Here is a 57,671-nt window from a genome sequence, read left to right as displayed (position 1 = left end):
CGATGCCTTCCTTGGCGAAGGCCTTGACCACGCTCGGCGGACTGTCCGGGTTGAGCGAACGGCCGCCGAACGCCTCGGCGATCCGTTCGGCGAGCGCGGCCAGCTTGGCGGGCCTGGCGCCCGGCGCCGGCCGCGGGCCGAGCATGGACTCCAGCATCTCCAGGTGCACTTCCTCGCTCCACGGCAGCCCGTGGTTGCTCATCTCGGCGGCCGCGAGGGCGCCCGCGGACTCGGACGCCACGAGTAACGTCACCCGATCGGGGTGAGCGCTGGCACGGATGCGCCGCTGCTGGTCGCCGTACACCTCGACGAGCTGGTCGATGGAGTAGAACCGCTCGTCGAGCTCGAACAGGGCGGGCTGCGCGTCCTTGGCCGGTGGCGGTTTGTCCTCCGGCTCGGCACGACCGTGCAGCCTGGCCCAGGCCGCGCCCGGGTTGCGGGGGCTGCCGTGCCGGCCTTCGTGGGCCAGGAGCAGGCCTTCCGCCAGGGTGAGGTCGTGGCAGCGGGCGAGCCGGACGTCCACCTGGAGCAGCCGTGGGTAGAGCTCGTCAACCGCGGGCAGCACCCAGCGCGGGTGTTCGTCGCGCTCGAAGGCGGCCATCCAGCCGGCCAGGTCGGCCGGGGTGTGGTCAGCCACCGTTTCAGATGTGGTGGCGTTCACCACGCGAACGTGACCTGCGCCGTCACGGCCTGGGCAGACGAACACCAACATGCCGGTGATTGTGCCCCGGGGGTACGACAGATACGGTCGAAGTTAACTCGCCAGTAGGTTTTGGAGGTGCCGGTGCCCAACGTCCTGACGCGTGTTCCGGAGACGCTGCGGAGCATCAGAATCCTTCACCGTGCCGGACTGGTGCCGTTGCCCCGCATCGACGAGGGTGTCCGGGCGCTGCGGTACGTCAAGCAGATCGGCGCGATCGCCGGGCCGGTCCGGATGTCGGCACGGCGGGACCCCGGCAAACTCGGCCTGGTGGACGAGCTCGGACCGCTGACGTTCCAGCAGCTGGAGCGCCGTTCCAACGCGCTGGCCCGCGCGTGGCGGCAGAAGGGCATGACCGAGGACTCGGTGATCGGCGTGCTGTGCCGCGACCACCGCGGCCTGATCGACGCGATGCTCGCCAGCGGCAAGATGGGCGCGCGGGTGCTGCTGCTGAACACCGGGTTCGCCAAGCCGCAGTTCGCTGACGTGATCAAGCGCGAGAACGTGACGGCGCTGGTCTACGACGAGGAGTTCGCGCCGCTGCTGGAAGCGGCGGATTCCACCATCCCGCGGTACCTGGCCTGGACGGACACGGCCACCGGCGAGCCGGCCCTCGAAGCGCTGATCGGCGACACCGACGACCGGCCGCTGCCCAATCCGTCCCGGCCGGGCGGGTTCGTGCTGCTGACCAGCGGGACGACCGGAACGCCGAAGGGCGCGCCGCGGCAGGTCAAGTCGGGCCTCTCGGCAGCCCAGTTCCTCGACCGGATTCCGTTGCGTGTCAACGAATGCACTGTCCTGGCGGCGCCGCTGTTCCATGGCACGGCGCTGTCGCAGTTCGTGCTGTCGTTCGCCTTGGGGTGCACGGTGGTGGTGCGCCGCAAGTTCGATCCCGAGGCGTGCCTGCGCATGGTGCGGGACAACAAGGCGACCGAGCTGGTGCTCGTTCCCACGATGCTGCAACGGATTCTCGACCTCGGGCCGGACGTGCTGGACTCGTACGACACGTCTTCGCTGCGGATCATCTTCTCGGCCGGGTCGGCGTTGTCGCCCGAACTCGGCAACCGGGCGACCGCCGTGTTCGGTGACGTGATCTACAACCTTTATGGGTCAACGGAAGTGGCCGTCGCCGCGGTCGCGACGCCCGAGGACTGGCGTGCCGCGCCGGGCACGGTCGGCAAGGTTCCTTGTGGCTGCCGCGTGCAGCTGTACGACGACCATGGCAACCGCGTCACCGAACCCGGCGAGATCGGCCGGGTCTTCGTCGGCAGCGACCTGGCGTTCGGCGGATACACCGACGGCCGGAACAAGGAGATCATCGACGGCCTGCTGTCCACCGGCGACGTCGGCCACTTCGACGCCGGCGGCCGCCTGTTCATCGACGGCCGGGACGACGAGATGATCGTGTCAGGCGGCGAGAACGTCTTCCCGGTCGAGGTGGAGAACCTGCTGGCGGAACACCCGGGCGTGGTCGAGGCCGCGGTCGTCGGCGTGCCCGATCCGCAGTTCGGCCAGCGGTTACGGGCCTTTGTGGTCCGGCGCGCGGGCGTGGAACTGGACGAGGAAGGCGTGCGGGCCCACGTCAAGGCGAACCTGGCCAGGTACAAGGTTCCCCGGGACGTCCGGTTCCTGGATTCCTTGCCGCGCAACCCGACCGGCAAGCTGCTGCGCAACCAGCTGGCCGAACTGGACTGACGGTGCTCCCCGGAGCTCCGCACGCACCGAGGGTGCCGTGGCGGCGTCCGTCGCCGCTGATCACAAGTGGACGGTCGGCGTTATTCCCACTCGATTCCGAAAAGGCCGGGCCCGAAATCTATCGCGACCGCGTGCACACTCTTGCACGCGTCCAGCGTCAGGTTTCGCATCCGGGCGTGTTTCTGCCCGGCGGGGCGGGCGAACTGCTGGCAGCGGCCGGGCGTGCCGGACGAATTGAAGTGGATCTCGAGCAAGTACTCGCGAATCGGTCTGCGGAACTCGCGCCAGTGTGTCCTGTTGCACTTCGGATACGGCGGCCCGGCATTCCGTAGTTCGTACTCGATCAAGTATGTGTCGCCGCGTCTAATAGGCTGGTCGAACAGCAGCTCGGCGACCATCAGGCCATTCGCGTCGTCCACCTGCTGACGGCCGAGATGGCAGTTGCGAATCGTCGTCAGTGCCGGTGTCCCGGCGCCGGGATCGTCCGTTTTGTAGATCAGCAGCCACCGGTCCTGGCCGTCGGTCCGTGCCTCGAACACCGCCCTGGTGGTGATCAGCCGCTGGCCGCCGTCCTCGCCGAGCTGGCAGCGGTCGTGCAGGCCGACCAGGGTGAGCTGCTGCTCCTGGTCCAGGGCGTTCGGGGTGCCGAGGGCGGTGAGCAGGCCGAGCAGGACGTCGCGTTCGAACCGGACCGTCTCGGTGACCGGCGGGACCGAACCGGCCTGTTTGCCGCGCGGGCGGGGCGGCGGCAGCAGGGCAAGCAGTGAACCGGGCGGCAGCTTCAGGATGTTTTCCAGTTCGCCGAGTGCGGTCAGTGAGTCGTTGCGCTCGGGTTGCCGCTTACCGGACTGCCAATAACTCAGCGCCGCAATGCTGACCGGGGTGCCTCTCGCGCGTAAGCGCGCTTGTATTCGGTCGAGGCTCAACCCGCTGGACCGAATGGCCGAGCGTAGTGCTTCGGCGAACTGATTGTCCGCGTGCGAGTTGTGGATTTGTCCCCGTGCAGCGTTCCCCGACATGTATGACACCGACTAGTGCGAAGCTTTCCGACCCCTGTGCAGACGTGAAAGAGAGTATCAGTACCGCCCGGCGTGCCGGGAGGTTCACAACGACCATAATCCGGAGCCGTCCGGCCCAGCGTCGCTAGACTGAACGGCGTATCACTGGCAACTGGGAACGGCTAGGTTTCACTGATGCCTCTGGTGTACCTGATCCGGCACGGGCAAGCGTCCTTCGGTGCCGACGACTACGACGTCCTTTCGCCCACCGGGCACTCGCAGGGCAAGCATGTCGGAGCGGAGTTACGGCGCCGCGGAGTGCGAGCCGACCAGCTGTGGAGCGGCACGCTGAAGCGCCAGCGGGACACCGCGCTCGCGGCCGGCCTGGACGCGGATCTCCAGCAGGACCCGCGCTGGAACGAGTTCGACCACATCGGCCTTGTCCGCCAGGCGCAAGGGGATCCGGTCAGCCCGCAGGCGTTCCAGCAGGCCCTGGACGGCGCCCTGCGGGACTGGGACGGTCTTCAGCAGTTCGGCGCGACCGTCACCGAGGCGATCCGCGACCTGCTCGAAAGCCTGGGCAGTGGGCAGACCGGGGTCGTGTTCACGTCCGGCGGCGTGATCGCGGCGGTCTGCGCGAGCCTGTGGGGCTTGGACACCAACGGTTTTGTGGCCGTCAACCGGGTCTCGGTCAACTGCGGCATCACAAAACTCGTGCACGGCCGGTCGGGGACGAGCCTGGTCACGTACAACGACCACGCCCATTTCGAAGGCGGGCACCGCGATCTGCTGACCTACCGCTGAACCTCGGCCGCCGCGATGAGCAGGTCCACGATCTTCACCGCTTTGTCCGTCTCCGGCGGCGCGCCGGTGATCATGTCGCTCCACACGAACGACTCGCACACGCGCACGATCACGTAGGCCAGGTCGGCGAGGTCGATGTCGTCGCGCAACTCGACCTGCTCGCGCAGGAAGTCCGCGGTCCACTCGATCAGCCTGGCCTGCACGACACTCTGCTTGGACGTGATGATCCGCAGCGCGTACTCCGCGTCCTCGGCCACGAACTGCTGCAGTGCCTCGAAACCGCGAATCCGGGCCAGGGAACGTTCCAGCACGCGGGTGATCAGCACCCGGCCGGACCCGCGGGACTTGCCGCGGCAGTCCTGCAGGGCGCGTTCGTTGATCGCCCAGATCACCTCGCCGAGCAGCAGTTCACGGCTGCCGCACCAGCGGTAGAGGGTCGCGCGGCTGACGCCGAGCTCGGCCGCCAGCTGCTGCATGTCGACCCGCCGCCCCGCCAGGAACCACTTCTTGGCCAGGCGGAACGCGTCGATGGGCGCCGTCCTGGGCGCCGGTGACGGTCCGCGCAGTGCGCGGGTGAGCGGTGTGGCCGGCATGCCGGCAACGATACCCGGCGTCGCACGATCGAGACACATCAAACGGTTGACCGGTTTTGAGTCAAAGTGCAAACATGTCTCAATGGACTTCCGTGACACCGCCGCCGAGGCGGCGTTCCGTGCGAAGCTACGCGACTGGTACCGGCAGAACTTCGACCCCTCGGCGATCCCTGGTGCGGGCCGTCCGGACGTCGACTTCATGCGGTCGTGGAGCCACAAGCTCTTCGACGCGGGCTACGTCGGGCTGACGTGGCCCGAAGAATACGGCGGCGCCGGGCTTTCGCCCAGCTACCAGGCCATCTACTTCGAGGAGATGGTCCGCGCCCAGGCGCCGGAGCACATCGGCATCATCGGGCTGAACATGGCCGGGCCGACGATCATGGCGTGGGGCACGCCGGAGCAGAAGCAGCGGTACCTGCCCAAGCTGTTGTCCGGCGAGGAGATCTGGTGCCAGGGCTTCTCCGAGCCCGGCAGCGGGTCCGACCTCGCGGGCGCACGCACGACCGCGGTGCTGGACGGCGACCACTGGGTGGTCAACGGCCAGAAGGTGTGGTCGTCCTGGGCGCACATCGCCGACTGGTGCATCCTCGTCGTGCGCACGGACCCCGCCGCCAAGAAGCACGAGGGCCTGTCGTACCTGCTGGTGGACATGCACGCGCCGGGTGTGGAAGTCCGGCCGTTGCGCCAGATCACCGGTGACCCGGAGTTCAACGAGATCTTCTTCACCGACGTGCGCGTGCCGAAGGACTCGATCCTCGGCAAGCCGGGCGACGGCTGGAAAGTCGCGATGACCACGCTGCTGCACGAACGCGGCACGCTGGCGTTCGCCCTGGTCGGCCAGTTGCGCCAGCACTTCACGCGTCTGGTCGAGCTGTCCAGGCAGCCCGCGCCGGACGGCAGCGTGCCCGCGGACGATCCCGTGGTGCGCGACGCGATCGCCCGCGAGTGGATCGAGCTGCAGTCGTTGGCGTTCACCAACTACCGCACTCTGACGACGTTGCTGACCAAGGGGCAGCCCGGGCCGGAGAGCTCTGTCGTGAAACTCGTGTGGAGCGAGGCGAACCAGCGGCTGACCAAGCTCGCCCGTGGCCTGCAGGGCCTGTCGACGATGCTCGACGACGAGGGCGGCGTGTGGGACGGCTACTGGCAGTACCGCCAGCTGCGCAGCCGGGGCAACACCATCGAAGCGGGAACCTCCGAGATCCTGCGCAACATCGTCGCCGAGCGTGTGCTCGGCCTTCCCCGCAGTCGTTGACACAGGGCCGGTGTAAGGAAAAATGGACTTCGCTTTCTCGTCCGAACAGGACATGCTGCGCACGGCCGCCCGGGAGTTCCTGGCCGAACAGCACCCGTTGACCGGCCTGCCCGCGATCATCGACGGCGAGCCGGGCTGGCGGCCGGACAGCTGGAAGCAGCTGGCCGACCTCGGCTGGACCGACGACGAGCTGACCCTGCTGGACCAGGTCGTGCTGTTCGAGGAGACGGGCGCCGCGTTGCTGCCCGCGCCGCTGTTCAGCACCATAGCCCTCGCCCTGCCGGCGATCCGGCACGACAAGGATCTCGTGGCTTCGGTCGCGTCCGGTGAGCTCAAGCTGTCGTTGGCGTGGGCGGAATCCGGCCGTCCGCAGGGCATCGCGGACACCGGCCTGGCCACGACTGTGGACGCGGACGGTCGCGTCACCGGCCGCAAGGTCCTCGTGCCCGACGCCACGTTCGCCGACGCGCTCGTGGTCACCGTGGCCGGACCGGAACTCCGGCTCGTCCGGACGGCCGACGCCACCGTGACGCCATTGTCCACTTCGGACCGTTCTCGTCGGCTGTCCGAAGTGGAGTTCGACGCGGCGCCTTCGCAGGCTTTGGGCGACGGTTCCGTACTCGGCGAAATCGAGAACCGCGCCTTTGTGCTCGCCGCGGCGGAGGCACTCGGCGTCGGGCGGCGCGCGCTGGAGGACGGCATCGCGCACGCGTCCACCCGTGAGCAGTTCGGCCGGGTGATCGGCACCTACCAGGCGGTCTCACACCAGCTCGTGGACGCGTACGCGGACCTCGAACTGGCCAGGTCGTTGACCTACTGGGCGGCGTGGGCACTGGCCGAAGGCGACGAGCAGGCCGATGTGGCCGTCGCCGCGGCCAAGACCGCGGCCACCGAGGCGGCCGTCACGGCGTGCGAGCGTTCCATCCAGGTACACGGCGGTGTGGGCATGACCTGGGAACACATCCTGCACCGGCTGTACAAGCGAGCCCAGTGGCTGGAGGCGTTCGGCGCGAGCGGCCGCGCGCTGCGCGCGAAGATCGCGGACTCCGTGATCGGCTGATTCCTCCGGGGCGGAGATTCGCGGGCAGCTGTCCGCGACCCGCACTGACCAGGCACGATCCCGCCGGTAGAGCGTGGCCTTCGGCGTCCAGGGGGCGCCGGAGGCCACGAAGCGGGTGATTTACGTCCAGCCGTCCTGCCATCATGATGGCCACACATGGACGGTAGGAGAGAACGAGATGTGCAGCGCCGGCGATGCTCGATCCGATAGCTGAGGCGCGCAGACGCCTCGGCTTGGCCCGCCGGTTCTACGACGAGGGAAGGGCCGAGGAAGCGGTCGTGGTCGCCGAGACCGCGCTCGCGGTCGTCGAGCACGCCGGTGTCAAGAACCACCCCGCCATCGCGGGCGCGTGCATCGAGCTGAGCCTGCTGCACGAACGTCTTTCCCAGTACACGAAGGCCGAGCGGTACGCGCGCCGCTCGATCGTGATCACCGAGGAGTACTCCCGCAACGACGAGACCCTGGTCCGGTTACGGGTGAAGGCGCTCGGCTGCCTGGCGATGGTCGAGCGGGTCCGTAACCGGTTCGGCAGCGCGGAAGTGCTCTACAAGTCCGCGTTGGACCTGGCCGAGAACGGCACCTGGCCGCACCCGGAGGAACTGGCCGAGCTGATGTGCGGGCTCGGCGCGGTGTACCTGTTCTCCAGCCGTTTCGACGAGGCCGAGGTGCTCTACCGGCAGGCGTTGGACCTGGTCGGCGCGGACAAACCGACCTCAGCCGTGGTCTGGCACCATCTCGCCGAACTCGACCTGATGCTCAGCCGGTTCGTGACAGGGGAGACGTACGCCCGGCGCGCGCTGACGCTGCGGGAACGTACGCTCGGCCCGAACCACGCCGCGACCGCCAACGAACGCGCGATGCTGGCCGCGGTCCTGGCCAGGCAGGGCAACCTGGACATGGCCGAGAAGCTGTACCGCAAGGCCATCTCCACCTTCGAACGCGTGCTGCCGCCCAACCACTACGACCTGGCCGTGGCGTGCGCGGACTTCGCGATGCTGATGGCCGCGAAGGGCAACATCGCCGCCGCGGGCAGGCTGACCCAGCGCGCGCTGGACATCAAGACCAAGATCCTCGGCCGCAACCACCCCGAAGTCCGCCAAGCCGTCGAGGACCTGGCCAAATACCACTGACACCCCCTCGTGAGCGTTTATCAGGGTTAGAACACGGATAAACACTCACGAGAAGGTCAGGGTGGTTTCGGCGACGCCGCGCAGGGCGCCGATCCGGCCGGCTTCCCGGGCGAGCTCGTCGCGTGCGTCCGGCTCGATCGGCCTGAACTCGGTGATCTTGATCTCCAGCTTCTTGCGGCCGGACGCCTTCGTACGCCAGATCCCGGCGACGTCACCGTCCACAAGCACCGCGCCCGGCTGGCCGATGGCCGGCCACATCGCCTTGTGGTGCGTTTTGTCCGGCACGAGCATCAGCTTGTTGCGCTCCTGCAGGAACGGATCCGATGTGGGCAGCAGCAGGGCCCGCGGCGGCTCCGGCGGGTCCAGCAGCAGGTCCAGTTCGGACTCCGGCAGCCAGGCGGCACGGCCGTCGACGTCCACTTCGACCAGTCCTTCGCCCGGCCAGACCTGCTTGACCTCGCTCTGGGTCGTGGTCAGCCACGCGGCGACGTCGCCGATGCTCGCCGGTCCGGCGAACGTCAGGTACAGCATGATCAGCTCGTCGGTGCCGGCTTGTTCTTCCGGGATGCCAGGCCAGTTCTCGATGGGCACGAGCAGCGGCGGCGACCGGTCGAGGTCGAGCCGGAACCCGCCGGGCAACGCGGCCAGCCGGAACAGCGACTCGAAGACGTGCTCCGCCTGGCAGCCACGGCAGTAGCTGACCAGCGCCTTCGGCACGATCTTGGAGACGGCCGCGCTGGCGGCGCCCTTCACGGTGGGGCCAGTGACGCATTCCTGCATCGCCTCGGCCGTGTACCGGATCGCCTGCGTCGCGGTGATCCCGCTCTTCTGCATGACCGACCGTTGCCACGCGACCTTGCCCAGCGCGTCCCGTTCGCTGTGCGGCCAGAGCGCCGCGGCGAACTTCGGCAGATCCTCGGCGTGGTGCAGGAACGGCGACGCCCGCAAGGTCCACGCACGCACCAGGTTGTGGTCGTCCACATCGGCGTCCGTGCGGACACCCAGGGCCAGCCTGGCCGAGCCCGGCGGTGTGTCCTGGACGCCGAGATCCACGACGTCCAGGTCGTCGACGGGCGTGGGGGTCCGGTCCCGGCTCCGGCCGGGCAGTCCCTGCCGGGCGATCCGGTACGCCAGCACCCGGGCCCGGTCAACCGTTGTGCTCACCCGCTCATCCTGGCACTCATGCCTGACACCTGCTGTCAGGTTCCGGATGGGTGACAGCGGTCGCTCAGCCGTCGCCGGCCCCGGTACCGTCGAGTACTTCAGGCGGCCGGGAACCCCCACTACCTAATACGGGTGGTGCCTGGCGCGAATGTGGGGAACCGATACCCATGTCCGCGCGCAAGCCCGCTGCCAGCCTGTTTACTCGTGAGCCAAGCGATTTCGCACCGCGACAACGGGATCAACTCCGGACCATGGTGGACCGGCGCGCTGACCGCCGCCGAACGCCGGTGGACGGTCCAGGGCCGCCCGCGCTGGGCGGAGCTGATCGACCAGGCAGTGGCCACCGGCCCGGTCAGCGCCGAGGGGGCTGTGCCGTCCGACTGGCCAGACGCCTTCGCCTGGGTGTTCCGCCCGCTGGTTCGCATCGCCCGTGAGCGGGTCACCGAAGCCGCCTCGGTAGGCAAGATCGACGCCCAGGCCGTGGCCGCCGCGTTCGACCGGCAGCTCGGCAGGCGCCTCGCCGGCCTGGCCGCCCGCACCCTCGTGCTCGAACTCAACGTCGAGCGGGTGTCCGGCAGGCTCACCGGCCCGACCGCGCAGCAGCGGTTCGCCGACTTCATCCGTGCCCAGGCCAGCTCCGAGCGGCTGACCGCGCTGTTCGCCGAGTACCCGGTGCTCGCGCGGCTGCTCGGCCAGGCGTGCCAGCACGGCGCCGACGCACAGGTGGAGCTGCTTGAGCGGTTCCGCGCCGACCGCGACCTGATCGTGGCGCGGCTGCTGGGCGGCGTCGACCCGGGTGACCTGGTGGAGATCCAGACCGGCACCGGCGACTCGCACCAGCGTGGCCGTACCGTCGCGATCCTGCATTTCGCCAACGGCCGCAAGGTCGTCTACAAGCCGCGATCACTCGACCTGCACCGGCACTTCAGCGGACTGGTCAGCTGGCTCAACTCCAAGGTCCTCGGCCTGGGGTTGCGTACCGTCGACTCGCTGGCGCGGGACGGCTACGGCTGGCTGGAGTTCATCGAGCACCGGCCGTGCTCCCAGCTCGCCGAGGTCGACCGGTTCTACCGCAGGCAAGGCGCGTTGCTGGCGCTGCTGTACGCCGTGGACGGCGCGGACATCCACTACGAGAACCTGGTCGCGTGCGGGGACCAGCCGGTGCTCGTGGACGTCGAGACCTTGTTCCACCCGATGCTCGAGCAGCCGACCGCGACCGGGCCCGACCCCGCGGCGCGCGTGCTCGCGTCCTCTGTGCACCGAATGGCGTTGCTGCCGCAGATGCTCCTCGGCGAGCACGGCGCGGTCGACGTCTCCGGACTGGGCGGCGACAAGGGCGTCCAGTATCCCGACGAGACCGTCGCGTGGGACGGCGTCGGCACCGACATGATGCGTCTGGTCCGCCGGCGCGGCGAGTTCCAGGGCGCGACGAACCGGCCGCGGCTCGGCGACATCGACGTCGAACCGGCCGAGTACCGGGCCGCCATGCTCGGCGGATTCCGTGAGGGCTACGACGCGATCGTGCGGCACCGGTCGGAACTGATCGGTCTGCTGACCGCGTGCACCAACGACGAGATCCGGATCGTGGCCCGGCCGAGCCAGGTCTACGCGACCTTGCTGGACGAGTCCACGCACCCGGACGTGCTGCGCGACGCCGTGCAGCGGGAGCGCGTGTTCGACGCGCTGACCATCGACTCGGCGTGCGACCTGGCCCGCCAGCGGCTGATCCCGAGCGAGCTGAGCGACCTCTGGGCAGGCGACCTGCCGATGTTCACCAGCAAGCCGGGTTCCCGCGACCTGTGGGCGGCCGACGGTGAATGCCTCCCGGACCTGCTGGAAGGCCCCGGCCTGGCGACGGTGGTGCTGAAGATCGCGGCGATGGACGAAGTCGACCGCTACGACCAGGAATGGCTGATCTCGGCGGCGCTGGCCACGCGGGCGCTGCCCGTGGACCACCGCACCGGCGAGACCCGGCCGCGGGCGGGGACGTCCGCGATCCCCGACCCGCAGCGGCTGCTGTCCGCGGCGTGCGGGATCGCGGACGAGATCGGCGCCCGCGCGATGCACGGAGACGGCCGTGCGAACTGGCTCGGCCTCGAGCCGATCATCGACAAGCACTGGGCGGTTCTCCCGATGGGCGCCGGCCTCGCCCACGGGTATTGCGGAGTGGCGCTGTTCCTCGCGCAGCTCGCCGACTTGACCGGCGTGCAGCGCTACGCGGAACTCGCCAGGGACGCGGTCCGCCCAGTGCCCCGCCTCATCGACCAGCTGATCACCGAGCCCGAGCTCGGCGTGACCATCGGCTGCGGCGGCCCGCACGGCCTCGGCGGGATCAGCTACGCGATCGCCCGGCTGGGCAACCTGCTGGACGACCCGGAGATCCGCAGCTGGCTGCCCGCGGTGGTGGACCTGACCCGGGCGGCGACCGACGACGAGCTGGCCTGTTTCGCGGCCGGAAGCGCCGGCGGGCTGGCGGCGATGCTGGCCGTGCACACCGAAACCGGCCTGCCCTCCGCGGGACGCCTGGCCTGGGACTTCGCCGACCGGCTGGTGGAGCAGGCGCACACGGTGCCGTGCACCTGCATGGACGTGCCGACGGCGGGATTCGCCCACGGCCACACCGGAATCGGCTGGGCCCTGCAGCGGTTCGCGGCAACGGGAGCCGGCGACCACTACTTCGAGGTCGGCCAGGCGATCCTGGACGCGGAAGTGCCCGACGGCACGGACCTGAGCTGGTGCGGCGGCCTGTCCGGCTTCACCATGGCCCGCCGCGACGCACCCGACGAGTGGTCCCGAACCCTGGCCGAACACCATCCGCTGCGCGACATGAGCCTCTGCCACGGAGAGCTCGGCGTGACCGAAGCCCTGATGGTCCTCGGCGAACGCGGGAACTACGAGGCCGCGGCCGCCGCGACCCGCCACGCCGGCCTCCTGCTCGGCGCGATCGACCGTGGCGGCGTCCGCTGTGGCACTCCTCACGGCGTGGTGTCCGCCGGCCTGCTCAACGGCCTCGCCGGCATCGGCTACGGCCTGCTCCGCCTCGGCTTCGCCAGCCGCGTCCCCTCAGTCCTCCTGCTCGAACCCACCCCAGGAGCACTCCGCTAACCCCCACCCCGCTCCTGCAGCTCTCCTCACCGCTCCTAGAGATGCCCCTCTCTGGTAAAGAAAAGGAAAAGTCGTCATGACTGCTCTGACGATGTCTGGCGCCTCCGCCACCCCCCACCCCGCTGGCGAGATCGCCCTCAGCGCAGCCCGCCCCGTCGCTTCACGAGCAAGTGCCCTCGCCGGATACAGGTTCGAAAGGATGGCGACCTTGCTCACAACGGCTGGCATGGCCCGCATTGAGCAGTTCGACTCAGTGGGGATCAACTAGTCCCGGTGAGATCTACCGGGTTCCGGACTTCAACCGAACGGGGCAGTCTGGGTACTGTCCGGCCATGGTGTCCCACTCCCCGCTCGTGATCGGCCGCGATCGTGAGGTGGCCGAACTGACGAGGGCGATCGACGCCGCACGCGCATCGCGCGGCGGCGCGGTCTTCCTCGTTGGTGAAGCGGGGATCGGGAAGTCCAGACTCGCCTCCGAAGCAGCGGGCATCGCCTTCGCCGCGGGCGTCCGGGTCCTCAGGGGACGAGGCAGCACGATCGGACCCATTGTGCCCTTCCGGCCATTGACCGAGGCGCTTCTTGCCTTGTTCCGAGGCGGCCATCTGCCAGATGACGTCGCGCTCGGACCATATCGGCCAATTCTCGGCAGACTCATTCCTGACCTGCAACAGCCGGGCGGCGTCGACGTAGGCGACTCGTTGATAGTTCTCGGCGAGGCCGTCCTCCGGCTGGTGACCCTCGCTGGCCGCTCGCACGGCTGCATGCTGATCCTCGAGGACCTGCAGCACGCTGACGCCGAGACCCTCGCGATCGTCGAGTACCTCACCGACAATCTCGCGGATCTCCCGGTGCTGCTTGTGGCGACGATCCGCGATGAGCCCTGCGCGGCCCGAGACCTCGCTCGCTTGGCCACTCAGCGCCATGCCGCATCGATGATGACGCTCAGCCGCCTCACTGCGGCAGACGTCTCCAGGCTGGCTGCTGCGTGTCTGGAGGCCAAACCCGAGGACTTGCCGGATGAAGTGGTCGACAGGCTCACCGAGGACAGCGCGGGCGTCCCGTTCATCATCGAAGAGGTCCTGCACCAGCTCGTCAGCGACGGTGTGTTGGTCAAGGGCGCCGCTGGCTGGCGGGTGATCGGCACACTGCGTCCCGACGTCCCCGAGACGGTTCTGCGCGGAGTCATCGACAGGGTCGGACAGTTGGGACCGCAGGGCAGCATGCTGCTGTCAGTGGCAGCGGTGCTCGGCGATAGATTCCCGCTGTCGGTGGTCGGCCAGGTGACTGCGCTCGACCAGCGCAGCATGCTGTCCCACCTACGTGCGGCTGTCGCAGCCCAGATAGTGGCACCAGACGACGAGTCTCCAGATTGGTACGCGTTCCGTCACCCACTCATGGCCGAGGCGTTGAGGTCAAGCTTGCCGCCCGCCGACCGCGCGGAGTACTCCCGCCAAGCATCAGCCGCTGTCAAGGCTCTCCATCCGGACTTGCCGGGGGAGTGGTGTCAGCTGGTAGCTACGTTGCAGGCGGACTCGGGTGACATCCAGGGCGCCGCGACTCTCTTCGCGGAGGCAGGCCGAAGGGCGTTGGCGGATGGAGCGTCCGAGTCCTCGGTCAAACTGCTCGATCGGGCCAACACACTCCTGCAGGGAGAGTCGACGGCGGAGAGCAAGGCCAGGATCTTGGAAACGCTGCTCTACGCACTGGCGGAAGCCGGCCAGGTCGATCGGGCACGGATGCTGGTCGACACGTTGGACGAGCAGTTGAACGGGGCCAGTCTCAGTCCGGGAACTCGCGCGGCGCTGCACACGCGGCTGGCGAACGTCTACTACTTGGCCGGACTCTTCGCTGAAGGAATGGAACAAGTCATCGCGGCCAGAGAGGTACTCGGTAGCGACGCACCGGAAGAGCACACCGCGGCCATAGATGTGATCGCCGCCAGTCTCACACGGCACGGCCGAGGAGATAACCGCGCGGCGGAAGCGGAAGCGTTGGCCCGGCGCGCCATAGCTTCAGCCGAGCGCGGGAATTCGCCTCATGTGCTGTGCGAAGCCTGGCTCATCCTCGGTGAACTGGCGCGGGACCGCAGCATGGCGGAGTCGGTTGATTGTTTCCAGCGTGGCTTGAAAATCGCCGAAGGCCACCGGCTGCCGATCTGGCGGGTCTATGCCTTGGTGCTCCTGGCCGTCAATTCGTGGTTGTCCGACGGCGACCCGTCGGGCTATCAGCGCACGCTGGACGAGGCCCAGAGGGTCGGTGCCGTGACCTTGGGATACACGGTCCAAGGCAACATCGCCATGGATGCGGCGCTGAGAGGCGATTTTGCCAAGACCTCGCATTTGATCGCGCAATACAAGCAAGACGTGATCCGGCTACGCCTCCGTCCCCAACTTCGTTACCTGCTGATGGTGCAGACGATTCTTGCGGCGCACCAGGGCAAGCGGTCCGAGATGGATCAGGCGATCGCGGAGTTCTCCGAGTGGCAGGACGAACACTCGCACGAATTCCCGTTGGTGCTTGGACTTGCGCGAGCCTTCTGTGCCCTGCTCGAGGAGAACCGAGGTCTGGCCAGGGACGAACTGGCGAAGATGTTGGCGGCTACTGAGGGGTTGCCGTCCAACTACCACCTTGCCGGCCGACATGGTTTGTGCCTTTTCCTCGCCGTACTTGAGCAAGAAGCCGGATGGAGTGAGTACCAGGCGGTTCTCTCGGATGCTCAGGCCGCAATGCGGTGGAACCGCCAGTTCGTACGACTCGCTGAAGCCGTTCTGCTCGGACGCGAGGGCCGGATCGAAGAGGCGAACGCGGCGGCGGCAGCAGCGCAACAAGACTCTGAGATCTATGGAATGGTCCGCCATATCGTCCTCCGGCTCGCGGCTGAAGCGGCGATAGCTGACGGGTGGGGGGAGCCCATCGCTTGGCTTCGTCGTGCCGAGGAGTACTTCCACCAACTGTCAGTCCCGGCAGTCGCTGGTGCATGCCGCTCGCTCCTGCGGCACGCGGGCGCCTCGGTCAAGCAGCGTCGGACGGGCATCGATCAGGTGCCGGATGATCTACGTGCGATCGGAGTGACGGTCCGGGAGCACGAGGTGCTGCAGTTGCTGGTGGAACGGCTCACGAACAAGGCGATCGCGAACCGCCTGCATATTTCGCCTCGCACGGTGGAAAAGCACGTGGCCAGCCTGATCATGAAGGCTGATGTCGCCGACCGGGTGGAACTCAGCGATTTCGCCGCGTCCGCATACGGCGAAGCCCAGTAGCCTCTGGTGAAAGCTTGGTGAAAGGTGTTCTCGCTACGGTGTGTACGCGTCCCTGGGAAGGGGTGGAGTGCCGTGGAGGGGCATCCATTGGCACTGCGATCCCGGGAACACGCCTCAGGCACGCCAGAGCGACCCCCAGTCTCGGCTCTGGCGTGACTGGGGGTGACGCGCGGTAGTGTGTCCGGCTGGTTGTGTTGTCGGACCTTCCGGGGAACAGGGTGGAGTTTCGGGTTCTGGGGCCGATCGAAGTCGTCGCGGGCGGCCGGGTGATTCCAATTGGCTCGGCGCGATTGCGCTGTTTGCTCGCCGCGTTGCTGGTTCGTGCCAACAAGGTTGTCAGGTTCGACGAATTGGTGGAGGCCGTTTGGGGTGAGTCGGTTCCGGCGAATCCGCGTCCTGCTGTCTACACGTTGGTGACGCGGCTGCGTAGTGTCCTCAAAGACATTGACATCGAGGCGGGCGGCGATGGTTACCGCATTGTGGTCGACGAGGGCCAGGTTGACGTCAAACGGTTCGAAGGGGGCATAGCCGCGGCGCGGACGGCGGGTGAGGGGGAAACGGAAGTCCTCCGGCAGGCGCTTGAACTGTGGCGTGGTGAGCCGTTCGCGGATGTGCCGTCCGACTACTTGCGGAGGATGGCTGAGCCGCTGGCCGAGCGACGCTTGCAGGCGCTTGAGCGGAAACTCGAACTGGATCTGAATGCTGGTCAGCACCAGGTCGCACTGCCGGAGCTGACAGAACTGACAGCTGAGTATCCTCTGCGGGAACGGTTCTGGGCGTTGTTGATGCTTGCGCTGTTCCGTGCTGGGAGGCAGGCGGAAGCGTTGCGGGCGTATTCCGCTGTGCGGCAACGGCTTGTCGACGAGTTGGGTGTCGAACCGGGCGCTCATCTGCGGAAGGCGCACGAGATTGTGCTGGCAGGCGAGGAGGACAGTGGCTGGCGTGTGGAATGTCAGCTGCCCATCGACATCGGCGATTTCACCAACCGCGACGACGAACTCGCCCACGTGCTGGAGTCCATGCGTCCGGGAACCACGGTGCCGATCATGACCATCAGCGGTCCGCCTGGCATGGGCAAGTCCGCCCTGGTGGTGCGTGCCGCGCATCGGCTGATCGAGCAGTATCCGGACGGGCAGTGGTTTCTCCGGCTCAAAGGGGCGAGCCCGGCGCCGCGCCCGGCGAATGACCTGCTGGCTGAACTGCTGCGGACCGCGGGCGTGGATCCGACCTCGATACCGGCCGACGTCGACGCCCGGGCAAGTCTGCTGAGATCGCGTCTCGCGGAGCGCAGAGTGCTGATTGTCCTGGACGATGCGGCTGGAGTCGAGCAGGTGGCGCCCTTGCTGCCGGGGCGGCCGGGAAGTGCCGTGCTGGTGACCAGCCGGTCAGAACTCGGTGGGTTGTCCGTTCTTTACGGCGGCAACCGCATCTCGCTCCAGCCGTTCTCCGGTCGTCACGCCTACGACCTCCTCGCCCGGATCGCGGGAAGGGCCCGGTGCGCCGAAGACATCGGAGCGTCGACCGTGCTGACCGACCTGTGTGGACGAATGCCGCTGGCACTGCGCATCGCCGCGTCGAACCTTGCCAGCCGGCCTGGCCTGCGCATCGCCCGGTACGCCGAAGATCTGCGCAGCGGTGACCGGTTAGCGAAACTCAAGACCAGCGGCATCGGCATCCGCGCTGTGTTCGACGGTTCGTTCGCCACACTGAGCGAAGTGGACCAGCGAGCGTTCGGTCTGCTTGGCGTGGTGCCTGGAATGGACATCAGTGTGGCAGGCGCCGCCGCACTGCTCGAATGCGACATCGATGAGGCTGGCGACATCCTCGAGCGGTTGGTGGCGGCGAACCTCCTGGAGCGCCAGGCCGAGGATCGATTCCGGTTCCACGACCTGATCCGGGTGTACGCAGCGGCGCGGGCGAACGACTATGACAGTGCCGAAGCGCTGCGCCGGTTGGCGGACTGGTACCTGTACTCCGTATATGCGGCGGTCGCTCCGATCGCGTCGGTCTACGTCTCGCGGCTGGGCCCCGCGCCCGCGGATGTTGTGCCGCTCGTGTTCGAGACCACGGATGAGGCAATGCGGTGGCTCGACGCGGAGCGGCACAACTACATGGCCCTCATCGAACACACCGCGGCCTACGGACCCCTCAGGTACGCCTGGCAGTTGACGGATGCGGCCCGACCCGACCTTTACCACAGTTACCGCACAGATGATCTGAACCGCATGGCCGGCCTTGGACTGGCCGCTGCTCGTCAGGTTGGTGACCAACGAGGACAAGCGATCATGTTCCTCGTGCTCGGTTCGTCGAAGGCCGTGGCCGGCCATTTCGACGAGTCGGTCGACGACTTCGCCGAGTGTCGGAGGATCGCCGCCGTGATCGGCGAGACCGGGATATACGCCAGTGCGGTGCTCACCACGGCCGTTGCCTATCACGAGGCAGGGTGGCCACAGAAAGCCGTTGAAGCTGCCGAGGAGGGACGCGAACTCGTCGATCGGGGGGTGGAGCAAGGCGAACAACGCAAGCTGGCGGTGCTGTCGAACCTCGGTGTGGCTTACTACGGTGTGGGCCGGCTACGAGATGCCTTGGAGACTCTCGTGGAAGCAAGAGAGCTGGCCATCCGCCTCGAGGTCCCGACGGGTGAGATCGTGACGTGTGGATACCTCAGCCAGGTCCACCGAGAACTCGGTGACGCCGATCAGGCGCTCGCCGTGTCCCGCTTCGTGCTGGAGTCCACTTTGGCTCGGTACTACGCGCACGATCCGGCGAACATCATGATCGCCCGGGTGCATTGCGATCGAGGGGAGACGGAACTCGCGCGGACGTACGCGATCACGGCGCTGGAAGGGGCCCGCAGCCGGGGCTATCGCAAGCACGAAGCCGAAGCGGCCGTTGTGCTTGGCACCATCTGCCTGGCTGAAGGGCAACGTGAACTGGCGCTGAGCCACTTCAGGCAGGCCCTTGATCTGGTGAGAGGCCTGGTTGCCTATCCGGTCGAAGTCGAAGCACTGGCCGGAATGACGTTGGCCAGTGGCACGGCCGGGTTCGCTGAGAAGGCGGTCGCGCTCGCCCGCGAGCACGGGATGCGGTTGTTGGAGGCGAAGGCGTTGGCGGCGTTGGCCGAGGTCAAGGCGGATCAAGGCGATTCCGGTGAGGCGCTTGCGGCTGCCGGGCAGGCGCTGGAGATGTTCCGGGAGTTCGGGTGTCGTCGCGGTGAGCGGCATGCCGGCGGGATCGTCGGGCGGGTGAAAGGGAACTGAAAGCGATCGGCGTTACGGTCCCGTGTGCCCGGGAGGGCAGGGGATCGATGTCGCCGTGGGGGTCGGCATCGGCGCCCGCTAGCGCATCAGCCAGGCGCGGCATGCCAGCTGGAGCGCCAGCCGCTGCTCGGGGTCGGCCAGGTCGACCCCGAGCTGGCGGGTGATCTTGTTCAGCCGGTAGTGGACGGTCTGGCGGTGCACCCGCAGCACTTCCGCCGCCCGGGCCGGGGAGTTCTGGTGGTCCAAATAGGCCTGTAAGGTCCGGATCGCCTCTTCCGCGGCCGCCGGCCCGAGGTCCACGAGCGGGGCGAGCAGGTCGTCGACGGAAGCCCGGGTGTTGTCCGACGCGTACCACTCGACCAGCATCCGGTTGAGGCCCAGCGCGTCGATCGCCACCACGTCCCGCTGTGGTTTGGCCTGGCGGGTCACGGCCAGTGCCGCTTTCGCGTCCGTCGCCGAGGTTCGCAGCCCTTCCGCCTGCCGGTGCACGGCTCCGATACCGCACCGGACGACTATGCCGGGGAAACGCTTGCGGGCGGCGGCCAGTGCGGTGTTCGCCGCCGCCAGCGCCGTGCGGGCGGCGGACGGGCCGGGGTCGGCGTCGACGCTGTGCACCAGCAGGGGTTCGCCGCCGATGCGGGTGCTGTGCCACTTGGCGTCTATTTCCGCCCGGACCGCGTGCAGCATCGCCACGCTGATGGCGTCGACCTGGTCGGCGCTGACCGTCGCGCCGGAGTCCAAAGAGGACGACAGTTCGAACCGCAACACCTGGTGCCAGCCGTCGACCGGAAGCCCGACCGATCGGGCGTGGGAGACCAGTTGCACGCGTTCGGAGTCGGGCGCCAGCAACAGTTCTCCGAGCAGGCGTCCACGGTCGGCCAGCGGCGCGAGCTCGGTACGCCGCTCGTCCCCGATCACCCGTGCGTAGGCGTCGGCCGTCAACGCCGTCACGGCACGAGCAGCGACCACCCAAGAGCCGCGAGCGTCCGGCGAGACCTCGGCGGCGACGAACGTGTCCACGGCACCATCGACGAGGACCGGCGCCGCGGGTTCGCCGTGTGCCGGTTGACGGGCCGTGACCGGAACGCCCAAGGCGTCCGACGCCGCCAACAGCACGGCGGCCTTGCGGTCGTGGGTACGCATCTCGGCCGACGCGATCAGCCGCCGGGCCGCGTCGATCCGGGCGAGCGCGGCTGTCGCGTCGCCCGCCAAAGCCTCGGCCACGGCGACGATCAGCCGGGTCGGTTCGAGGCTCACCGGCGCCAGCAGCAGTGAAACGGCGTTCCGGTTGGCGATCCGCACCGCCGTGGACTCGACCGTGGTCGCGTCGATCCCGTTCAGCACGATCGCGCCCACGTCGGAGGCGGCCGCGTCACGCATCGCGATGTCGAACAGGTGCCCCCGGGCCTGTGCCGACGCAGTTGGCAACACCACGACGAAGCTGTCGCGGGGCACTGACCGTAGGTCGGTCAGCTTGTCGACGACCCGGACCGAGCCCACCATCCGCCCTGGTGACGCGGTCAGCACCGTCAGCATGTTCAGGTCTGGACCAGCGAGCAGGTCGCGGAGCGGAACGTGGCTCACGGGGCCTCCGTAGGCGGACAGTGTCGGGGTGACTGTGCGGTGGGGATAGCCGGGGCTTGGATTCTATTGGGCAAGGACAAATACTCAGAGTGGCTGTCTTACTACCATTCACTCGTGCGACTTAACGGGGGTTGCCTGGTGGACTTCGCCCGGGGCTGCGACGTGCTCGCGGCCGGCGGTGGCGGCTACGCGACGGGAACCGTACCGATGGCGCAGGTCGCGCTGGATGCCCAGGGGCCCGTGGAGGTCGTCGATCTCGACGACCTTCCGCCGGATGGTCTGGTCATGCCGTGCGCCTATCTCGGGTCGCCCGCCGTCTGGGTGGAGCGGATCGGCACCGGGCGCGAGAGCATCGCCATTCGACGACAGGTCGAACAGCACTTCGGCGCCGAGGTCGTGGCGATGATGTGCACGGAGATCGGCGGCAGCAACGGCCCGGCTTCGGTGGCGCTGGCGGCCAACGCGGGCCTGCCGTTGGCCGACGCGGACGGCATGGGCCGCGCCTTCCCCGGCATCGAACAGGTCGCGATGCAGGTCGCGGGCGTGCATCCGGGCCCTTCGGTGCTGGCGGACGACCACGATCACGTTGTCCTCGTCCAAGCCGACACCGGTGACTGGCTGGAACGCCTGGCCCGCGGCGCGGTCACGGCCTTCGGCGACACCGGGGTGAGCGCCGAGTACGTGATGACGGTCGAACAGGCCCGCAAAAGCGTGGTCATCGGGTCGATCAGCCGTGCGATGCGGATCGGCAAGCTGCTCTCGGACTGCGCGGGCATGCCGGTCGTGGCGGCCGTGCGGCGGCTCGCCTCGGAGACGGGCGGGATCTGCCTGATGGAAGGCAAGATCAGTTCGGTCTCGCCGGTCCAGACCAGCGCGGCGTCGACCTTCGCGGCCAACCAGCGGTTCACCGCGGTGATGGACGGCATCAACAACGACGACGGCCGCTGCCTGCGTGTCGAGGTCGGCCACGAGTACCTGGCGATCCTGGAGGACGGCGAGGTCAAGGCCACGACGCCGGACATCATCACCCTCTTCGACGTCTACAGCGGCGACGTCGTGGCCACCGATTCGTTGCGCTACGGGCAACGTGTGGTCGTGCTGGCGTTGCCGTGCCCGGAGCTGTGGCGGCAGCCCGCGGGGATCGACCTGGCCGGCCCCCGGGCGTTCGGCCTGGACCTCGACTACCACCCGCTGGTGGTGCGATGACGGGCTATCGGCTCGGCGTCGCCCTTCCCGGCAGCCGGACGTCCGCGGCGATCCTCGATCCCGAAGGACGCGTGGTGGTCACGGTCGAACTCGGGAGCGACACCCCGGGCGACGTGCTCGACGCGGTGCTAGACGCAGCCGAGCCGCACGGCATCAGGGCCGGCGACATCGACCACGTCATGTTCGCGGTGACGGATCTGCGCGTGATGAACGACCTGGCCGCGGAAACGGGCTCCTGGCGCGGCTGGCCGGGCCGTCTGGCCAGGGTCGCGGCGGTGCGGCTGGGCGCGGCGACCACATCCGTTCCGCCGTTGACGTTGTGGCCGCAGGAGTTGCAGCAACGCGTCGTGGTCGCGTCGACCTGCCTGTCCGGCGGCGCGATGCTGGACGGCAGCGACTACGAACCCCTTGACTTCGAGGGACTTCAGGCGTTCGCCCGGCAGATCTCCGGTGTTGCCGGCGCGGTCGCGATCACCGGCGTCTTCTCGGCGGTCACGCCCCGCCACGAGCTCGCGGCGGCCGAAGTCCTCCGTGCCGAGATGGGGGCCTGCGGCGCCATCCTGTTGTCCCACGAGTACGGCGGGCTCGGCCTGGTCGAGCGGGAGAACGCGACGATCCTGCAGGCCGCGTTGACCGCGCCGGTCGCCGAGGAGGCGGCCAAGCTGCTGAACGCGGTCAACCGGCGTGGCATGAACAACGCGGAAGTCTTCCTCGCTCGCAGCGACGGAACCATTGCCACGCTGGACAACGCGGTCACGCATCCGTTGTCGCTGCTCGGCGCGACCGATGCGACGGCTGTCGTCGGCGCGTCGGTGCTCGCGGGGGAGAAGGACGCGCTCGTCGGATTGACCAATGTGGACGGAAGCGTGCGCGCGGTGTGCGCGCTCACCGACTGCGGCCCAAGGATGACCGTGGGACAGACCAAAGTGGCCGGTGTGCCGACAGGTCTGAGTGTTCCCGCGCTGGTCCCGATCCACGCGTCCGTCGAGGAGGCGATCGACCGGGCCAAGGAAGCCCCGGGTGACCTGCCGCTGCTGCTCGTCGGCCCGGGCGCGCGGACCTTCGTCAAGTCGCTGAAACCGCAGTCGCCCAGGATCGTCGGTACGGCACTGGCCGGGACCGTGAAGGTCGAGTCGCCGGTGGCCGCCGAGGCCGCCGCCGCGGTCGGCGCGGCCGCCGCGCCGGTGGTCGGGGAGGCCCGGCGGATCGTGCCGTTGAACAGCCCTGGGCTTGAGGAGATCCGAGCCGCCGTACGGGAGGCCGCGCGGGCGTCGGCGATGCGTGCGGGCGCCGACCCGGCCAACGTCTCGATCGTGTCGGCCGACGAGAAACCGCTGGCCTACCTGTCCGAGCCGACCGTGGTGATGCGGGTACGAGCGGGCGGCCCGCCGAGAGACGGAGGAACCAGGTGACGCCCCAGGACGACTACTCCCTCAGCCGGGTTCCCGCGAAAGCCAGGTACGGCTGGGGGTGGGTCGCGGTCCAGCAGTTCGGCCAGATCTCGGACCTGATCACCTTCTCCACCGGTGTCATCCTCGGCGCCGGGCTGTCCTTCTGGGGCGCCTTCTGGGCGTTGACGCTCGGTTCGGTCGTGCTGGAACTGGTCGCCGTGTTCGTCGGGATCGCCGGGTGCCGGGAAGGACTGTCCACTTCGGTACTCACCCGCTGGACCGGCTTCGGCCGGTACGGCTCGGCGCTGCTCGGCCTGATCATCTCGATCAGCCTGATCGGCTGGTTCGGCATCCAGAACGGCGTGTTCGCGCTGGGCATGAACGCCATCGCGCCAGTGCTCGACCCCTGGGTGTGGTCGTTGATCACCGGCGTGGTGATCACGGTCTTCGTGATGTACGGATTCCGTGCGATGCGGTGGGTCGCGGTCGCCGCGGTGCCCGCGTTCCAGATCGTCATCGCGTACTCGGTGATCACCGAATTCGCGAAGGTGGACGTCGGCGCGCTGTTCTCCGCGGGCCCGTTGGGCGAGCCGATGACGATCGCCGCGGGAGCGACGCTGGTGGCCGGCTCCTACATGGCCGGTGCGACGATCATGCCCGACATGAACAGGTTCAACCGCAACGCGCGGGACGTCGTCAAGCAGAGCGTCCTGTCCATCACGCTGGGCCAGTACGTGATGGGCCTGATCGGCGTCCTGCTGGCCTACGCGGTCAAGGGCCAGGACGCCGTCGCGATCCTGACCAGCACGGTCGGCGTGATCGGCGTGATCACCCTCGTCGCGGCGGTCGTGAAGATCAACGACTGGAACCTCTACAGTTCGTCGCTGGGGATCGTGAACGCGATCGACACGCTGACCGGCGTCAAGGTCAACCGCGTGTGGGCCACGCTGATCATCGGCATCGCCGGGACCACGCTGTCGGCGGCCGGCATCCTCGACCGGTTCGTCGACTTCCTGATGATCCTCGGTGTCACACTGCCGCCGATCGCCGGGATCGTGGTCGCCGAGTACTACATCGTCAAACGGTGGCGTGGCGAGCTCGACGAATCGCGGCAGCGCGGTGTGCTGCCCGCCACCGAGCCGACATTGATCCCGGTGACGCTGGTGATCTGGGCGGTGTCCGCGTGGTTCGGCTGGTGGAGTGAACGTGAGGCACTCGGAATCGGCTCGCTGAACTCGTTACTCCTGGCCGGACTGCTGTATCTGACAGCCGGAAAACTCGGCCTGGTCCGGGCGATCAGCGAGGTGCCTGTGGCGGACGACCCGAAGGGGAAGGAGGAGGCGTGCGAATCGGCATCGACGTAGGCGGTACGAACACCGACGCTGTCCTTCTTTCCGGGGACAACCGGCTGCTCGCGTCGGTCAAAACGCCGACGACGCCGGACGTCACCGACGGAGTTGCCTGGGCGGTCACCGATCTGCTCGCCGCGGCCGCGGCCTCCGGTGCGATCGAACGGATCAGCGACCTGTCCGCCGTGATGATCGGCACGACGCACTTCACCAACGCGATCGTGCAGCAGCGCGGCCTCACCCCGACCGCGGTGGTCCGGCTCGCGCTGCCCGCGACCGGGGCGTTGCCGCCGTTGACGGGCTGGCCGCCGGTGCTGCGTGCCGCGATCGGCAAGAAGCACTACCTCGTCCACGGTGGTTACGAGTACGACGGCACCGAACTGGCCACATTGGACCCTGACGAGATCAAGCGCGTCGCCGCCGACGTGGCCGAACGCGGCCTGCGGTCGGTCGCGATCTCGTCGGTGTTCGCGCCGGTGAACAGCGAGATGGAGCTGCGGGCCGCGGAGATCCTCCGTGCCGAGGTCCCGGACCTGCGGATCTCGTGCTCGCACGACTTCGGCCGGGTCGGGCTGCTGGAACGGGAGAACGCCACCGTCCTCAACGCGGCCCTGATCGAGCTCGCCGGGCAGATCTCGGACGCGCTCACCTCGGCGCTGCGCGGCGCGGGGATCACGGCGCCGCTGCTGCTGAGCCAGAACGACGGCACCGTGATGGACGTCGAGTACGCCCGCCGGTTCCCGGTCGCGACCTTCGCCTCGGGGCCGACGAACTCCATGCGGGGCGCGGCTTTCCTGGCCGGGCTCAGTGACTGCGCGGTGGTCGACGTGGGCGGGACCACCGCCGACGTCGGCGTCGTCGCCGCGGGGTTCCCCCGGGAAGCGGGCGCGGTCACCGAGCTCGCCGGGGTACGGACCAACTTCCGGATGCCGGACCTGTTGTCGCTCGGTATCGGCGGCGGAAGCCTGGTGCGGGGAGACGACTTCGGGCCCGACAGTGTCGGCTACGAACTCACCGAGCGTGCGCTTGTCTTCGGCGGCAACGACTTGACGCTGACCGACCTGGCGGTCGCGGCCGGAATGGTCGACCTCGGTGATCCCGCGCTGGTCGGGCACCTGGACAAGAGCCAGGCCGCGGCGGTGCTCGAGACCGTCGGCGAACGCATCGCCGAGGCCGTCGACCGGATGCGGACGTCGCCAGATCCCTTGCCAGTCCTCGTGGTCGGCGGCGGCAGTGTGCTCGTGCCGGATGTCCTGCCAGGACTGGACGGCGTCGGTGACATCGTCCGGCCGGAGAACTTCGCGGTGGCCAACGCGGTCGGTGCGGCGATCGCGGAAGTCGGCGGCGAGGTCGACCGGGTCGTGCGCGTCGGCGAAGGCAAGCGGGACAAGGTGTTGGAGGACGTCAAGCTGGAGGCGATCGAGCGCGCGGAGTCGGCGGGGGCCTTGCCCGACAGCATCCGCGTCGTCGACGTGGAGGAAGTGCCGCTCGCGTACGTGCCCGGCGGCGCGGTCCGGGTCCGTGTGAAGGCGATCGGGCAGCTCGACCTGCGGCGGCTGGGAGCGGGCGATGCGTGAGATCCGGCTGTCCGATATGGACGACATCGCCCGTGGCGCGGCGATTCTCGGCGCGGGCGGCGGCGGTGATCCGTACGTCGGCAAACTGCTGGCCGAGGTGGCGATCGAGAAGCACGGCCCGGTGTCCGTCGTGGACATCGGCGACGTCCCGCCGGACGCGGTGGTGGTGCCGGTCTCCTCGATGGGCGCACCGACCGTCGGCACCGAGAAACTGCCGTCCGGGCACGAGGCGATCACCGCGTTGCGGGCGCTGGAACGGGTGATGGGCCGCAAGGCCACCCACCTGGTGCCGATCGAGATCGGTGGCGTGAACTCGGTGATCCCGATCGCCGCGGCGGCCGAGACCGGCCTGCCGCTGGTGGACGGCGACGCGATGGGCCGTGCCTTCCCCGAGGCGCACATGGTGCTGCCCACGCTGATCGGGGTGAGCTGCACGCCCATGGTGATCGTGGACGACAAGGGCAACACCATGGTGCTCGAGACCGTCAGCAACCAATGGGCCGAGCGGTTCGCCCGCGCGGCGTGCACCGAAGCCGGGTGCTCGGTCTTCACCGCCGACACCGTCCTGAACGGCAGGCAGCTGAAAGCAGGCCTGGTCGCCGGAACGCTGACGTTGGCGCACAAACTCGGCCGGGCCGTGCGGCTCTCGCCCGAGCCGGTGGCGACCGCGGCGGCCCTGCTCGACGGGCGACTGCTGATCACCGGCAAGGTCGTGGACGTCAACCGCGCCACCACCGGCGGTTTCGCCAGGGGACAGGCCAGGATCGAGGGCATCGGTGCCTGCCGGGGCATGCGGATGACGCTCTCGTTCCAGAACGAACACCTCGTCGCCGAACGCGACGGCGAGATCGTGACCAGCACACCCGATCTGATCTGTGTACTGGACAACGAAACCGGTGATCCGATCACCACCGAGGGGATGCGTTACGGAAACCGGGTCGCCGTCCTCGGCGTCCCGTGCGACAGCCGGTGGACGACGCCGGAAGGGCTGCGGCTGACCGGGCCGCGGGCGTTCGGCTACGACCACGACTACATGCCGATTTCCGTTGGGGGTAAACAATGACCACTGCGTCGAGTGCCTGGGAGCGCGCGCCGCTGATCCCGTTGCCGAGCCGCGGCCACGAGCACCACGAGGACCACGAGCGGTGCGGCACCTGCGGCCAGCCGATCGGTTACTGGGCCGTCGACCGGCTCACCGGCCTGCTGGACCGGTGGGGCTGGGACACGTATGCGCCGGAAACCCTGCGGCGCGCGCACGAGCAGCGCCAGCCGTTGGCGTTGCTGCTGCTGGACCTGGACCACTTCAAGGAGATCAACGACCGGTACGGCCACGTGGCCGGCGACATGGTCCTGCATGCCGTGGCCGAGGTGCTGCGGGCGTCCTGCCGGGAGAACGACGTCGTCGGCCGGTACGGCGGGCACGGCGGTGACGAGTTCCTCGTCCTGTTGCCGATGACCAACCGGGACCGGGCCATGGCCGTGGCCACGCGGGTGCTGGACGGCGTGCGCGCGTTGCAGATCGGCGTCCCGGACGTGGACAAGGGCACCAGGACCACGCTCACCGGACTGACCGTGTCCATCGGTGTGGCGCTTTATGTCCCAGCCCGTGGAATGGAACCAGTATTGACCGATCTGGTCCTCGAAGCCGATGCCGCCCTGCTTGTCGCCAAGCGCGAAGGGCGGGACACCGTCCGGATGGGCCGGCGCCGCTGATTCCGGCAGGCCGGCGGGTTTCCTCATTGATCATGGGACCTTTTGGTCTCGCCGGCCGTCCTATCATCCTTTCCCAGTTCTGCTGGGGTGAAGGTGACGTGTTAGTCCGTTCAGCGGGTTTTGAACTGTGATTACCGCGATACGGTTGGTCACCGCCGCGAGTCGCGTGTGACGCATTTGGAGGTATCTGATGCTTCATATGTTGGCCGCTGCCGGCGTCGCTTTATCGATCGTCGGACAACCAGTTCAGGCCGCCGGGTGGCCGTCCACACCGCCACCCGACAAGATTATCATCGATGTCGCCACCGTGAATGGTTCCGGGTGCCGGCCCGGTACCGCGGCCGTTGCCGTCTCCGAGGACAACGAGGCCTTCACGGTGACGTACAGCGAGTTCCTCGCACAGGTCGGCGTCGGTGCGGAGCCGACCGACTGGCGCAAGAACTGCCAGATCAGCCTGAAAGTGCACGTTCCGTCTGGCTTCACCTACGCGATCGCCCAGGCGGACTACCGTGGTTTCGCCCATCTGGAACGAGGCGCGACCGGTCTCGAACGGGCGAACTACTATTTCCAGGGAATGTCACCGACCCAGTTCATCAGTCACCCACTGTCCGGTTCGTACAGTGACAACTGGCAATTCACGGACACCACCGACATCGCGGCACTGGTCTACCATCCGTGCGGCGAGTTGCGCAACTTCAACATCAACACGGAGTTGCGGGTGAGTGCTGGGACGTCCGATCCGACGAAGACCACGAGTTTTATCGCGATGGATTCGACAGACGGAAGCATCAAAACCACCTACCATTTCCACTGGAAGACCTGCCCTCGTTAACGTGAATTAACCCGATCCGCGGCGGCGTGGTGCGCCGAACGTGGTTTTTCCGGTGCCCTCGTCCGTGAAAACCACGTTCGGTCCAGTGACGCACGGCTCACCGCCGATCGGGAAGAAGACGGCCGCGCCCCGGCGTTCGGCCGGACATGCGGGAAACCGACGTTGTGGTCATCGGAGCCGGGCAGGCCGGGCTGTCCAGCGCGTACTACCTGCGGCACTACGGGATCGACGACTACGTCATGCTCGACTCCGCCGACGGCGCCGGAGGGGCATGGCGCCACCGCTGGCCGTCCCTGCGGCTGGGCAAGGTGAACGGCATCTACCCGTTGCCTGGCTTCCCGCCCGTGGACGCCGACGCGGATCTCCCCGCTTCAGAGGTCGTCAGCGAGTACTACGCCGCCTATGAACGTCACCATGGCCTGCACGTGATCCGGCCTGTCGAGGTCACCTCGGTCGAGTACGGCCCTGACGACCGGCTGGTGGTGTCGGCGGGACACGATCGGCAGTGGGCGGCTCGCGCCGTGATCAACGCCACCGGCACGTGGACGCGGCCGTTCTGGCCTTACTACCCCGGCATGGCGTCGTTCCGGGGACGTCAGCTGCACACCGCGGACTTCCGGGACGTCGAGGAGTTCCGTGGCAGGAAGATGATCGTGGTCGGCGCGGGCTCGTCCGCGACCGGCCTGCTGCTCGAACTGTCCGAGGTCGCCGACGTCACGTGGATCACCCGCCGCAGGCCGGTGTTCCGGGACGAGGAATGGACCGAGAACGTCGGCCGCGAGGCCGTGGCCAAAGTGGACGAGCGGGTCCGTGCGGGCCTGCCGCCGCTCAGCGTGGTGAGCGTGACCGGGCTCTGGGCTCCGCCGGATGTGCGTGCCCGGCTGGAAAGCCTGCCGTGGCGGCGGATCTTCCACGAACTCACCCCGGACGGCGTGCGATGGCGGGACGGTTCGGAGTTGCACGTGGACGCCATCCTGTGGGCGACCGGGTTCCGTGCCGCGCTGGATCACCTGGCGCCGTTGGGATTGCGCGCCCCGGGCGGCGGGATCGTGATGGACGGCACCCGCGTGGCCGCCGAACCGAGACTGCACCTGGTCGGATATGGACCGTCGGCCAGCACGGTCGGCGCGAACCGTGCTGGCCGAACGGCAGCACGCGAGATCCGCGCACTGCTCAACTCCGGTGAACTGGTTGCCTCTTAACGACCCCTCGTGAGTGTTTATCCGTGTTCTAACCCTGATAAACACTCACGAGAGGGAGAGGGGTGGTCGGCATTACCTCGGGGATAATGGCCGGGGTTTCGACGTGGCACGTAGCGTGGCAGCTGTGACCTTGACGCAACGACCGGTGGGTGAGCTGCTCAGACAGTGGCGGGAGCAGCGCAGGCTCAGCCAGCTCGACCTGTCCATCCGGGCGGACATCTCGACCAGGCACCTGAGTTTCGTGGAGACCGGCCGGTCGGCGCCGAGCCGGGACATGGTGCTGCACCTGGCCGAGGAACTGGACGTGCCGTTGCGTGACCGCAACAGGTTGCTGCTGGCGGCGGGGTACGCGCCCGTCTACGGCGAGACCTCATTGGACGCGCCCGAGATGGCGGCGGTGAGGTCCGCCGTGCGCCGCATCCTGGCCGGGCACGACCCGTATCCGGCGTGCGTGGTCGACCGGCGGTGGAACCTCGTCGACAGCAACGCGGCGACCACGCTGTTCACCACGGACGTGGCGCCGGAGCTGGTGCGGTCGCCGATCAACGTGCTGCGGCTGAGCCTGCACCCGGAAGGGCTGGCGCCGCGGATCCGCAACCTGGGGGAGTGGCGGGCGCACCTGCTCGGACGGTTGCGCCGGGAGATCTCGGTGACCGCGGACGAAGGACTGAGGGAGCTCTACCAGGAGCTGGTGGCGTACCCGTGTGACGACCCTGAGCCGCATCTGGACAACGACGTGGTGGTGCCGTTGCGTATGACGCACCAGGGCACGGAACTGGCCTTCCTGAGCGTGGTCGCGACGTTCGGCACGCCCGCCGACATCACGGTCGCGGAGCTGGCGATCGAGTCGTTCTTCCCGGCCGACGACGCCACTGCCGAGTTCCTTCGGGGGATGTTGTAGATCGCCTCTCGACACCGGACCCATGCGCGATGTCTACTCGGTTGCGTACGCAACGAGGCGGGAGGACAAGAGTGGCTGAGGTCCGTGGAGTGGTCGCACGTGCCAAGGGCGAACCGGTCGAGGTGACGACGATCATCGTGCCCGATCCCGGGCCGGGCGAGGCCGTGGTGAAGGTGCAGACCTGCGGGGTGTGCCACACCGACCTGCACTACCGTGAGGGCGGCATCAACGACGAGTTCCCGTTCCTGCTGGGGCATGAGGCGGCAGGCGTGGTCGAGTCGGTGGGCGAGGGCGTGACCGACATCGAGCCGGGCGATTTCGTGGTGCTCAACTGGCGTGCGGTGTGCGGCGCCTGCCGGGCGTGCAAGCGGGGCAGGCCGTGGTACTGCTTCAACACGCACAACGCCACGCAGAAGATGACGCTGGCCGACGGCACGGAACTGTCGCCCGCGCTGGGGATCGGGGCGTTCGCCGAGAAGACGCTCGTGCACTCCGGTCAATGCACCAAAGTGGACCCGTCGGCCCGTGCCGCGGCGGTCGGCCTGCTCGGCTGTGGCGTGATGGCGGGTATCGGCGCGGCGATCAACACGGGCAACGTCGGCCGTGGTGACTCCGTGGCGGTCATCGGATGCGGTGGCGTGGGCAGCGGCGCGGTCGCCGGAGCGCGGCTGGCCGGCGCGGCCAAGATCATCGCGGTGGACGTCGACCCGCGCAAACTCCAGTGGGCGCAAGGCTTCGGCGCCACGCACTCGATCAACGCCCGGGAAGTGGACGACGTGGTCGAGGCCGTCAGGGCGCTCACCGACGACTTCGGCGCCGACGTCGTGATCGACGCGGTCGGCCGCCCGGAGACGTGGAAGCAGGCGTTCTACGCCCGTGACCTGGCCGGAACCGTCGTCCTTGTCGGCGTGCCGACGCCGGACATGACCCTGGAGATGCCGCTGATCGACTTCTTCAGCCGCGGTGGCTCGCTGAAGTCCAGCTGGTACGGCGACTGCCTGCCGTCCCGCGACTTCCCCATGCTCGTGGACCTCTACCAGCAGGGCAGGCTCGACCTGGACGCGTTCGTCACCGAGGAGATCCCCCTCGACGGCGTCGAGGACGCCTTCCACAAGATGCACACGGGTGACGTACTGCGTTCCGTCGTGGTGTTCTGATCCGCCTGTCGCGGTCCGCAACGGGGTGTCGCGGAAACCCGCAGTTCAACGCCCTGTGAGCAAAACGTGCTCACAGGGGGTTGCCTCGTGGTGTTGGATGGCCCGGTGGCTGTACGACTTGATGCCGACACGGTGTCCTCGTTGGTTGGACCGGACCTCGCCCGGATCGGGCGGGAACATCTCGACGCGGGCCGGGTCTTCGAACTCGGCGAGGACGACGGCGGGGTGGCGGCGATCGTGCTCGACTCCGCCCGCAAGGAGTACGACGTCTGGGTCGGCGTGGTCAACGGGGCGCTGACCGGCGAATGCGACTGTGACGACGACACTGGGACCGGCGCCGAGGTCATGCTGTGCGGCCACGCCGTCGCCGTGACGCTCGCGGCCCTCGAGGACGGCATCCTGTTCACGTCAGTGATCGAGCAGGACGACGAGGACGACGAGGAACGGTTCGCGGAACTCGCGGCGACCCTGACGTTCGACCAACTGGTGGACCTGGTCGCCCGCCAGGCCGTCGCCGACCCCGACTTCGCCGACGAACTGCTCGCCCTCACCGAGGACGAGGAAGACTGACCGGCCAGCCCCACGGCGTGTCCACCTTTCCAGCACCCCGTGTCCACCGTTCCGGCACCCCGAGTTGACCATTCCGGCACGGTGAAGTGCCCGTTGCGCCCTGGCGTGTCCACCGTTCCGGTACCCCGTGTCCACCGTTCCGGCACCATGAGATCCCCGTCGGGGCGTCGGATGGGACTCGGGGTGCTGGAACGTGTAACTCGGGGTGCCGGAGTGGGTGTTTCGGGGTGCTGGAACGTGTAACTCGGGGTGCTGGAGTGGGTGTTTCGGAGGGCTGGAAGGGTGTGCGTGGGGCACCGGATCGAGTGAACTTGGGGGGATCGGCCGGCGATTCGCTGGTGTCCGGAGTGGTCGCCGGGTAGGAACTGCGGCCATGCCGAGGTTTCCCCGCTGGTGGTTCCTGGCCGCCTTCGCCACGCCCGCCGCCGTCACCGCGATCGGGCTGGCCCTGCAGGTCGCCGGGATCGAGCGCGCGGTGGAAGCCGCGGCCAGGAAGGCCGCGGGGCAGGGTGAGGTGGTCGTCGACGGCCGTGACGTCACGGTCAGCGGGGTTCCGGTCGAACAGACCGCCAAGGTCGCGACCGCGGTCGACGCGGCATCCGGCGTCCGCCAGGTGTCCATTGTGGAACCACGACTGCCGCCGATCCGGCTGAAGTTCACGCCCGCCGGCATCACGGTCACCGGAAGCACCGAACAGGAAGCCTGGCGGCGGCAGTTCGTGCAGGCGCTGACCAGGCACTTGAACGGCCGGAAGCTCGTCGACGAGACGAAAGCCGTGAAAGGCACCGACTTCCCGATCACCACCAAGGCCGCGGAAGTGGTGGTCGCCCTGCTCAGCCGCCAGCCGGAGGAAACGGCTGTGACCGTCACGCCGGACAAGCTCACCCTCACCGGCACGATCCCGGACGAGAAACGCCGGACCGCGATCATCACCGCGTTCAAGCGCCTGTTCGGCGACAAGGCCGTGGTCGACCAGACGAAAACCAAGGAGTGACGTACTGTGCTGTGGCTTGCCGCCCAGGTCTTCCTGCTGTGCCTGGTCTCGTTCCTCGCGGGCGCCGCGATCACGGCCCTGGCGACCCGCCGGAAGGCCGGGGCGCCGGAAAGCCAGGAACCCGAAGAAGACCGGGCCTGGAACAAGGTCACAGAGCCAGCGCCCTGACCTTCTCCTCGTCCACCTCGATGCCGAGCCCCGGACCGGTCGGCACCTCGGCGCGACCGGCGGAGATCTTCACGGTCTCACCGGCGTACACCGAGTCCACGAACTGCCGCCCGTTCAGGTCGACCGGCGTGGTGATCCCGAACGCCGCGAACAGGTGCAGCGACGCGGCGAGCCCGATGTCCGAGTCGGTCAGCCCGGAGCCCATCAACCGGACGCCGCTGTCCTCGGCCAGTTGCAGCAACCGCCGCGACAACGTCAGCCCGCCGCTGCGCTGCACCTTGGCGATCGCGATGTCCACCGCACCCAGCCGCACGAATGTCGACATGTCGGTCGGGTGCCGCAGGCTTTCGTCCAGGGCCACCGGCACCGCGGACAGGTCACGCAACCGCCGCAGACCGGCGATGTCGTTCGCGGGCAACGGTTGCTCGAACGCCGTCACGCCCAAAGCCGCCAGCGAACGGGAGATCCGCACGGCCTCGGCCACCGAGTAGGCCTGGTTCGCGTCCACCCACAACGGCGCCGACGGCGCGGCGTCGCGGACCGCTGACACGATCTCCAGGTCCGAAGGCCCGAGGCCGATCTTCACCTTGAACGCCTCGTAGCCGAGTGACCGGCCTTCGGCCACGGCGTCGGCGACCTCGGCGGGTCCCTGCCCGGAGACGACCCACCCGAGCTGGATCGACGAAACCCGCCGCTGCCCCCACAGTTCGCCGACGGAAAGCCCGAGCGCGTGCCCCACCAGGTCGTGCAGTGCGACGTCGACGGCCGCCTTGGCCAACGGGGAGCCGATGCTGAAGCCGCGGTTGATCGCCCGGTCGAACGCCGAAGTCACGCCGTCCAGGTCCCACACCGGCCGGCCGGTGATCGCGGGCGCCAGGTAGCCGTCGATCGTGCTGACGATCGACTCCCGCGTCTCGTACGTCCACGCCGGGATCGGCGTCGCCTCGCCCCAGCCGAAGTGGGAACCGGCCGTCACCTTGACCAGGATCCGCACGCTGGGCTTGCCCATCACGGCGACAGATCCGCCTGACACGCCAAAAGGACGCAACGTCGGCAGTGGCACCGCGAACGTCTCGACCCGGTCGATGGTCAGTCCGGCCAGGCTCATGAACGTACCCTTCCCGTGCTCTCGCGGATCACCACTCGCCCCTCCACCCGGACGATCCGGCTGCGCCGCCCGGAGTTCTCCCGCAGCGCCAGCTCCATCGCCTGTTCACCCAGTTGCTCCAACGGCAACGCCACCGTGGTCAACGGTGGTGTCAGGTCCCGGACGATGGGAATGTCGTCGAAGCCGGCCACCGACACGTCCCCCGGCACTGACAACCCTTTGTCACGCAACGCGGTCAGCGCGCCGATCGCCATCACGTCCGTCACCGCGAACACGCAGGTCGCCCGCATGCCCCGGTCGATCAACGAGGACATGCCCGCATACCCACCGTCACGGGTGAACCCGCACTCCACAATGTCCTCTTCGGACAGCGGGACACCGGCGCCGGCCAGTGCCGACCGGAATCCCGCGATCCGGTCGGCCACTGTGGTCAACGCGCGCGGCCCGGCCAGCACGGCGAACCGCCGATGCCCCATTTCCAGCAACGCGTTCGCCAGAGCGGCTGCCCCCGCACGGTTCTCCGGCAGCACACTGTCCACACGGAGGCTGCGGTGCCGCGACACCACCGCCACCCGGCCGCCGCCACGCAGGTACGGACCGAGTTCGGCGGCGAGCGAACGTTCCCACGTCTTGTCCTCGAAGCCTGAGCCGATCAGCAGAATCGCCGGGGCGCGCTGGGCCCGTAGCATCGAGACGTACGCGACCTCACGATCGGCGTCCCGGAAAGTGCTGGCCAGCATGACAAGCAGGCCGTTGTCCCCAGCCACCCGCATGATTCCCCGTGCGATCACGGCGAAGTACGGGTCGCTGACGTCGTGGCAGATGACACCGACGGTCGGTCTGGACGCGCCCGCCAGTGCCTGGGCGTGCGCGTTCGGCGCGTACGCCAGCCTCCCCGCCGCGTCCTGCACTCGTTCACGCAGGTCGTCGCGGACTTTGGCGGTGCCGTTGAGCACCCGGGACGCGGTCGCGGGTGACACTGCGGCGGCGCGGGCGACGTCCTGCAACGTCACGTGCGTCCGTTCGGCCATCGGCTCTCCACTTCTTGACCCGCCGTGCCGGGCGTGTCTACTCTAGCGCAGAAAGCGCTTTCTGAAAGCGCTTTCTATTCCAGGTGACAGGCGCTACGAGCTGCGGGTAAGCGCTTTCACGGATGAGGATTTTCCCGGAGCGGGAAGGCGGAGGGCATGGCGGTGGAAAGCACGCAGGAGGCGCCGGCGGGGGTGGCCGAGCGCAACCGTCCCCGCACTGCCGAGCGCGCTCTCGGCTTCGTCCAGCAGGCGTGGCGTCCGGTCGCGCTGCTGGCGCTGTTGTTCGTCGCCTGGTGGGTGATCACCGCGACCGGACTGGTCCAGCCCTATCTGGTCGCCTCGCCGGGCGACACGTTCGCCACCATCGCGGAGAAGTCCGACTACTTCTGGGAGCACACGCTCGTCACGCTCTGGGAGACCGTGGCGGGCTTCCTGCTCGCCAGCCTCGTCGGCGTGGTGACCGCCGTGATCATGGTGTACTCCACGACGATCGAGCGCACGCTGTACCCCTTGTTGTTGTTCGCACAGGTGATCCCGAAGATCGCGGTGGCCCCGCTGTTCGTGGTGTGGCTGGGGTTCGGCGTCGAGCCGAAGATCCTGGTGGCGCTGTTGATGGCGTTCTTTCCCGTGGTGATCTCGATGGTCACCGGGCTGAAGTCGATCGACCCGGAGATGTTGCAGCTCTCGGCGACCATGGGGGCCGGCCCGGTCAAGACCTTCTACAAGATCAGGCTGCCGGCGTCGCTGCCGCATCTGTTCTCCGGCTTGAAGATCGGTGCGACGCTCGCGGTCACCGGCGCCGTGGTCGGCGAGTTCGTCGGGTCGAACGAGGGCCTTGGCTACGTCATCCAGCAGGCGAACGGGAACTTCGACACGCCCACCCTGTTCGCCGGCCTCGTCATCATGTCGGTCCTCGGCATCCTGCTCTTCGCCCTCGTCGAGGTCCTCGAGTACTTCGTCCTCCCGTGGCACGCCAGCCGCCGTATCGACGCCGCTACGACCAGCCTGTGAAAAGGGGAGTTCCCATGAGGTTCCGCCATCTCCTCGCCGCCGCTCTGGTGCCGGTGCTGGCACTGGCCGCCGGCTGCGGCGGATCGGAGCAACAGAAGACCACCACCGCCGAGGGTAAGCAGCTCGACAAGGCGACCCTCATGCTGAACTGGTATCCGTACGGTGAGCACGCGCCGTTCTACTACGGCAAGGCGCAGAAGATCTTCGAGAAGCACGGCATCGACCTGACCATCCAGGCGGGACAGGGTTCGCAGAAGACCATCCAGGCCACCGCGGCGGGGCAGACCGACTTCGGCTGGGCGGACACCCCCGCGTTGCTGGCCGGTGTCGGCCAGGGCATGCAGGTCAAGAGCGTCGGGGTGTTCCTGCAGACCACGCCGTCGGCCGTGCAGTTCTTCAGCGACAAGAACATCACCAAGCCCGAGGACCTCAAGGGCAAGACCATCGCGAGCACCGCGGGTGACGCGCTGAGCAAGACGTTCCCGGCGTTCCTGAAGGTCAACGGGTTGTCGGACGCCGACGTGAAGCTGCAGAACCTGGACGCCGCGGGCAAGATGGCCGCCGTGCTGTCCGGTCAGACCGACGCGCTGCTGGGCTTCGCCACCGACCAGGGCCCGACCATCCAGGAGAAGGGCAAAAAACCGGTCTCCTACCTGAAGTTCGCCGACCACGGGCTGAGCTTCTACTCCAACGGCCTGCTCACCTCGCAGAAGAACCTGACCGAGAAGAAGGACCTGGTGACCAGGATGGTCGCCGCGACCAGTGAGGCGTGGACCGCCGCGCAGGGCAACGCGAGCGCCGCGGTGCAGTCGATGAAGGGCGCCTCGGAGCAGCTGCCGTCCGAGACGGTGCTCACCGAGCAGTTCAACAACACGGTCAAGCTGCTGCACACGGAGAAGACCACCGGCAAGGCGCCCGGCGTGAACGACGAGGCCGACTGGCGCAGGACGATCCAGGTGTTCGCCGAGGCAGGCGTGATCTCCAAGGCCCAGGAGCCGTCGGCGTACTGGGATGTCAGCTTCGCGCCGAAGGGATGAGGATGCCCGCCAGCAGCCCGACACAGGCACCCGCTCAGATGGACACCAGCGTCGAGATCGAGGACGTGGCCGTTCGCTTCCGTACCAAGAAAAAGGACGTCACGGCCCTGCATGACGTGTCGTTGAGCGTCGCGTCAGGCGAGTTCGTGGCGATCGTGGGCCCGTCGGGCTGCGGCAAGTCCACTTTGCTCAAACTGGTGTCCGGTCTGCTGAAGCCGTCCAGGGGGCGGATCAGGCTGCTCGGGGACGACGTCAACGGCCCGAGGCGGGACATCGGATACGTCTTCCAGCGCGCCGCGTTGCTGGAATGGCGGTCCGCCCGCAGGAACATCCTGCTGCAGGCCGAGATGCGCGGGATGCCCTCGGCCGCCGCGCGGGACCGGGCGGACGAGCTGATCGCGATGACCGGCCTGACCGGTTTCGAGGACGCCTACCCGCACGAGCTTTCCGGTGGTATGCAACAACGTGTGGCGCTGTGCCGGGCGTTGTTGCACCGTCCGCCGGTGCTGCTGATGGACGAGCCGTTCGGTGCGCTGGACGCGCTCACCCGTGAGCAGATGAACATCGAACTGCGCCGGATCTGGCGCGAGACAGGCACAACCGTGCTCCTTGTCACCCACTCGATCCCCGAGGCCGTCTACCTCGCCGACCGGGTGGTGGTCATGTCGGCGCGGCCGGGCACCATCGACGAGCTGATCCCCGTCGAGCTGCCGGTCGACCGCGACTACGGCAGGACCATGGCCGACCCGGAGTTCGCCCGGGCCACCGGCCGCATCCGCGATTTGCTGGGCGCCGCCACCAGTGCTGATTGAAGTGCCGATCTGAACCCGTCGACAAAGCGCAAGCACCTGGGAGGATCCAATGAGGGCTCGTTCCGTGTTGGCTGTCGCGGCCGCAGTGGCTTCGGCGTCCATCGCCGTCGCACTACCGGCAAGCGCTGGACTGACCACCTACTGTGAAGGTGAAGCCGAATCGGTGACCGTCCCGGGCGACCTGAGAGTCGCCGCGGCGAAATCCTGTGTCTTAACCGATGTGGACGTGTCCGGGACCGTGACGGTCGAGGCGGGCGCCAGCCTGGTCGTCAACGGCGGGACGTTCACCGGTAACGTGTCCATTCTGGACGACGGCTTCTTCGACGCCCAGGGCACCACCCTGACGGGCTCGCTGACGTCGGTCGACGGCTTCGGTTTCTACCTGGCCGGTGGCAGCAAGGTCGGCACCGTGAAGGTGAGCGCCGACAAGTACCCCGACCGCGGCACGTACGCGTACTTCAACGGCGCCACTGTGGACGGTGATCTGACGTCCTCTGTGGGCGAGGTGTACGGCCAGTCCGTGAACTTCAACGGCAATGTCAGCGGCACCAATGTGGCCTACGTGGACCTGGTCGACTCGGTGGTGGCCAAGGACGTCACGGTGACCGGTGCCAAGCTCGGCGCGGTGCTCTGCGCCAGCGAGGTCTACGGCAACGGCAGCTACACCGGCAACTCGAACGCGCTGCAGATCGGGGCCAACGGCCCGATCGTGGGCTGCGAGCAGGCCAGCTACTGGGCGGGCAACCTGACGGTCTCGGGCAACAAGGCCACGGTGAACGTCAGCAACAACATCGTGCGCGGCAACCTCGCCGGCGTGGACAACGACCCGGCGCCGACCGGTGCCAACAACCGTGTCCGAGGCACCACTTCGGGCCAGTTCGTCAATCTCGCTCCGGAAGCCGCGGGCCGTGCTGCCGTCTCGGCCGGAGCGCACGAGCGGTCGGCGGACGTCGAGAGCCGCAAGAGCGCCGCGAAGGCGGCGGCCAAGGCACACGGGCCCGCGGATCTGTAAGGACCAGCAGTGAATCCCGCCGCACGCCTGCGGGCGTTGTTCTGCGCTGTCCTTCTGCTGGTGGGTGCCTTCGGGGTGCCCGCGGCCGCGGCCGAGCCGCGGTTCTCCGTCCTGGTGTTCTCCAAGACGACCAACTTCCGGCACGACTCGATTCCCGCCGGCGTCGCCGCGATCCAGAAACTGGGCCAGGAGCACAACTTCACGGTCGAGGCGACCGAGGACTCGGCGGCGTTCACCGACGCCAACCTGGCCAGGTTCGCCACGGTCATCTTCAACAACACCAACTCCACGCCGCAGAGCGGTGACCTGCTCAACGCGGACCAGCGCGCGGCGTTCCAGCGGTACATCCGCGCGGGCGGCGGGTTCACCGGAATCCACGCCGCCACGGCCAGCGAACGCGACTGGACCTGGTTCGAGGGCCTCGCCGGGGCGATCTTCGACTTCCACCCGCCGATCCAGCCGGGCCGCGTCAAGGTCCTCGACCACGTGCACCCGTCCACTCAGCACCTGCCGGACCTGTGGGAGCTGGAAGGCGAGGAGTGGTACAACTGGAAGGCCAACCCGACCGGCAAGGTGCACACGCTCGCGCAGGTCAAGCTGCGTGACGGCATCGAGGGCCTGAACCAGGGGGTGGACCACCCGATCTCGTGGTGCCAGAACTACGACGGCGGCCGGTCCTGGTACACCTCGTTGGGCCACGGCGCCGCGCGGTTCGCCGACCCGGCGTACCTGCGACACCTCCTCGGCGGTATCGAATGGGCCTCCGGCGCCAAGCCGGGGGACTGTTCGGCCACAAAGGACACCATGTTCCAGAAGGTCCCGCTGGTCACGCAGGGCCTCGCCGACCCGTTCGAGCTGGCCGTGGCGCCGGACCGGAGGGTGTTCTACGTCCAGCGGACCGGTGCGCTCAAGATCCTCGACCAGCGCACGCTGAAGATCTCGACCGCGCTGGACTTCGCGTACACCCCGCAGATGACCAGCCAGTCCGACGGCCTGCTGGGCATCGCGCTGGACAACGACTTCGCGCGCAACAACTGGGTGTACCTGCTGTACTCGGACAAGGTCGAGAAACGGCAGAACCTGTCCCGGTTCACGCTGGCCGGCGACAAGATCGACATGGCCAGTGAGAAGCGGCTGCTGGAGATCCCGACGTTCCGCGACGAGTTCCGGGCGAACTCGCACATGGGCGGCTCGATCCAGTTCGACAAGCACGGCAACCTGTACGTCGCGACCGGTGACAACTCCGATCCGTTCAACTCCGACGGGTTCACGCCGATCGACGAGCGGCCTGGCCGTCGCGCGCTGGACGCGCAGGGCACGTCCGGCAACACCAACGACCTCCGGGGCAAGATCCTGCGGATCACGCCCCAGCCGGACGGCACGTACACCATCCCGCAGGGCAACCTGTTCCCGCCGGGGACCGAGAAGACCAAGCCCGAGATCTACGCGATGGGCATGCGCAACCCGTTCCGGATCACGATCGACCCGATCACGGACGCGGTGATGGTCGCCGACTACGGGCCGGACGCCCGGGCGGCGAACCCGAACCGCGGTCCGGAAGGGACAGTCGAGTTCACCCGGCTGACCAAGCCGAGCAACCAGGGCTGGCCGTACTGCATCGGCAACAACACCCCGTTCAACGACTACGACTTCGCGACCGGCACGTCGGGCCCGAAGTTCGACTGCGCCAACCTGGTCAACGACTCGCCGAACAACACCGGTCTGCGCGACCTGCCGCCTGCCGACCCGGCGACGGTCTGGTACGCCTACTCGGCCTCCGCCGAGTTCCCGGAGCTCGGCACCGGTGGCGGTGGCCCGATGGCGGGGCCGGTCTACCAGTACGACCCGAACAACCCCTTGGTCACGAAGTTCCCCGAGTACTACCACGGCAAGTGGTTCGGCTACGAGCTGACTCGTGGTTTCTTCAAGACGTTCTCGTTCCAGCGCGAGGACCAGACCTTCGCCAATCCGCGCTTCCCCGCGGTCAAGCAGGGTGATCTGCAGTCGATCAACAAGGTGTTCACGAACATGAGCTGGATCCAGGCGTTCTCCGCGCACATGGGCCCGGACGGCTCGATGTACGTGATCGACTTCGGGTCCGGCAGCGGAACCGGCCGCGGCGGCAGCAACGACGGGGCCGGCATCTACCGGATCGACTACGTGGCCAACGGCCGCAGGCCGGTCGCGAAGCTCCAGACCGATGTGGACTCCGGGCGTTATCCGCTGACGGTGAAGTTCTCCAGTGCCGGGTCCGCGGGTGGCGACGGCGAGCCGATCGACTACTTCTGGGACTTCGACGGCGACGGCACGATCGACTCGACCGAGCCGAACCCGACCCACACGTACGCCGAGCCCGGCCAGTACGACGCCCGGCTTTCGGTGAAGAGCCGGCGCAACGGCTTGGACGGGATCGCGGCGACGGTGATCACCGCGGGCAACACCAGGCCCGAGGTCCGGGTGGTGACGCCGGTGAACGGCGGCGCGTTCGACTGGGGCGACACGATTCCGTTCGAAGTCCGGGTCACCGACCGGGAGGACGGCCGGATCGACTGCGCCAAGGTCGTGGTGCAGTCCCAGCTCGGGCACGACTCGCACCTGCATCCGATGGACAACGTCACCGGGTGCCGAGGTGAGATCAAGACCGACCAGGGTGCCAGCCATGGTCCTGGCCAGAACCTTTACGTGGCGGTGGCCGTGCAGTACGCCGACAACGGCGGACCGCGTGGCGTGCCGTCGCTGACCGGCTCCGCGCACCTCGTCCTCGAGCCCAAGCGCAAGGAGGCCGAGCACCACGAGGGTGTCGGCGGTGCCCAAAGTGGACCGGTCGTGGTGAACAACAGCGATGCCTCGGCCGGCAAGCGACTCGGGGAGATCGAGCACGGGGACTGGGTCGCCTACGACCCGGTGCACCTGCACAAGATCGACTCGGTCACGGTCGGCGCGGCGTCCGGCGGCCTCGGCGGCACGATCGAGTTCCGTGCCGACTCGCCGACCGGTCAGGTGCTCGGTTCGGTCGCGATCCCGAACACGGGAGGCTGGGGCAACGTCATCTCGCCGACGGTGCCGCTGACCGACCCGGGCCGTACGGTCAAGCTGTACGCGGTCTTCACGAATCCCGCGTGGACACCCACTTCGCCCGACCTGATGTCGGTGGACTGGTTGCAGTTCAACGGCGAGGGCATGGCGAAGCCGGGCACCCAGACCGGAATCGTGATCACGGCGACGCCGAGGACCGGCGCGGCACCGCTGAACGTGTCCTTCACCTCGGCGGTGAACCCGCCGGCGGGCCGCACGATCACCGGGTACTCGTGGGACTTCGGCGACAACACGGCGGCGGGTACCGGCCCGTCGGTGACGCACCAGTACACCCGCAAGGGCGTCTACACGGCGCGACTGACCACAACGGACAACACCGGTGCGCACAGCTCGAACACAGTCCTGATCACAGTCTCCTAAGGGAGTCGACGATGACTACCTCTCGACGCGGGCTTCTCAGGGCAGCTGCCCTGGGAACCACTGTGCTGGGTTTCTCGGCGGTCGCGGGTGGTCTGCAGGTCCCGGGTGTGGCGGCGGCGGACGATCCGCCGCCGCACTCGGTGCCGCTCGACCACATCGGAATCCAGCTGTACACCGTCCGCAGCATCATGACGATCAATCCACAAGGGACGCTCAACGCCCTCGGTGACATGGGCTACGCGACCGTCGGTGTCAGTGGCCTTTACGGACACGCACCGGAGAAGTTCCGCGACATGCTCGACGTCGGCGGCGTGCGCGCGGTCCTGACACACACCAGCTGGGACGCGATGAACGCGAACGTCCAGCGGGAGCTGGAGATCGCCCGGATTCTGGGCGTCCGGTTCGTGGTGGTGCCGTCCCTGCCCGCTTCGCTGCGGACCGTCGCCGGGTACACGCACGCGGCCGCGAAGTTCCAGGAATGGGGCATCAGGTGCCGCAGCGCGGGGATGAAGTTCCTCTTCCACAACCATGACGTCGACTTCCTCACGGTGGACGGCAAGGTGCTGTTCGACATCCTGGTGGAGGAGACCGACCCGCGGTTCGTCAACTTCGAGCTGGACCTGTACTGGGTCGTGAAACCCGGGTACGACCCGGTGGCGTACTTCGAGCGCTACCCCGGCCGGTTCCCGGTGTTCCACGTCAAGGACATGGCGGCCGACGGGTCCTTCGAGGACCTCGGCTACGGCACGATCGACTTCCCGCGGATCTTCGCCCGGTACGCCCAGTCGGGGGTCCGGGAGTACGTGGTGGAGCACGACGCGCCGCGTGACCCGCTGCTCACCGCCCGCAGAGGGCAGGAGTACCTGGCGAAGGTCAGGTTCTAGATCCTCGATCTCGTGGGTGTTCTAGGGTGGGACACCCACGAGGACGAGGGAGGCGGCACGTGAAGATCACGACTCTGGACGGCACGGCCACCACACTGGACGAGTTGACCGGTGGGAAGGTCGCACTGGTGGTGAACGTGGCGTCCAAGTGCGGTCTGACGCCGCAGTACACCGCGCTGGAGCAGTTGCAGAGGGAGTACGGGCCGCGCGGGTTCACTGTGCTCGGCGTGCCCTGCAACCAGTTCGGCGGCCAGGAGCCGGGCAGTGCCGGCGACATCCAGACGTTCTGCTCGACCACGTACGGCGTCAGTTTCCCGATGACCGAGAAACTCGAGGTCAACGGGCCGGGCAAGCACCCGTTGTACGCCGAGCTGACCGAGCACCCCGACGACGAGGGCAACGCCGGTGACGTGCAGTGGAACTTCGAGAAGTTCCTGCTGTCGGCCAAGGGTGAGGTGGTGGCGCGGTTCCGGCCGGCCGTCGAGCCGGGCGACCCGAAGATCCGCTCCGCCATCGAGTCCCAGCTGAGGTGAGCCGGTTCGGCCAGGCCCGGGTCTACTCGATCCCGATGCGCACCAGGTTCCGGGGCATCACGGTGCGCGAGGGCATGCTGCTCGAAGGACCGGCGGGCTGGGGCGAGTTCTGCCCGTTCACCGAGTACTCCGACGCCGAGGCCGCGTGGTGGCTGGCCACCGCGGTGGAACAGTGCACTGTGGGCTGGCCGTCACCGGTCCGCGACCGGATTCCGGTCAACTGCACGGTTCCCGCCGTGGACCCCGCCCGTGCGTTCGAGATCGCCGCCGGTTCCGGTTGCCGGACCGCGAAAATCAAGGTCGCGGACCATGTGGAGTCCCTCGCCGAGGACGTCGCCCGGGTCGAGGCGGTCCGGGATGCGTTGGGACCGGCGGGAAAGATCCGTGTCGACGCCAACGCGGTGTGGGATGTGGACACCGCGGTCACGCACATCCGCGCGCTGGACAAGGCCGCGGGCGGTCTGGAGTACGTCGAACAACCCTGTGCGACGATCGACGAACTCGCCTTGGTGCGCAGGCGGGTCGACGTCCGGATCGCCGCGGACGAGTCGATCCGCCGGGCCGGGGACCCGTTGCGGGTCGCGGTCGCCGGCGCCGCGGACATCGCGGTGATCAAGTGCACGCCGCTGGGTGGTGTCCGGCGTTCCCTGGAGGTCGCCGAAGCCGCCGGCCTGCCGTGCGTGGTGTCGTCCGCATTGGAGACCAGCATCGGCTTGGCCGCGCAGGTCGCTCTGGCCGCCGCGTTGCCGTCGTTGGACTTCGCGTGCGGTCTGGGCACGTTGTCCTTGCTGGCAGGCGATGTCGTGGACGACTCGTTGGTCCCGGTCGACGGGTACATCGACGTCCGCACGCCCGGCCCGCCTGTCCCTGGCCGGTTCGAGGAGTCCTCGCCGGAGCGGGTGGCGTGGTGGCGGGCGCGGCTCGACCGGGTGGAAGCGATCATGATCGCCTGATCGAGGCAGGCGCGGTCGGCCGATTGGCGGTACCGTCCTTGCGACCGTAAGGAGGAAGCCTGTGACCAAGGTGAGCGTTTCCGCCTCGATGCCCGTGAAGCCGGCGAAGGCGTGGGCGACCGCGTCGGACCTGTCCCGCTTCGGCGAGTGGCTGGCGTTGCACGAGGGCTGGCGAGGCGATGTGCCGAGCGAGATCAAGCCGGGCACAGTACTGACGTCGGTGGTGTCGGTGAAAGGCCTGCGCAACCGGATCACCTGGTCGGTCATCTCCTACGACCCGCCGAACGGCATCGCGCTGTCCGGCGAGGGCAAGGCGGGCGTGAAGGCGTCGCTGGAGCTGAAGCTGCGCCCGGACGGCGAGGGCGCGAAGGGCGAACTCGACGTGGAGTTCACCGGCCCGGGGATGTTCGGGCCGATCTCCGCGGCGGTGGGCCGGACGCTGAAGAGCGACCTGCACAGATCCCTGGAGAGACTGGCCGAGCTGGCCGACTAGATTCGGGTCGCATGAGCTGGGACGCCTATCTGATGCGTGTGCCGGACGACCTCGAATCCGTCGAGCAGTTGCCGCCGGACTACGACCCCGGGGTCGTCGGCTCACGGTCGGCTGTGCACGCGGCTCTGCGCGCCGCGGTGCCGGACATCGGCCTCGGCGATCCCGCGTGGGGTTTTGTCGACGGGCCGGCCTGAGCCGGAGCGGTAGCCGACCGCCGGATCACCAGCAGCAATCCGGCCGCGCCGGCGAGGGCACACGCTCCGGACACGATCAGCCCGGCGGGATTGCCGAATCCGGTGAGCGTGTCGCCGATCAGCACGGCGGCGGTCGTGCCCGGCAGACTGCCCACCACGGTCCCGGCCAGGAACGGCCGCATCCGGACAGACGAAACGCCACAGCAGTAGTTCATCGGTGTGAACGGGACGAGCGGGATGAGCCGTAGCGAGGCGACCGCCAGCCACCCGCCGCCGCTGAGCTTCTGGTCGACCGTCCTGACGGCCGTCTTGTCCAGGTGACGAGCCACCAGTCCTCGGCCTGCCCATCGCGCGAGTGCGAAACCCAGGATCGCACTGACCGCGGTGGCGCACATCGCCACGATTACTCCGAGGAGGGGTCCGAGCAGAAGCCCCGAGGCAAGCGAGAACACTGTGCGCGGCACCGGCATGATCGTGGCCACGACGTAGGTCAGGAACATCAGGAGCGGCGCGGCCGCTCCAGCGCCGAGCGCCCAGGCCCGCACGTCGCCCGGCCCCGGAACAGGCAACACGAACGCGGCGGTGATCAACACCGCGAGCAGACCGACAGCCAGCGCGGTACGTACTCGCGGCATGTCACCAGTCTAGATGCCACAAAACAGCAGCCGCGCTCCGGGCGATAGCCTGAATTTATCTGTAACACTGGGGAGATCAACGCGATGGCTCACGCCACGTGTCGATCAACGACCCGGTTCCCGGTCACCATCCGGTCCAAACGCGGCCGGACGAGGTACTTTCCCGGGCCTCGCCGCTGCGGAGCGCAGCCGTTCATAGGTCAGTGTAATTTCACGAACCCGTGACCGAAATGACGATTCCCCTAATGGCGGTATCAACGATTAGCACACCGTTGCAAGGTGGGGGACGCGTTGGGAGTCGGGTCGCGTCGTGGGGACGCGTGCCGAGGGTGAGAAAGGTACATGTCGGGTGTTACCGGGATCCTTGAGGCCGGGGATATCAGGGGGGTTACGCCGGGCTGCGCGCTTCGCGCCCGGTGGTGGGGACGGCGGGTACAGCGCGTTCATGGCGGGTCGCCGCAAGCGCAGTGCGTCCGCCCGGTCCTCTCTTCGAATCACCGTTTTTCTTCGGCAGGTTTTGGATCCGGTACTTCGTGATACCTGTCCTGCGGTCGGGCGCGTGCACCGTCGATGTCCCTCTCGACCGGGCTCCGCGTTACCGAGTAGATGATCGAACAAGCCGTCGTGGCCGGTCTTTGCCCACTGTAGGCCGGGCGCGCGGTGGAAAATCACACACGCATGGAAGGTGCCTCCTGATCATGCCTGAATATGTCGCCGTATTTGTCGCGCCCTGGCCCGTGATATCGGCTGGTCCATCCGAATATCGCCGATGGACGAATCACGGTCCGGTGAACAGACATAAAACATCACCGCTGTCGAAGGTGACGACTTCGGTTCTCTTCGCCGAATGCTGAAGTAGCCGGCCGCACATCGCTTAGGCACGCCTGCACCGCACGGGTGGTGGCGTCGACGGTCCGCGCCCACATATCTTCGACTGCGAGGAAAAGATGGATCTCGACCAGTTGGGTACGAGTCTGGGAACCCTGGCGAAGGCCTGCCGTGTGCCCGGCGCACAGCTCGCCCTTCTGCATCGGGGCGACATTCGGGTGTTCGAGTCCGGTGAAGAGGAATATGCCGGCGGCCGGGCCATGACCCGGGATTCCCAGGTTCCGGTCGGCTCGATCACCAAGCTGTTCACCGCGACGCTCGTGATGGCGCTGGTGTCGGACGGTGACATCGACCTGGACGAGCCGCTCGGCCACTACCTGCCGGACCTGCGGCGGCTCTCCCCGGAGCTGGCCGGCGCGCTGACGCCGCGTCACCTGCTCAGCCACACCGGTGGGCTGGCCTCCGAGGCCACCCACACCGTCCGGGCCGGGCGTCACCTGGGCGACCTGCACACCGTGCGGCCGCCCGGATCGGACTTCTCCTACTCCAACCTGGGCTACTGCCTGCTCGGCGAGGTTGTCGAGGCGATCACCGGGATGCCGTGGCACGAGGCCGCGACGGCGATCCTGCTCAAACCGCTGCGGATCGAGCCGTGTTTCGTCGGTCGGCCAGGGCTGGCGCCGACGGTGTCCGGGCACTCGGTGCACCACCGGTGCCGGCCGGTCGGCCAGGCGCTGGAACCGGTGGAGGCCCCGGCGGGCGCGCTCGCGGCGAGCGCGGCCGATCTCGTGACGCTCAGCCGGATGCACCTGCGACCTGAGCACGGCGGGAGCACCGACCACCTCGTCAGCCCCGATGACCTGGCGCAGATGCGGACGCCGGTCGCCGGAGCGGACCCGTTCGGCCTCGCGGACGGCTGGGGTCTGGGCTTCGCGGTGTTCGGGGACGGCTGGATCGGCCACGACGGCATGGCCGACGGCACCGCCTGCTACCTGCGCATCTCCCCGGCGACGGGCACGGTCGTCGCGCTCACGACGAACGCCAACACGGGGACGGGTTTATGGCACGAGCTCGTCGCCGAACTGCGGACGGCCGGTATCGCTGTCGGTGACTGCCGCGACCGTGAGATGCCGGGGCGCCGGGTGCCGCCGCCCCGTGACTGCCTCGGGACGTACTTCAACGGTCTCATCGAGTATTCGGTGACCGTCCGGGACGGCGACCTGCTGCTGACCGTCGACGGTGACCCGGCGGCCAAGCTGGTGCCGCACGACGGCCTGGTGTTCAGCATGATCGACCTGGCCACCGGCGAACGGGCGCGGCCAGGGCGGTTCCTGTGTGACTCGCGCGGCCGCATCGACCGTGTCCAGGTGGGTGGACGGGTGGCCAGCCGCAGGCGCCGCGTCCAGGAAGTCGCCTGATCCTCCTCTCTCCCGCTGATCTCACGCGGCCGGTCGCGCCGCGTTCGAAAGGTCGACACCGATATGGGCTCTCCAGACACGACCGCGACGACTCTCGCCGTGGACCCCGCCTTACCGCGGACGCAGGACCTCTTGACGTTGCCGGCCCTGTTCGCCGGCCAGGTACGGCGAACCCCCGAGGCGACGGCGATCACCGCCGGCCGGGCCGAACTGAGCTATTCCACTGTGGACCGTCAAGCGAACCGGCTGGCGCACAGGCTGATCCGGCTGGGAGTTCGGCCTGAGCACCCGGTCGCGCTGCAGGTGGAGCGGTCGGCTGAGCTGGTGGTCGCGGTGTTGGCCATCGCCAAGGCCGGTGGCGCCTACGTGCCGTTGGACACGCGGGCACCGAGTGAGCGGACGCGGCTGGTGCTCGCCGAGGCGGGTGTGTCGGTGGTGATCACCGACCACGCCAACGAGAACCTGGTCCGCGATGTCCACTCCGGACCTGTCGTGCTGGTGGAACCCGGTTCGCTCACCGGGGAATCCGGGACGAGCCCGCACGTGGAGCTGCATCCCGACAACCTGGCTTATGTCATGTACACGTCCGGTTCGACGGGCACGCCGAAGGGTGTCGCGGTCCGGCATCGGGACGTCGCCGCGCTCGCCGCGGACAGCCGGTTCCGTAACGGCGCGCACGACCGTGTCCTGCTGCATTCGCCGCAAGCCTTCGACGCGTCGACCTACGAGTTGTGGGTGCCGTTGCTCAACGGCGGCACGGTCGTCGTCGCCCCGCCGGGAGACGTCGACGCGGACGTGCTGCGCAAGTCGATCGCGCGGCATGGCGTCACGGGATTGTGGTTGACCGCCGGGTTGTTCCGGATTCTGGTGCAGGATTCGCCCGAATGTCTCGCGGGCGTGCGTGAGGTGTGGACCGGCGGTGACGTCGTGCCCGCGGCCGCGGTCCGCCGGGTACTGACGGCCAATCCCGGGCTGGTCGTGGTCGACGGGTACGGTCCTACTGAGACCACGACGTTCGCGACCTCGTACCGGATGCCGGACGCGGCGTCGGTGCCGGATGTGGTGCCGATCGGCGCGCCACTGGACGCCATGTGGGCGTACGTCCTCGACGAGACGCTGGCCCCGGTCCCCGAGGGCGCGGCTGGCGAGTTGTACGTCGCCGGTGCTGGACTGTCCCGTGGCTACCTGGGCAGGCCTGGGCTGACCGCACGGAGTTTCGTCGCCAATCCGTACGGCCCGCCAGGGGAGCGGATGTACCGCACCGGGGACATCGTGCGGCGGACCGGTGACGTCATCGAGTTCCTCGGCCGCGCCGACGACCAGATCAAGATCCGCGGATTCCGGATCGAACCCGGTGAGATCGAGTCGGTGCTGGCCGGTCATCCCGGGATCGCCCAGGCCGCGGTGGTCGCACGGGAGGACCGGACCGGGCGCAAACGCCTGGTCGCCTACGTGGTCGCGGCCTCCGGGCAGCAGCTGTCCGTCGGCGGGCTGCGGGAATCGGTCCTGCGGTCGCTGCCCGACTACACGGTGCCGTCCGCGTTCGTGACGCTGGACGAACTACCGTTGAGCGGCAACGGAAAAGTCGATCGACGGTCGTTGCCGGAACCGGACTGGAACACCCTCGCGCGCACCGACTACGTGGCACCGCGAACCGAGCCGGAGCGGGCACTGGCCGCGCTGTGGGCCGAGGCGCTCGGCGTGCGGCAGATCGGGGTCGAGGACGACTTCATCGACCTCGGTGGCGACTCGATCACCGCCATCCGGCTGACGTCCCGGATCAGAGCCCGGTTCCGCACCGCGTTGTCCACCCGGACGATCTTCGACGCGCGGACCGTCGCCCGCCTCGCGGACCTGCTGCCCACCCAGCCGGCCGCGGGCACGACCGGCCGGATCACCGGTCAACGGCCGGATCTGATCCCGATCTCACCGGTGCAGCAACGGCTTTGGTTCCTCAACGAGGTGAGTCCCGGAAGCACCGAGTACAACACCGGTGTGGGAATCCGGTTGTCCGGGGCGTTGTCCGTCGACGCGCTGCGCACCGCGCTGAACACCTTGGCCGAACGGCACGAAGCACTGCGGACCACGTTCGACTCGGTGGACGGCCGGGGCGTCCAGGTGATCGCACCGACCGGCGGGATACCGCTCAGCACCGCCGAAGCGTCCAGTGTGGACGAGATCGATGCGCTGGTCACCGCCGAACTGCGGACGCCGTTCGACCTCAGGCACGGGCCACTCGCCAGGGCGTTGCTGATCCGGCTGGCCGATGACGACCACGTGTTGCTGCTCAACCAGCACCACATCGTCACGGACGGCTGGTCGATCCGCGTGCTGGTCGACGAACTGGTCGAGCTGTACGCGCACGGTCCGGCCAGCCTGCCCGCGCCTGCTTTGCAGTACGCGGATTTCGCCCTGTGGCAACGAGATCGCCTCGGTGACACGGTTGTCGAAGAGCAACTGGAGTACTGGCGGCGCAAGCTGGCCGGGATCGAGCCGCTGGAGTTGCCCGCCGACCGTCCGCGTCCGAGCGTACGGACGACCTCGGGCGCGGTCTGCCGCCGCGAGCTACCCGCCGATCTGGTGGACCGGCTGGCGAAGCTGGCACAGCGCAACGGTGCCACGCTGTTCATGACGCTCACCGCCGCGGTGCAGTTGTTGCTGGCCAAGTACAGCAACCAGCGGGACATCGCCGTCGGCACCGTGACCTCCGGCCGTGACCGCCCGGAACTGGAGGACCTGGTCGGGTTCCTGGTCAACACGCTCGTCCTCAGGTCCACGGTGGACAACTCGATGCCGTTCGAGCGGTTCGTCGCCGAAGTCCGCGAGACCATGCTGGAGGCGTTCGCGCACGACCAGGTGCCCTTCGAGCAGTTGGTCGACGCGGTACGGCCGGAGCGCGATCCCAGCCGGACGCCACTGGTTCAGGCCGCGATCGTGCTGCAACAGGAGATGGTGCCCGCCCGTCAGGCCGGTGAGCTGGCCGTCACCGAGTACGACCTGCCACGCGCCTCGGCACGGTTCGACCTGCTGGTGGAGTTCTGGCCGCGCGGCGATTCGCTGACTTTGGCACTGGAGTACAACACCGACCTGTTCGACGCGGCGACGATCGACCGGCTGGGCGGCCATCTGCACGCGCTGCTTGACGCGATCACCACGAGACCCGACGCACCGCTCGGTGAGTTGTCCCTATTGGACTCGGCTGAGCGGGACCTGGTGCTCGAGAGGTGGAACGACACCGCCCACGAGGCTCCGTGGGCCACATTGCCGTACCTGTTCGCCGAACAGGTCGCTCGCACTCCGCAGGCCACTGCGGTGGTGTCCGAAGGCTCGGCGTACACGTACGCCGAGTTCGACGCGCGTGCCAACCAACTCGCCCACCGGTTGATCGAGGCAGGCGTGCGTCCGGAGGACCCGGTGGCCGTGCTGATGAGCCGGTCCGCTGACGTGGTCCTAGCGGAACTGGCCGTGGTCAAGGCGGGTGCGGCGTACGTACCGGTGGACGTGCGTGCGCCCGCCGAGCGCATGCGCGTGGTCCTCGACGAGGCCGGCGCCATGGTCGTCCTCACCGACCAGGAGTGGTCGGGCATGGTCAGTGCGATCCACAGCGGACAGTCGATTATGGTCGATGCCGAGGACCTGTCCGCGCGGCCGGTCACGAATCCCTGCGTTCCGCTGCACCCCGAGAACATCGCGTACGTGATGTACACGTCCGGGTCGACCGGCAAGCCGAAGGGAGTCGCGGTACGCCACTGCGACGTGGTCGCCCTCGCGTCCGATCGGCTGTTCCGGACCAGCAGCCACCAACGCGTGCTGTTCCATTCGGCGCAGGCGTTCGACGCCACGACGTACGAGATGTGGGCGCCGTTGCTCAACGGCGGCCAGGTTGTCGTCGCGCCGGCGAGGGACGTCGACGCGGACGTCCTGCGCACGGTGATCGCCGAGCACGGTGTGACGGCGTTGTGGTTGACCGCTGGGCTCTTCCGGGCGATCGTCGACGAAGCACCGGACTGCCTGAACGGCCTGCGAGAGGTCTGGACCGGCGGAGACGTCGTTCCGGCCGCCGCGGTGCGCCGTGTGCTGGCTGCGTGCCCCGGGCTGGTGGTCGTCGACGGTTACGGTCCCACCGAGACCACGACGTTCGCGACCTCGTACCGGATGCCGGACGCCGAGGCGGTGCCGGACATGGTGCCGATCGGCCGTCCCCTGGACAACATGCGCGTCTACGTGCTCGACGAGGGCCTGCGGCCGGTTCCCGTCGACGTGACCGGCGAGTTGTTCATCGCCGGTGCCGGGCTCGCCCGTGGGTACTCCCGCCGGCCAGGGCTGACCGCGGAACGGTTCGTCGCCAACCCCTTCGACGCTCCCGGCAGCCGGATGTACCGGACGGGCGACCTCGTCAAGTGGAACGCCCGCGGTGACCTGGTCTTCGTCGGCCGCACCGACGACCAGGTCAAGATCAGGGGCTTCCGGATCGAGCCCGGTGAGATCGACGCCGCCCTGATGCGGTGTGACGACGTCGCTCAGGCGTTCACCGTCGTCCGGCTTGACGATGGTGGCCGTAAACGCCTGGTGTCCTATCTGACCGCCGTCCGGCAGACCGACAGCGCGACTCTCCGTGAGTTCCTTGGCCGCACGCTGCCGGACTACATGGTGCCTTCCGCGTTCGTCGTGCTGGAGTCGTTGCCGCTGAACGCCAACGGCAAGGTCGACCAGCGGGCGCTGCCCGCACCGAACTGGAACACGGTCAACGGCGGCATTGTCGCGCCTCGCAACGACGTGGAGGCCACGCTCGCCGGGATCTGGGCGCAGCTGCTGGGTCTTGACCGGGTCGGCGTCGAGGACAACTTCTTCGAGCTGGGCGGTGACTCGATCCTCGGAATCCAGGTCGTCGCCAGGGCCCGCCGGGCCGGGCTGACGTTGACGCCGGGCGACCTGTTCCGCAAGCCGACTGTCGCCGCGCTGGCCGCGGGAATGACAGGGGCCGCGCCGGTCGCCGCCGAGCAGGGAGCAGTCAGCGGCGACGTTCCGCTCACTCCGATCCAGCACTGGTTCTTCGAGTACAACGAGGCGGAGCCGGACTGTTTCACGCAGTCGTTGTGTCTTCAGCTCACCACCGACATCGACGAAACCGCTCTGCGCCGGGCTTTCCGCGCTCTGATGGAACATCACGACGGCCTCAGGATGCGCTACGACGGCCGACGCCAGCACAACGAGCCGGTCGAACCCGCGGACGTGTTGGAGCGGCGGGACATTCAAACGCCGTCCGTCGACGGGATCAGTCTCACTGACGGTCCGTTGCTCAAGGCCGTGCTCTCCGGCCGCCAGTTGTTGCTGGCAGCGCACCACCTTGTGGTCGACGGTGTGTCGTGGCGGATCCTGTCGGAGGATCTTGCCACCGCGTACCAGCAAGCCGTGCACGGCCTGCCAATCAACCTCGGTGCGAAGACGACATCGTTCCGCGAGTGGGCGACGCGATTGGCTGACCACACCACGGCCGGTGGATTCGACGACGAACTCGACCACTGGACAGCGGTCGCCCACACCACTGTGCCCGAACTCCCGGTGGACCGACCGGGCCGCAACACGGCCGGGTCGACCCGGACGGTGACGGTGACGCTGGACGAGCACACCACCAAAGCGTTGCTGCACAACGTGCCTGGCGCCTACCGAACGCAGGTCAACGACGTGTTGCTCAGTGCCCTCGGCCGGGTACTGGGGCGGTGGACCGGTCACGACCGGGTGTTGCTGGATCTGGAAGGTCACGGTCGTGAGGACGTGCTGGCCGACGTGGACCTCTCCCGCACGGCCGGCTGGTTCACGTCGATGTTCCCGGTCGTGCTCGACGTGCCGGAGACCACGTGGGGCCCGACGCTCAAGGCGGTCAAGGAGCAGTTGCGGGCGGTGCCCCGGCGGGGCATCGGCTTCGGCGCACTGCGGTACCTCGCGAACCGGGCCGACCTCGCGGTGCGCGCCGAGGTGAGCTTCAACTACCTCGGCCACCTCGACGGACTTGGCTCCACGGAAGGCTTTTCCAGCGGTACGCTCGATGGGCTGCGGCTTGACGCGGGCACTCGGAACACTCGGAGTCATCTGCTCGATGTGGTCGGTGCGATCGACGACGATCGCCTCGAACTCACCTGGTACTACTCCAACGACATCCACGCCGAGGACACCGTGCGGCGGCTGGCCGAGGGCATGGCCGAGGCGCTGCGCGAGATCGTCGGCCACTGTGCCGAACCCACCGCGGGCGGCCGGACGCCGTCCGACTTCCCGTTGGTGCGCCTCGACCAGGCGACGGTCGACCGGCTCGCCGGTGACGGCCGGGCGGTGACGGACATCTACCCGCTCACCCCGATGCAGGCAGGCATGGTGTTCCACAGCCTGGTCGGCGCGGCTCAGGGCGACCCGTCGGGCTCCTACTTCAACCAGGTCCAGTTCCGACTGTCCGGAGTGGCCGATCCCCGGGCGCTCGGCACCGCGTGGCAACGGGTCACCGAACGCACGCCCGTCCTGCGCAGCGGTGTGGTGTGGGAAGAACTCGACGATCCGGTGCAGGTCGTGCGCCGCGACATCACGATGCCGGTCGTCCATCTTGACTGGTCGGATCTGACGCCCGAGCACCGTGACGAACGGCTGGGGGATTACCTCGAACGCGACCGTGCCGAGGGCATCGACCTGGCGGCGCCGCCGTTGACCCGGGTGGCCATCGCCGCCCTGCCCGATGCCGAGGTCCTGGTGGTCTGGACCTTCCATCACGTGCTGGTGGACGGCTGGAGCGCAGCACAGATCTTCACCGAGGTCTGCCGTCAGTACGCGATGATCATGCGCGGTGTGCGGGCACCGGTCGGCGAACGGCCGCCGTTCCGTGACTACCTGCGATGGCTGGCTGATCAGGATTCCGGTGAAGCCGAACGGTATTGGCGTCGCGCACTTGACGGGTTCGATTCGCCGACCGCGCTGCCGTACGACCGTCCGCCGGTCGAGACACATCGCGCAGAATCCAGCGCGACCATTCGCGTGACGCTGCCGGTGGAACAGACCGAGCGACTGCGGGACGTCGCCCAGCGCAACGGATTGACCGTCAACACGGTCATGCAAGGCGCGTGGGGGCTGCTGTTGTCCCGCTACAGCGGGGCCTCGGATGTCGTTTTCGGCACCACCGTGTCCGGCAGGCCGGTCGACCTGCCGGGCGTCGAGTCGATGATCGGCATGTTCATCAACACGTTGCCGACCCGGCTGACCGTCCGAGCCGGGCGCGACATGCTCGGCTGGCTGCACGACCTGCAAACCGGACAGGCCGACGCCCGGCGGTTCGAGCACATCTCGCTCGCCCGGCTGCAGAGCCGGACCGACGTCCCCCATGGGGGCAAGCTGTTCGACAGCATCCTGGTGTTCGAGAACTACCCGTTCGACGCGGACACCTTCGCCGAGTACGGCCTGCGGATCCACGACGTGCGGGCCGCGGAGCCGACCAACTACCCGTTGGCCCTGATGGTCGAGCCGGGCAGGCAGATCGCGATCGAGTTCGACTACGACCCGGCACTGTTCGACGCCGCGACGGTCGAGCGGCTGGCTGGGCACCTCCAGGTCCTGCTCGGCGCGATCGCGGACGATCCCGCACGGCCGTTGCGCGAGTTCTCGTTGCTGGGAGCGGCGGAACGTGACCTGGTGCTGACCGAGTGGAACGACACGGCGCACGAAATCCCGCCGGCGACGTTGCCGCGCCTGTTCACCGACCAGGTGCGCCGGACGCCGGACGAACCTGCTGTCGTGTCCGACGACGTGTGCCTCACCTACACGGAGCTGAACGTACAAGCCAACCGGCTCGCGAACCGGCTGATCAAGCTCGGTCTCCGGCCGGAAGACCCGGTCGCCGTCCTGATGGGACGGTCGGTGGACCTGCTCGTGGCCGAACTCGCCGTGGTCAAGGCGGGCGGCGCGTACGTACCGCTGGACGTCCGGGCACCGGCCGACCGGCTGCGGATGGTCCTCGGCGAAGCCGGTGCGGACATCCTCATCACCGACGCCGAATGGCGGCCCACGGCCGAAGGAATCCACAACGGACACATTCTCTCGACCGCACCGGCTGACAAGTCCACTGAGGACCCGTCCGTTTCGCTGGCTCCCGAGAACCTTGCCTACGTGATGTACACGTCGGGATCGACGGGCAAGCCCAAAGGCGTCGCGGTCCGGCACTGTGACGTCGTCGGTCTGGCATTCGAGCGGCGGTTCCGCGGCGGGCACAGCCGGGTGCTGTTCCACTCGGCGCAGGCGTTCGACGCGACCACGTACGAGATGTGGGTGCCCCTGCTGAACGGCGACCAGGTGGTCGTCGCGCCACCCGGCGACCTGGACGCCGAGGTCATGCGGCGGATGATCATCGACCACGGCGTGACCGGAATCTTCGTGACGTCCGGGTTGTTCCGGATGTTGGCGCAGGACGGGCCGGATTGCCTGACGGGTGCTCGTGAGGTTTGGACTGGTGGGGAGGTTGTGCCTGCGGCGGCGATTCGCCGGGTGTTGGACGCGTGTCCTGGGTTGATGGTGGCGGATGTTTATGGTCCGACGGAGACGACGACGTTCGCGACGCAGCGTCCG

At 68.2% G+C, this 57,671-nt stretch carries 40 protein-coding genes (1 of these 40 running past the window's edge); 32 read left to right on the top strand and 8 right to left on the bottom strand.

Annotated features, from left to right (window positions below):
* Nucleotides 1-712 carry the 5' portion of a bifunctional 3'-5' exonuclease/DNA polymerase gene (locus tag GC106_RS16340; protein ID WP_173130823.1) on the bottom strand. 947 nt of this gene lie to the left of the window's left edge, so 712 of the gene's 1,659 nt are visible here — the first part of the coding sequence; the start codon lies at nucleotides 710-712; the stop codon falls past the left edge of the window.
* Between the two features lie 72 nt (nucleotides 713-784).
* On the opposite strand from GC106_RS16340, the gene GC106_RS16335 reads away from it, so the two are divergent.
* Complete coding sequence (locus GC106_RS16335) at nucleotides 785-2,395, top strand: acyl-CoA synthetase (protein WP_173130820.1); 1,611 nt, start codon at nucleotides 785-787, stop codon at nucleotides 2,393-2,395.
* Between the two features lie 80 nt (nucleotides 2,396-2,475).
* Here the strand turns inward: GC106_RS16335 and GC106_RS16330 are convergent, their stop codons facing one another.
* Nucleotides 2,476-3,414, bottom strand: a complete 939-nt coding sequence (locus tag GC106_RS16330) for a hypothetical protein (RefSeq protein ID WP_173130817.1) — start codon at nucleotides 3,412-3,414, stop codon at nucleotides 2,476-2,478.
* A gap of 174 nt (nucleotides 3,415-3,588) precedes the next feature.
* Between GC106_RS16330 and GC106_RS16325 the strand changes: the two genes are divergently transcribed.
* A complete protein-coding gene (locus GC106_RS16325) occupies nucleotides 3,589-4,197 on the top strand; it encodes a histidine phosphatase family protein (RefSeq protein WP_173130814.1) in 609 nt (202 codons plus the stop codon).
* Here the strand turns inward: GC106_RS16325 and GC106_RS16320 are convergent.
* Complete coding sequence (locus tag GC106_RS16320) at nucleotides 4,188-4,790, bottom strand: QsdR family transcriptional regulator (RefSeq protein WP_173130811.1); 603 nt, start codon at nucleotides 4,788-4,790, stop codon at nucleotides 4,188-4,190. The genes GC106_RS16325 and GC106_RS16320 overlap by 10 nt on opposite strands.
* 82 nt (nucleotides 4,791-4,872) lie before the next feature.
* Here GC106_RS16320 and GC106_RS16315 point away from each other — a divergent pair, with 82 nt between their 5' ends.
* From GC106_RS16315 to GC106_RS16305, 3 genes are all read left to right on the top strand, one after another.
* Nucleotides 4,873-6,045, top strand: coding sequence for an acyl-CoA dehydrogenase family protein (locus tag GC106_RS16315; RefSeq protein WP_173130808.1), 1,173 nt, complete (start codon nucleotides 4,873-4,875; stop codon nucleotides 6,043-6,045).
* A 22-nt stretch (nucleotides 6,046-6,067) separates the two neighbouring features.
* Nucleotides 6,068-7,105, top strand: a complete 1,038-nt coding sequence (locus GC106_RS16310) for an acyl-CoA dehydrogenase family protein (protein ID WP_173130805.1) — start codon at nucleotides 6,068-6,070, stop codon at nucleotides 7,103-7,105.
* A gap of 194 nt (nucleotides 7,106-7,299) precedes the next feature.
* Nucleotides 7,300-8,235 (top strand): tetratricopeptide repeat protein, encoded by a 936-nt coding sequence (locus tag GC106_RS16305; RefSeq protein WP_173130802.1) that lies wholly within the window; start codon nucleotides 7,300-7,302, stop codon nucleotides 8,233-8,235.
* A gap of 45 nt (nucleotides 8,236-8,280) precedes the next feature.
* On the opposite strand, the gene GC106_RS16300 is transcribed toward GC106_RS16305, so the two are convergent.
* The gene (locus tag GC106_RS16300) at nucleotides 8,281-9,399 is read right to left on the bottom strand and encodes a winged helix DNA-binding domain-containing protein (protein ID WP_173130799.1); all 1,119 of its coding nucleotides are present in this window, start codon (nucleotides 9,397-9,399) and stop codon (nucleotides 8,281-8,283) included.
* Nucleotides 9,400-9,603: 204 nt separating this feature from the next.
* Here GC106_RS16300 and GC106_RS16295 point away from each other — a divergent pair, with 204 nt between their 5' ends.
* From GC106_RS16295 to GC106_RS16285, 3 genes are all read left to right on the top strand, one after another.
* Nucleotides 9,604-12,504, top strand: coding sequence for a type 2 lanthipeptide synthetase LanM family protein (locus GC106_RS16295; RefSeq protein ID WP_312872683.1), 2,901 nt, complete (start codon nucleotides 9,604-9,606; stop codon nucleotides 12,502-12,504).
* 332 nt (nucleotides 12,505-12,836) lie between these two features.
* Nucleotides 12,837-15,764 (top strand): helix-turn-helix transcriptional regulator, encoded by a 2,928-nt coding sequence (locus GC106_RS16290; RefSeq protein ID WP_173130797.1) that lies wholly within the window; start codon nucleotides 12,837-12,839, stop codon nucleotides 15,762-15,764.
* 218 nt (nucleotides 15,765-15,982) lie between these two features.
* Nucleotides 15,983-19,024 carry an AfsR/SARP family transcriptional regulator gene (locus tag GC106_RS16285; protein ID WP_173130795.1) on the top strand — a complete coding sequence of 1,014 codons (3,042 nt, stop codon included), beginning with the start codon at nucleotides 15,983-15,985 and terminating at the stop codon, nucleotides 19,022-19,024.
* A 78-nt stretch (nucleotides 19,025-19,102) separates the two neighbouring features.
* Here GC106_RS16285 and GC106_RS16280 read toward each other — a convergent pair whose 3' ends face one another.
* The gene (locus GC106_RS16280; RefSeq protein ID WP_173130792.1) at nucleotides 19,103-20,608 is read right to left on the bottom strand and encodes a PucR family transcriptional regulator; all 1,506 of its coding nucleotides are present in this window, start codon (nucleotides 20,606-20,608) and stop codon (nucleotides 19,103-19,105) included.
* Between the two features lie 114 nt (nucleotides 20,609-20,722).
* Between GC106_RS16280 and GC106_RS16275 the strand changes: the two genes are divergently transcribed.
* The 13 genes from GC106_RS16275 to GC106_RS16215 all read left to right on the top strand — a co-directional run bounded on the left by GC106_RS16275 (nucleotide 20,723) and on the right by GC106_RS16215 (nucleotide 33,668).
* Nucleotides 20,723-21,814: an S-methyl thiohydantoin desulfurase family protein gene (locus GC106_RS16275; RefSeq protein WP_173130789.1), complete on the top strand. Its 1,092-nt coding sequence runs from the start codon at nucleotides 20,723-20,725 to the stop codon at nucleotides 21,812-21,814.
* Entirely contained in the window at nucleotides 21,811-23,226 is a 1,416-nt protein-coding gene (locus GC106_RS16270) for a hydantoinase/oxoprolinase N-terminal domain-containing protein (RefSeq protein ID WP_173130786.1), read from the top strand. Before GC106_RS16275 ends, GC106_RS16270 begins: the two co-directional genes overlap by 4 nt.
* On the top strand, nucleotides 23,223-24,569 hold the full coding sequence (locus GC106_RS16265) for a purine-cytosine permease family protein (protein WP_173130783.1): 1,347 nt from the start codon (nucleotides 23,223-23,225) through the stop codon (nucleotides 24,567-24,569). The genes GC106_RS16270 and GC106_RS16265 overlap by 4 nt, the downstream gene beginning before the upstream one ends.
* Complete coding sequence (locus GC106_RS16260; protein ID WP_173130781.1) at nucleotides 24,548-26,131, top strand: hydantoinase/oxoprolinase N-terminal domain-containing protein; 1,584 nt, start codon at nucleotides 24,548-24,550, stop codon at nucleotides 26,129-26,131. The genes GC106_RS16265 and GC106_RS16260 overlap by 22 nt, the downstream gene beginning before the upstream one ends.
* Nucleotides 26,124-27,194 (top strand): S-methyl thiohydantoin desulfurase family protein, encoded by a 1,071-nt coding sequence (locus GC106_RS16255; protein ID WP_173130778.1) that lies wholly within the window; start codon nucleotides 26,124-26,126, stop codon nucleotides 27,192-27,194. Before GC106_RS16260 ends, GC106_RS16255 begins: the two co-directional genes overlap by 8 nt.
* Complete coding sequence (locus GC106_RS16250; RefSeq protein WP_173130775.1) at nucleotides 27,191-27,844, top strand: GGDEF domain-containing protein; 654 nt, start codon at nucleotides 27,191-27,193, stop codon at nucleotides 27,842-27,844. The genes GC106_RS16255 and GC106_RS16250 overlap by 4 nt, the downstream gene beginning before the upstream one ends.
* 190 nt (nucleotides 27,845-28,034) lie before the next feature.
* Nucleotides 28,035-28,676, top strand: a complete 642-nt coding sequence (locus GC106_RS16245; RefSeq protein ID WP_173130772.1) for a DUF4360 domain-containing protein — start codon at nucleotides 28,035-28,037, stop codon at nucleotides 28,674-28,676.
* A gap of 146 nt (nucleotides 28,677-28,822) precedes the next feature.
* Entirely contained in the window at nucleotides 28,823-29,878 is a 1,056-nt protein-coding gene (locus tag GC106_RS16240; RefSeq protein ID WP_173130769.1) for an NAD(P)-binding domain-containing protein, read from the top strand.
* Nucleotides 29,879-30,002: 124 nt separating this feature from the next.
* Nucleotides 30,003-30,779, top strand: coding sequence for a helix-turn-helix domain-containing protein (locus GC106_RS16235; RefSeq protein ID WP_173130766.1), 777 nt, complete (start codon nucleotides 30,003-30,005; stop codon nucleotides 30,777-30,779).
* A 71-nt stretch (nucleotides 30,780-30,850) separates the two neighbouring features.
* Entirely contained in the window at nucleotides 30,851-31,936 is a 1,086-nt protein-coding gene (locus tag GC106_RS16230; protein ID WP_312872682.1) for an S-(hydroxymethyl)mycothiol dehydrogenase, read from the top strand.
* A 105-nt stretch (nucleotides 31,937-32,041) separates the two neighbouring features.
* On the top strand, nucleotides 32,042-32,506 hold the full coding sequence (locus GC106_RS16225; protein WP_173130760.1) for a hypothetical protein: 465 nt from the start codon (nucleotides 32,042-32,044) through the stop codon (nucleotides 32,504-32,506).
* A gap of 373 nt (nucleotides 32,507-32,879) precedes the next feature.
* Nucleotides 32,880-33,500, top strand: a complete 621-nt coding sequence (locus GC106_RS16220) for a hypothetical protein (RefSeq protein ID WP_173130757.1) — start codon at nucleotides 32,880-32,882, stop codon at nucleotides 33,498-33,500.
* 6 nt (nucleotides 33,501-33,506) lie between these two features.
* Entirely contained in the window at nucleotides 33,507-33,668 is a 162-nt protein-coding gene (locus GC106_RS16215) for a hypothetical protein (RefSeq protein ID WP_173130755.1), read from the top strand.
* Here the strand turns inward: GC106_RS16215 and GC106_RS16210 are convergent.
* Both GC106_RS16210 and GC106_RS16205 read right to left on the bottom strand, forming a co-directional pair.
* A complete protein-coding gene (locus GC106_RS16210; RefSeq protein WP_173130752.1) occupies nucleotides 33,649-34,776 on the bottom strand; it encodes a mandelate racemase/muconate lactonizing enzyme family protein in 1,128 nt (375 codons plus the stop codon). The genes GC106_RS16215 and GC106_RS16210 overlap by 20 nt on opposite strands.
* The gene (locus GC106_RS16205; RefSeq protein ID WP_173130750.1) at nucleotides 34,773-35,807 is read right to left on the bottom strand and encodes a LacI family DNA-binding transcriptional regulator; all 1,035 of its coding nucleotides are present in this window, start codon (nucleotides 35,805-35,807) and stop codon (nucleotides 34,773-34,775) included. The genes GC106_RS16210 and GC106_RS16205 overlap by 4 nt, the downstream gene beginning before the upstream one ends.
* Before the next feature lie 156 nt (nucleotides 35,808-35,963).
* On the opposite strand from GC106_RS16205, the gene GC106_RS16200 reads away from it, so the two are divergent.
* The 9 genes from GC106_RS16200 to GC106_RS16160 all read left to right on the top strand — a co-directional run bounded on the left by GC106_RS16200 (nucleotide 35,964) and on the right by GC106_RS16160 (nucleotide 45,998).
* Nucleotides 35,964-36,818, top strand: coding sequence for an ABC transporter permease (locus GC106_RS16200; protein WP_173130747.1), 855 nt, complete (start codon nucleotides 35,964-35,966; stop codon nucleotides 36,816-36,818).
* A gap of 14 nt (nucleotides 36,819-36,832) precedes the next feature.
* Entirely contained in the window at nucleotides 36,833-37,855 is a 1,023-nt protein-coding gene (locus GC106_RS16195) for an ABC transporter substrate-binding protein (RefSeq protein ID WP_173130744.1), read from the top strand.
* 2 nt (nucleotides 37,856-37,857) lie between these two features.
* Nucleotides 37,858-38,667, top strand: coding sequence for an ABC transporter ATP-binding protein (locus GC106_RS16190; RefSeq protein ID WP_246365935.1), 810 nt, complete (start codon nucleotides 37,858-37,860; stop codon nucleotides 38,665-38,667).
* A 163-nt stretch (nucleotides 38,668-38,830) separates the two neighbouring features.
* A complete protein-coding gene (locus tag GC106_RS16185; protein ID WP_173130740.1) occupies nucleotides 38,831-39,679 on the top strand; it encodes a hypothetical protein in 849 nt (282 codons plus the stop codon).
* Nucleotides 39,680-39,688: 9 nt separating this feature from the next.
* The gene (locus tag GC106_RS16180) at nucleotides 39,689-43,135 is read left to right on the top strand and encodes a ThuA domain-containing protein (RefSeq protein WP_173130738.1); all 3,447 of its coding nucleotides are present in this window, start codon (nucleotides 39,689-39,691) and stop codon (nucleotides 43,133-43,135) included.
* Nucleotides 43,136-43,146: 11 nt separating this feature from the next.
* Nucleotides 43,147-44,019 carry a sugar phosphate isomerase/epimerase family protein gene (locus GC106_RS16175; protein ID WP_173130736.1) on the top strand — a complete coding sequence of 291 codons (873 nt, stop codon included), beginning with the start codon at nucleotides 43,147-43,149 and terminating at the stop codon, nucleotides 44,017-44,019.
* Nucleotides 44,020-44,078: 59 nt separating this feature from the next.
* Entirely contained in the window at nucleotides 44,079-44,552 is a 474-nt protein-coding gene (locus tag GC106_RS16170) for a glutathione peroxidase (RefSeq protein ID WP_173130734.1), read from the top strand.
* A gap of 35 nt (nucleotides 44,553-44,587) precedes the next feature.
* Nucleotides 44,588-45,505 carry an o-succinylbenzoate synthase gene (locus GC106_RS16165; protein WP_217280608.1) on the top strand — a complete coding sequence of 306 codons (918 nt, stop codon included), beginning with the start codon at nucleotides 44,588-44,590 and terminating at the stop codon, nucleotides 45,503-45,505.
* 61 nt (nucleotides 45,506-45,566) lie between these two features.
* Nucleotides 45,567-45,998 carry a type II toxin-antitoxin system Rv0910 family toxin gene (locus tag GC106_RS16160; RefSeq protein ID WP_217280592.1) on the top strand — a complete coding sequence of 144 codons (432 nt, stop codon included), beginning with the start codon at nucleotides 45,567-45,569 and terminating at the stop codon, nucleotides 45,996-45,998.
* Between the two features lie 79 nt (nucleotides 45,999-46,077).
* Here GC106_RS16160 and GC106_RS16155 read toward each other — a convergent pair whose 3' ends face one another.
* Nucleotides 46,078-46,827 carry a TVP38/TMEM64 family protein gene (locus GC106_RS16155; protein ID WP_173130730.1) on the bottom strand — a complete coding sequence of 250 codons (750 nt, stop codon included), beginning with the start codon at nucleotides 46,825-46,827 and terminating at the stop codon, nucleotides 46,078-46,080.
* Between the two features lie 947 nt (nucleotides 46,828-47,774).
* On the opposite strand from GC106_RS16155, the gene GC106_RS16150 reads away from it, so the two are divergent.
* A complete protein-coding gene (locus tag GC106_RS16150; RefSeq protein ID WP_173130728.1) occupies nucleotides 47,775-49,073 on the top strand; it encodes a serine hydrolase domain-containing protein in 1,299 nt (432 codons plus the stop codon).
* A gap of 63 nt (nucleotides 49,074-49,136) precedes the next feature.
* On the top strand, nucleotides 49,137-57,671 hold an 8,535-nt coding region (locus GC106_RS16145), incomplete at its 3' end, for a non-ribosomal peptide synthetase (protein WP_173130725.1).

The organism is Kibdelosporangium persicum, from assembly GCF_013280595.1.
GTDB classification, from domain to species: domain Bacteria; phylum Actinomycetota; class Actinomycetes; order Mycobacteriales; family Pseudonocardiaceae; genus Kibdelosporangium; species Kibdelosporangium persicum.
The sequence above is the reverse complement of the archived record's forward strand: the minus strand, read 5'-3'. Positions and strand labels throughout refer to the sequence as shown.

Coding starts and splice junctions, on each gene's coding strand:
- GC106_RS16330 (WP_173130817.1), bottom strand. CDS start 3,414: ATGTCGGGGAACGCTGCACGGGGACAAATCCACAACTCGCACGCGGAC.
- GC106_RS16325 (WP_173130814.1), top strand. CDS start 3,589: ATGCCTCTGGTGTACCTGATCCGGCACGGGCAAGCGTCCTTCGGTGCC.
- GC106_RS16320 (WP_173130811.1), bottom strand. CDS start 4,790: ATGCCGGCCACACCGCTCACCCGCGCACTGCGCGGACCGTCACCGGCG.
- GC106_RS16315 (WP_173130808.1), top strand. CDS start 4,873: ATGGACTTCCGTGACACCGCCGCCGAGGCGGCGTTCCGTGCGAAGCTA.
- GC106_RS16310 (WP_173130805.1), top strand. CDS start 6,068: ATGGACTTCGCTTTCTCGTCCGAACAGGACATGCTGCGCACGGCCGCC.
- GC106_RS16305 (WP_173130802.1), top strand. CDS start 7,300: ATGCTCGATCCGATAGCTGAGGCGCGCAGACGCCTCGGCTTGGCCCGC.
- GC106_RS16290 (WP_173130797.1), top strand. CDS start 12,837: ATGGTGTCCCACTCCCCGCTCGTGATCGGCCGCGATCGTGAGGTGGCC.
- GC106_RS16270 (WP_173130786.1), top strand. CDS start 21,811: ATGACGGGCTATCGGCTCGGCGTCGCCCTTCCCGGCAGCCGGACGTCC.
- GC106_RS16255 (WP_173130778.1), top strand. CDS start 26,124: ATGCGTGAGATCCGGCTGTCCGATATGGACGACATCGCCCGTGGCGCG.
- GC106_RS16250 (WP_173130775.1), top strand. CDS start 27,191: ATGACCACTGCGTCGAGTGCCTGGGAGCGCGCGCCGCTGATCCCGTTG.
- GC106_RS16245 (WP_173130772.1), top strand. CDS start 28,035: ATGCTTCATATGTTGGCCGCTGCCGGCGTCGCTTTATCGATCGTCGGA.
- GC106_RS16240 (WP_173130769.1), top strand. CDS start 28,823: ATGCGGGAAACCGACGTTGTGGTCATCGGAGCCGGGCAGGCCGGGCTG.
- GC106_RS16220 (WP_173130757.1), top strand. CDS start 32,880: ATGCCGAGGTTTCCCCGCTGGTGGTTCCTGGCCGCCTTCGCCACGCCC.
- GC106_RS16210 (WP_173130752.1), bottom strand. CDS start 34,776: ATGAGCCTGGCCGGACTGACCATCGACCGGGTCGAGACGTTCGCGGTG.
- GC106_RS16205 (WP_173130750.1), bottom strand. CDS start 35,807: ATGGCCGAACGGACGCACGTGACGTTGCAGGACGTCGCCCGCGCCGCC.
- GC106_RS16200 (WP_173130747.1), top strand. CDS start 35,964: ATGGCGGTGGAAAGCACGCAGGAGGCGCCGGCGGGGGTGGCCGAGCGC.
- GC106_RS16195 (WP_173130744.1), top strand. CDS start 36,833: ATGAGGTTCCGCCATCTCCTCGCCGCCGCTCTGGTGCCGGTGCTGGCA.
- GC106_RS16190 (WP_246365935.1), top strand. CDS start 37,858: ATGCCCGCCAGCAGCCCGACACAGGCACCCGCTCAGATGGACACCAGC.
- GC106_RS16175 (WP_173130736.1), top strand. CDS start 43,147: ATGACTACCTCTCGACGCGGGCTTCTCAGGGCAGCTGCCCTGGGAACC.
- GC106_RS16165 (WP_217280608.1), top strand. CDS start 44,588: ATGCGCACCAGGTTCCGGGGCATCACGGTGCGCGAGGGCATGCTGCTC.
- GC106_RS16155 (WP_173130730.1), bottom strand. CDS start 46,827: ATGCCGCGAGTACGTACCGCGCTGGCTGTCGGTCTGCTCGCGGTGTTG.
- GC106_RS16150 (WP_173130728.1), top strand. CDS start 47,775: ATGGATCTCGACCAGTTGGGTACGAGTCTGGGAACCCTGGCGAAGGCC.